Below are 57671 nucleotides of genomic sequence, written 5' to 3'. Positions count from 1 at the left end.
ATGCGGTCGGGCAGTTGTTCCCAGCGGACGGATTTTGCCGGAGAGCAGACACCTTGCATATTGGGCGATTCGCCTGTTGCATAGCTCGACAAGATGCAACGGCCTTCCACCATCACACACAAACTGCCGAAACCAAAGACTTCAATTTCCACATCAGTATTGTCAATTACATGTTTGACCTGATCGATGGTCAGCACGCGCGGCAAAACGGCACGACGGATGCCGAACAGCTCTTTCATCATATTGATGGCTTCGTAATTGGTGGCCGAACCTTGTACTGACATATGCAGGCGTAAATTCGGATGTTTGTCTGCCGCATACGCCATGATGGCGGGGTCGGCAACAATAATCGCATCGGCACCCAAATCCGCCGCCGTATCCACAGCAGCGTGCCAACGCTCCACTTGGCCGGCTTGTGCGAATGTATTGATGGCCATCAGTACATTGCGCCCGCGCGCATGGGCGTAAGCTACGCCTTCCCGCGCAGATTTCATATCGAAATTCAGTCCCGGAAAGTTTCGTGCATTGGTCGCATCTTTCAAACCCATGTAAACCGTGTCCGCACCGTTGTCCACAGCGGTTTTCAGTGCAGGCAGGTTGCCGGTGGGACAGACCAATTCTGGAATTTTCTGCATTTTGTGTTCCTCGTCTTGATGATAACCTCTATCGGGTTAATCAATATTTTGTAGAATTCCGGATATTTTATGGATTAATGACACAAGATATGCTGACTTAAATCAAATCGAAAAATTCATGTTGACGTGGACATATTATTTACAAAATCTTAACAGACGTTGTTTTTTATATATTTCATGTGCTTAAAAATTTTGATGACGGATTTTGTTTCAAAATCGGCTTATGTTTTTAACTATCGTATTTATTAATTTTTACAATAATTGCGATAGAAAAATGAAAAAAGGCCGTCTGAAAATCTGGTTTCAGACGGCCTTTCGCTTTAAAGGGATATATTTAAGAGAAGCCCAAGCGTTTATCGGGTCGGGTAAACACAAAAATAAACAGGGAAGTTAATGCGCCCAAAGTATCGGCAAGCATGTCTTTTTGCGCGTCCCAAATATCGCCTTGGGAACCTAAGAATTCCAGTCCGGCCTCTCCGCCGTCGATAACAGCATATTGCCATTCAATGATTTCATAGGCGGCAGCCACGCTCATAATGAAGAACAGGCCGAAAAACAAAGCCAGCGGCAGATTACACAGCTTGCGGCGCAGCAGCCACTCAATCATAGGATAGGCATAAAAGCCGATGATGTAGTGGGCAATACGGTCGTAATGATTGCGGTTTTCGCCCAAAATCGGTTCGACAAAGCGGTTGATGGATTCAAACGGTACATCGGCAAAGGTATAGTATGCACCGATTGAATGCATGATCAGCCAAAAACTCATGAATAAGTAGGCCAAGTTGCTGAAGCGGAAAATGCGGTAGGTGGCAACCAGAAGGAAGAATACGGATGCTACGGGGATGATTTCGGCGTACCAGACTGCGCGGTCATGGGGATTGATACCTGACCAAACAATAAGGGCAAAGATAATCGTAGCAAGAAAAATGGGAAAGATTGGAGAAGGTTTATTCATGTTGTGTGTATGTAATAACAATGGTTGCGTATTGTATAACGAATTGGCAGGGCTGGCAGTTTCATACATTCAAGGCCGTCTGAAAATAACTTTCAGACGGCCTGAAGTTTAGCCATTCCAGAAATAACGGGTGATGTGAAAGAATACGGGCGCGGCAAAACAAATCGAATCCACACGGTCAAGCATGCCGCCATGGCCGCGTATCATATTGCCCCAGTCTTTGACACCGTAATCTCGTTTGATGGCAGACATAACCAGGCCGCCAAAGAAGCCCATCAGGCAGACGATAAAGCCGATAACGGCTGCTTGGCCGTGGGAGAATGGCGTAATCGGCGCCATCAGCGCGGCAATGGCCGTGGCCGATAAAATACCGCCGACAGTGCCGGAAATGGTTTTTGATGGCGAAAGCGAAGGCATGATTTTTGCACCGCCAATCAGTTTGCCCCAAACGTATTGCAACACATCCGATACTTGCACCACGCCAATCAGGAAGATCAGCAACAGGATATTGTTGCTATTATCGAAGCCGTCCAAGTCTAGAAACATCAGCGCCGGAACATGGGACAGACAGAAGATGCAAATCATCGCCATCCATTGTGTTTTGGCGGCGCGTTCCAAAAAATGCGCGGTTTGGCCGCTGAGGCTGGCAATAATCGGCAGTATCAAAAAGCCGTAAACCGGAATAAAAATGCTGAACATGCCGTACCAGCCGTCATAGACAAAATAGTATTGTACCGGCAGCAGCAGGTAAAAGCAGACCACCATGCTGTAATAGTCGCTGCGTCGGCGATAGACGAGGGTCATAAACTCGCGCAGTGCGGCAAATGAAATCAGGAAAAAAAGTACAACCGTCCCGATTTTGCCGAACCAAAATGCACCCAGTAACACCAGCGTCATCAGCCACCATGCGTAAATACGGGCGTTGAGGTTGGCGATGGTGGCATTATCTGCGCCGTTTTTACGCTTGAGCCATTGTCCGATGATGCTGGCAAAACACAATACGGCAAATACGCCGACAAAAATATAGCTGGCTTGCGGAGTCAGATGAGCGGCGGCTTGTTCGACAATGATTTGTTGGGAAGTCGTAGAAAGGCTCATGCTTGTCCTCCTTTGTTTTGCTGAACTTCAGGTTCATTTTGGCGAAGCTCGCCGCGGTCATTTTCAGACGGCCTGAGTGCCAACAGCGCTTCACGGCTGCGTGTCAAAAAACTGTCTTTGTCTTCGTTTTCCTGCAAAGTAAGCGGCTGTCCGATATGGACTTCACACAAAAGCGGGATAGGCAGGATTTTGCCTTTGGGCAGTACGCGGCTGATGTTATCTATCCAAATCGGCACAAATTCGGTATTAGGTTTGCTTTTCGCCAGATGATAAATGCCGGACTTAAACGGCAGCAGGATGGTGTTGTCGTCAGTGTTACGCGTGCCTTCAGGGAAAATAATCAAAGAGTCGCCTGCGTTCAGCGCGTCTTTCATCTGTTCGGTAATCGCTTGCGGATTATCGCTATGGCGCGGAATCAGCAAGGCGTTGAAAACATTTTGAATGATGAAGCGTTTGAGTTTGCTCGTCAGCCAGTAATCCGAACCGGCGACAGGGCGCGTGGACAAGCGCCAGCGGCGGGGCAGGGAAATCCACACCAATACAAAATCGCCATGGCTGCCGTGATTGGCGTAATAGACTTTTTGGTGCTGATTGAATGTCAGCTCGCGCGGGCTTTTGGGGCGTACGCCCGTAAGAAAAGAGACCGACAGACACAAGGCTTGGTCGGTCAGCCAGGCAAGTTGTTTTTTGAGGAAGTTTTTCATTGTTTCTGCCTTTGGGAGTGAGATACCGTTCTAGATCTGGTTTGGGTAAATCAGCAAAAATAATCAAATGCTTTGGATAAGCAAAATTAAAAATTGTGCGGCGGTCAGGTATAAGCATTTGCGCCATAGGGAAAGTGCACCGTTTATCCGTTGGGTCAACGTACGGCTGCCTGAAATTTGATGCAAACCGTTTTGCTGTAAGGCGTGGTCGAAGTCTTCAGGAGAGTAGCGGTTGTCGGCAAAGTCTTGGAACACGCGACGGTCGAAGTGAATGCGGATATGGCAGTACAGCAAAACTGCTGCCAAGACAAGTTGCACCGCAAACCATGCGCCGCCATATTTTGCCGACAAGGCGAGCAGCAAGGCGTTACAGGCGGCAACATAATGTGCGGTAGAGAGCAGGTGGGCAGTAATACGGCTATCGGTTGCGTTGTCCATCATTATCCTTGTTTTAAACGGTTTGCTGCAGTTTCGACTGCTTGGGCGGCGGTCGGTGATAATACCATTTGCGGCCGAGCCTGTTTGCGTTCGGCCTTCGCTTGCGCCAAGTTTTTGCAGCCACCATAGACCAGCAGCCACGTCAGTACCACTGCGGCACTTCTTCCATAACCCAAAGCGCAACATACCAGCACTTTGCCGTGTTTTTGGCGCAAGGTTTCCAATATCAAGGCCGTCTGAACCAAATCGTTTTCAGACGGCGTTACCATATCCAGTAAAGGCAGAGCGCGATATGCTCCCTGATAGCTACGGCAGGGATATTCGGCGCATACATCCAATACGGCAGGCAGATGGTTTGAAATTCCCCAAACGCTGCCAATCCATACATCATTGCGGACTGGTGCCGTTTTCGCCTTACCGCGTAACCAATACGCCATGTTTAGCCGTACACCCACCAGATAAGGCAATAGCAAAACCGTCGCTGCTGCCGATAATTTACCGTTAGCCTGTTTTTGGAATACGTTTGCATTTCCAGTCAAATAGGCAAAGGCCACCATCAGCAAAGACACGCTAATCCATATCAACCACAGCCACGCGCCACCCAGCAACGCGGGTAACGCCGTCAAACACGCACCAAGCAAATACAGCAACGCAATCTTTTTTGAGTGTACATTACTCAAGCCCAGTTTAAATGGCGAAGTCATCTGACGCGGGAAAGCCCACAACACCAGCCAGCCGAGCAATGCTCCGGTTGGCACGTCAATAAAATGATGTTGATAAGTCGTCAGTACCGACAAGGCAATCAGGCTTTGCCATAAGAAAAGCGGCAGGCGGATTTTTGGAAAGCGCGTCCAATAAAATGCACCTACGATAATCGCCAGCGCGATATGCAAAGATGGCGCTTGGTTGTATGGCAAATCAAATGCAGCCAATGAATCAAACAGCCAGCCTGACAGCCCATCAGCGGGCGGTTTGGGCCATCCGAAACGCAGCGGAAACAGCACGAAGCAAGCAGTCGCAATCAGTTGGGCAGCTACAAGGTGCGCTACATATCGGTTTTGTTCATGTGTATCACGGCAAAGAAAAAATGCCGCGGCATACATCAGGTTCAGCGACCAATAAGGCACAATCGTCCATGCCCAAAACGGAATATTGCTCTCCCATGCAAAAGCGATTTCAGGTACATAGTCCAGGGATGCCGCGTAATGGTTGGAGAGGCAGTAGCTGGTGTAGAACAGAATACCGACTAAAATCAGCTTGAGCAGGGAGGTTTTGAGGGAGGGTTTCATGGATAGGTACATGGTTTAAATAAGGCCGTCTGAAAGTTAAAAAATTGTTCAGACGGCCTTTATTTTTATTTCTTCACTGCCAAGCTCACGGTGGAAATACCGTCTTCGTCTATCCATTGATGGATTTTTTCAAAACCAGCCTTTTCAACCAACTGATCCATTTCCTGTTGACTGCGGCGGCGCATTACCCAGTTTGGGCTGCCTGCTTTGTGGCTGGTCAGCGCACGGGCAATCATTTCGAGCTGCGGATGCCACGGCTGACCGGTGTAAATCAGGTAGCCGCCGGTTTCAATGGCTTCGCCGAAGCCGTAGAGCGAGTTCAAAATCAAATCGTTGTCGGCAAACAATTCATGCAGGCCGGAGACGATGCCCAGGGTAGGGCGCGGCTGTAAATCGTGATAATTGGCGCGGTCGTAGGCATTGACTTCATTGAAGGTTACCGTGTTTTGCAAGCCGCGCTCGGCAATCAGCTTGCGTCCGGCTTCGACATTAATCGGGCTGTAATCGCGCAAGCGTACGGAATCAGGCAATGTGTCGGCAGTCAGGGCATCCAATACATAGCGGCCATGACCGGATGCAATATCCAAAACGTGTACAGGTTTCCCTGCTTCACGCAGTTTGGCTGAGGCCGTCTGAATGGCTTTGCCGATATTGACTTTGCGTTGGCGGATACCGCGCCAGCCGATGGCGTTGAGATAGTATTTGTCCACCCATACACCGAAAGCATTGCTGCCTTGCGGTTGATTGCGGTAAACGTAATCCAGTGTGCTGCCCGAATCAAAACCTGTTTCTTGGCCGATTCTCAAGCCTTCACTCCAGCGCGAACCCAGTTTGAGCGAGGCACGATATATTGCCCAAAATGCACCGCGAGGTGTACAAACAGGCAAAGGCGTAGCCAGTTCGTCAGCTTCGCGACGGCTGTCTCCAAATAAGTGCGCTTGAGTCAGATCGACTTGTTGTAAAGGCTGATTGAAACGCTCGCGGATAAAACGGCGCATTTCAACAAAAGCGATTTCACGGTTTTGCTCACCTAAAGTATCGTGGTAGAAACCGGGCAGGATATGGCGCTCTTTAATATGGCTGCCTAAGCGGTTGTAGAAATCGTGTTGCGGTTTGTGATGAACGACCCAATCACTGCCTGAAATCAACAGTTGTACAGGCGTAGTAATCGCTTGTGCATCGGCCACGACGCGCTCGGCCGCCTCATATAAACCCAGCAGGATGCGCACAGAAATAGCGCGGGCAATAAGCGGATCATTGTCGTAGCTTTTTTGACGTTCGACGTTGTGGGTCAGATAGTGGGCTTTGACGTAGCTGTTGACAAAGAAATTGCCACGCCATTTTTGCATGATTTTTAAACCGGTACGGGCAAACGGCACATAGAGTTTGACTTTGAACGCAGGCGAAGCCAATACGGCGCAACGGATTTTCGGCGCGTAATCGTGCAACCAAGTAGAAACCAATACCGCACCGACACTTTGCGCAATCACGCAGATGTTTTCAGGTTTGATGCCGTATTCGCTTTGAATGTGTCGGATAAAATCATCTACATCTGCAACCGAAGTGCCGATACTCGGACTATCGCCGCGTTCACCGGGGCTGTGTCCATGACCGCGTGCGTCCCAAGCGAAATAGGCAAAATCGTTAAAACCCAACTCGTCCGCCACAAACATCATTCGGCCGGAATGCTCATGCCCGCGATGGAACAGCACAATGGCTTTGTCGGAAGAACCATCGGCAGCAGGGCGATAGCGGTAGAAAAGCGAAGTACCGTCTTGGGTAGAAAAGTATTTTTGCTGTTCGGACATGAGAAACTCCTAATAGTCATGTTTTTAAACAGTATCATGGCATATCAAATAAAAGCAATGACTATCCGATAGACGGACAAATGCAATGATGGAGAGAAATGGTAAAAGATGATTCCAAATTTTACTTAAAACCGATGACAGTGATTGTTAAAAGGTTAGGTAGAGGGTGTTTGGATAACCTTACAAATTACTACCGACATATCATCATAAACTCGTTTTTTCGCAATTAATTTACGAAATACAGTCAGATGGGACTTATCGTTATCATATTGTTGCCAAATTTTTTCTCTTATTTCTTCTTAAGGGGAATCGTTTAGGCCGTCTGAATAGTTTTCAGACGGCCTTTACTGCGTTTAACCAAGTACTAATTAACTGCTAATTTTGTCATGTTTTAATACATCCATCGAAACCCGAATACACATTCTAAAAGGAAATCAAACATGAAAAAATTCTTATTGACCGCCATCGTTGCTTTGTCTGCTGCTACTGCCGGTGCCAGCGATTACATCGAACACAAAATCTACAGCGACAAAAACTTCGAGCAAAACCGTGCTAAAGCCGTAAAAATGTTGGAACAACGCGGCTATCAAGTTCACGATGTTGATGCCGATAGCCGTCGAGGTCAGCCTGTGTTGGAGGTTGAGGCTTTTAAAAATGGCCGTGAGTACGACATTGTTTTGTCGTATCCTGATTTGCAAATTATCAAAGAGCGCATCGATTATTAATATTTCGATATAAAGTGGATTGTCGCAGGGCTTTTAGTTCTGCGACAGTTTGTTATTTGGGAATTTAAAGAATGTAAACAGCATGTAAATTACCTAAAACAAATGAACTAAATATGTTTTTTATTTTCCATGTAGTTCAAAGTGTTTGATGTCGGGAGTCATGATATGAGTTTGAATGATTGGAAGGAAGATGGTCAGCCGAAGCTGGTAGGCGACCAAGAAAAACCTTTAAACGATAGCGTAGCTGCCGAATCCCAACAGGATGTTGATTTTTGGGATCACAATCAAAACGGTGTTGCTGAAAACGAAGTTGAGGTTGTGGCTGACGCGGTAGAAATTCAGGAAACGGTAGAAGGTCAGGAAGTGGTTGAACATCCTGAAATGCCGTCTGAAAAAAACGAGAAGAAGGCCAAACGCAAAAAAGACAAGGCGAAGAAGAAAAAAAATAAAGCCGAGGATTTGAATGCGCCTGATTTGTTGGGTACGAATAAGGGTGTGGAAACCATGTTCCGCAACGCCGTACGCTCAGAGATGGAATTGTTGGCGCTGGCAGCAACCAAAGCCAATATTATGATTTCGCTGAATGGTTTTATTGTTTCTGCTCTGATGATCTCGGGTGCGTTTATTTTTTCATCGTCGCCCGAATTTTTGATTCCGGCCAGTACGTTTATGATTACTGCCGCCGCGTCTATCGTGTTTGCATTGCTTTCTGCTTCGCCGGAACGTATCGGCAAAATGCAGGCGGCGCGTACATGGTTTAAGGATTTTGTCCGCGGCCGTTCTAAGCTGAGGGATTTGAAAACCCGCCTCAGCAGTACCGAAACGCGCTTTTTTGGTGGCAGCCAACCCAATATTTTGATTTATGAAGACCGTGTGAAACTGCAAAAAGATCAATATTGGGAAATGATGCAGGAAATTATGGGCGACCGTAAACAAGTCTATCAAAAGATGAGCGATCATCTTTACTGGCTCGGTTTGTTGGCTGATAAACAGTTCAAATACATTAACTTATCTTACGCAGTATTCCGCTGGGGCTTGCTGGCTTCGTTGGCAGCATTTATCGGCGTGAAAACATTGCCGTCATTGCTGATGCCTCCGACCAACAACGCGGCAGAGCTGCGTTCGCTGGGTATCAATATGTTTAACGGCGTATTTGAGCCTTCTGCTGTACAACAGCTTCCGGATGGTAAGTTGCTGATCGCGGAAGACGAACCCAACCATGCGTTCAGTATCATCAGTATTGATAAAACCGGCAGGTTTGTGGAAGACGAGGCATTGGATACGCGCGTGATTACCGGTTTCAAACGCCGTCTCAGCGACTTGGAGGCTTTGGCACGCGACGATGAAGGCTTTATCTACGCGCTGACTTCACATTCGCGTACCCGTAAAGGCAACCGCTCGCCTGACCGCGAACACCTGATGCGTTTTAAAATCCAAGACGGCAATGTGTTGGGGCTGACCAGCTACGACAATCTGACGCAGGTTTTGGAAACCGATCACAAGCTGCATGATTTGATTCGCGAGCGAACAAAGGCTGAAGTTTCTTTTGAAGAAATCAATATTGAGGGTATGGCGTTTGATCCGGTGAAAAAACGTCTTGTTTTGGGCTTCCGTGATCCTGAGTTTAACAACATGGCGTTGGTCGCGTTTATCAGCAATCCGAAAGATGTATTTGAGCGCAATGCCAAGCCTGAGTTTGATGAAGTGGCGGTGATTGATATTGATGGCGGCGGTATCCGTTCCCTCAACTATGATCCTGTGTTGAAAACCTACGTTATCGCCAATGAAGTGAAGGATGAGAATGGACAGAAATTCTCACAACTGTGGACTTGGAGCGGTAATCCGACCGATGAACCGCAAAAAATCTCTCTGCCTAATCTGCAACACATCACCAACGTTGAAGCCGTCGATTCGATTACCGTTAACGGCAAGCCGCAGATGATTTTGATGGGCGATGAAGGCAATGCTTCACAGAAAATTACTGCCAAGTATATGTTGGTAGATTACAGTCAGCTGGGTAAACAGTAAGTTATCTTGGCTGCTGAATAAAAGGCCGTCTGAAACCGATAGTTTATGGTTTCAGACGGCCTTTTTTGTTTTCAGTAAAACGGGGTGATGGGTTTAAATATTTTAATCAATGATGATTAACCCAAGAACGTGGACAAGTTTCAGACGGCCTTCAAGCCATTGATGACACGTTTGTAGCAGGTATAAACCAATGCCGCGCAGGCCAGCCACATAAGGATATAGAAAAGCGAATGGAAGCTGCCGGCGATTGCATACCATACGGCCAATACGCCGATAAAGAATGCGCGATCGCTTTTGCCGAATGGTCCGTCATAACGACGGCCGTTGCCGTGGACTTGTCCCAAAACACCGCAAAATTCAGTCATTGCCGCCAGCCAAATAAACAGGGCAATTTGTACGCCGCCGAAAGGTGCAATGAAGGCAAAAGGCAGATACAAAGCAGCATCGGCGACAATATCGGTGATTTCATTCAAATAACCGCCCAATGCCGATTGTTGGCCGAACTCCCGTGCCAGCATACCGTCCATCGCATTCAGTGCCATACGGACGAACAACCAGATCGGCAAAAGCCAGAATAATGTGGATACACCTGCAAACACTGCTAAAAGCAAACCGATCAAAATGGAAACGGCGCAGGCAAACAGAGTAACCTGATTGGCAGTAATACTTTTTTGATACAGTCGCTTAACAATGGGGCGCAACAGGTTTTGAAATTTTGGTTTCAGGGCGTAGATGCTCATAATTATGCTATATAAAAGAAAATGAAGTGCCGTGATTATAGATGAAATCCGTTATAATCCGTCAATCTTCAAATCACGCGGTTCGCAAACCTCCCGCGTTAACAAAACTAGGAATTTACTATGGAAAAACAGCAGGCCCTCGTTATTTTTTCGGGCGGGCAGGATTCAACAACCTGCCTGATTCAGGCAATTCAAACATATGGCCGTGAAAATGTGCAGGCCATCACTTTTCAATATGGGCAACGCCACGCCATCGAATTGGAGCGCGCGCGTTGGATTGCCCAAGATTTAGGCGTGAAGCAGACGGTACTCGATTTGAGCCTGATGCAACAGATTACACACAATGCCTTGATGGATGATACGGCATCCATTGAAACAGCTTCAGACGGCCTGCCCAATACATTTGTAGATGGACGCAATGCTTTATTTTTGCTTTACGCCGCCATTTACGCCAAAGGGCAGAGAATACGCCATATCATTGCCGGCGTATGCGAAACCGACTTTTCCGGTTATCCCGACTGCCGCGATGTGTTCGTCAAGTCGATGAATGTCACGCTGAATCTGGCCATGGATTACGCTTTTCAAATCCATACGCCCTTGATGTATTTAACCAAAGCGCAAACATGGGCATTGGCGGATGAAATGGGTGTGTTGGATTACATTCGCGAGCGGACGCATACCTGTTATAACGGCGTGGTCGGTGGTTGCCATGAATGCCCAAGCTGTATTTTGCGCGAGCGCGGTTTGTCGGAATATTTGGAAAGTAAAAAGGCCGTCTGAATTAAGAGAGGCATATATTTCCAATATCCAGTTGTACGAAAAGGCCGTCTGAAAAATTCATTTCAGACGGCCTTTGGCTATGTATTTTGTTCTGCTTAGAACAGCAAATCTGCCGGTTCGCTGCTTGCCGGAGCACCTTTCACAGGAGCAGAGGCTGGGGCAGTAGCCGGTTCAGAAGCGGCTTTAGGTGCAGAAGCATCGGCCGGAGTGGTTGCCGGTTTGGCAGCTGGTTTTGCCGGTTTCACCGGAGTTGGACGAACGCTTTGTTTCGGTTCGGATGCTGCCTTGTTGGTATCGTCGGTAGCATCGACTTCGATTTCAGTGCCTTGAGGCAATACCACATCTTTAGCAGGAGCCGGTTTCGGCATGACTTTAGGTTTGCTGTAAGCATCCGTGCCGCTGGTCCATGCTAAAGACTTCAAAGGAGATTTGAGTTTTACGCCTTTGGCGCAAGTCAGACAGTTTGCCGCGCCGGTGCGTCCTTTCAGGATTGCATCCACACGCGCGGCAGGAATGGTTTTGCCGTGTGCTTTTGCCCAAGCGGCAATGCTTTTTTTCAGGGCAGCCGTATCAAGGTTTTTCTTGTCGTATGGGTCGCGATAGGCAGCCAGCCACAAGTTTTGGTTGGCATCTTCGTTCAGACTTGCCATTTGATAGATAACGGAGGCAGGAGAACCTGTTGCGATGGTTTTAGCGAATTCCAATGCGTCAGGCGATTTCATGCGCACGCAACCATGGCTGCGGACGCCGGGTACGCTGGCAGGGGCATTGGTGCCGTGAATGCCAAGGCTTAATTTAGGGTCGCCAAGACGGACAAATACCGGGCCTAGCGGATTGTTTGGGCCGGCTGGTACGCTTTTTACGCCGTCATTGCGTTCTTTTTGGATGGATTTAGGGATGTGCCAGACCGGGTTGTAGGCTTTTGCGCCGATTTTATGTTCGCCTAGATTGGTTTGGGTCATGGCTTTGCCGACGGCAACAGGATAAATTTTGCTCAGTTTGCCGTTGTCGTAGAGGAACAAACGCTGTTGCGTAATATTGATAACGACGTGTTGTCCGGAAGAGGCGGGGGAGACGTCTGGAATAAGTGTGTTTGCAGTAGTGGCCGAGGTCAGAAGGGCAGCTGTCAGGCCAAGGAATAATTTTTTCATGTCGTCTTTTTTTTGTAGGGATTGAAATGAAAGTTTTTGGCGCATGATACCTGAAACTCTGTGTTTTTGTGAGAAAATATGCGCTTTCGGTATTGGAAGACAGTCAGACGGCCGGTAAGCGGCTGTCTGACGGAAACGGTATGAGTGTGAAAGAACGGTATCAAGAGGCGGAAGTTTTTTCTTTGGATTATGAGGGCAGGGGTGTTGCCAGAGTCGATGGGAAGACTGTATTCATCGGCGGTGCGCTGCCCGGAGAGCGTGTAACGTTTGCCATTCATAAAGAAAAAAAGCAGTTTGCCGAGGCTCAAGTTGAAAAGGTTTTGAAGGCTTCTTCCGAACGTGTCGAACCAGCCTGTTGCTATTTTGATACATGTGGCGGCTGTTCGCTTCAACATGTTTCTTTTGGAGCGCAAGTTGCGTTAAAGCAACGGATTTTGGAAGAGCAGTTGGAACGGATAGGTAAGGTCAAGCCTGAGATAATTTTGCTCCCTTTATATGGTTACTCCTGGTATTATCGCGATAGAGCACGTTTAAGTGTTTCGATGGATAAGCAAGGCCGTCTGAAACTCGGTTTTCAGGCCAAAAAAAGCCATGATGTCGTCAATATCCGCCATTGCCATATTTTGCCTAAGCATGTGTCCGATAGGTTGCCTGATGTCCGCAATTTGCTGCAAAAGCTGCATGATGACGGTGTGAAAGTGAAATTTGTTGAGTTTTATTGCGGAAAAAATGTGACCGTATTCAACATTCGTTTCGTAAATCAACCGTTTGGACAAATATTAAGCGAATTGCGTAATTGGTTTGATAAGATATTGTCGGGTGCTGAAAAGGCATGGCAAATATGGCTGCAGGATCATGCCGAGTCCTTGCCGTTTTACCCTGAGAACGCGCCTGCCCTGAACTATACTTTTGCTCAATTTGATGTGGAAATGCCTTACAAGCCGGGTGATTTTACGCAGATTAATGCGCAATTGAACGAAGTGATGGTGGCAAGGGCGGTCAGGCTTTTAAACCCTCAAAAAGGGGAGAGGATTGCCGATTTGTTTTGCGGTTTGGGCAATTTTAGTTTGCCGCTGGCAAAAAGTGGTGCATCGGTTGTCGGTATTGAAGGTGCCGATTATTTGGTCGATAGGGCAAGGGAAAATGCACGCCTGAATCGTTGTGCCGAGAATATGACGTTTTCTGTTGCAGACTTGTTCGATACCGATGAAAAAACTGTTGAGTCGTGGGGGCAATTTGACAAGATGTTGCTGGATCCTCCGAGAAACGGGGCTTATGCTGTTGTCAAATCGCTACACAAGCCGTTTTTGCCTCAGAAGATAGTGTATGTTTCGTGCAATCCATCAACATTTGCACGAGATGCCGGTGTCTTGGTTGATAAGGGCTATAAGTTTAAGGCGGTAGGAATCATGAATATGTTTGCACAAACCTCGCATGTTGAATCCATTGGTGTGTTTGAGTTGTAAATTGGTATCAAGTCCTTTATGGGGGTAGGGTTTCTAATGTGAAAATGGGTGCGTTCATGTTATCATCATTCGTTTTGGGAATTAATAGCGTTGAAGTTGCGTGTAAAGCAACAGATGTTAATAAATGCAGTTTGCAGCACAAGACCGGGAGGTGTTCTTGAACTATCAACTTTTAACTATTCTTTTGCTGGTGCTTTTTTTGCTGGTGTTGTTTTTTGTTCGTCATAAACAAAGTAACAATTCAGACAAACAAAGCGCACATGCATCAAAAAGCAGCCGTACATCTGCTGCTCATACAGCCTCCTATGAGGACGGAAGCGACTGGATTGAGAAAGTCAACCAGACAGTTTCCAATGCGGATAATCAAGACTGGGAATGGGGCGGAAGCGGCTCAAACGATGCAACAGCTTCTGTTTCCGCACAAGAAGTGGATCCGCTGACCGAATATCAGGTTTATAAACAGTTTGGCTATGAGAGCAAAGCAGCAGAGTCTTTGGCCGGTTATCTCAATACTTTGGAAGACGGCGCTCCGGAAAAGCTGGTTCATGAATTAATCGGTTTGAATCTGCGGGTCGGTAATATCGACATGCTGGCGGATACACTTGAGCGTCATAGTGCCTCACTTTCAGAAGACAGCGTAGCCGAATACCTGAAAGCCGGTCTGGCTTTGGACTCTACTAACCTGCGCCTGCGTGTTTTTGCCGAGCGTTATCTCGGTTGGAATATGCAGGAAGTGGACCGTCAAATTGGCGAACAAAGCGGTTTGGAAGTTGCTTCCGACGAACATATTGCTTTTGAGAGCGATTCGGTTGAACGCATTGTCGTTCCTGGTATGGGCAAACATGCGCCTATCGTATTAGGTAAGAAAGATTTTGGCGAAATCAGCCCTGAAGAGATGGGTGCGGTTATTGGTTTTGCCAAACCGGAACGCAGTGCAAAAATCCTGAAAGACAAGATTAGCTACGAGACTGCTTTGCATCAATACAACAAAGCAATCCAAACTTCTGCGAAGCCTGCTGGTCTCATTATCGATGCCTTGCGTCTGGATTATCAGAATGAAGAAGTAGGGCAGTTTGCCAAGCATCTGTGGAAGCTTTACCACTCTTTGGGTCAATATGGCCGTCAAGTAAAAGAACGTATGCTTGGTTGGGGTTATAGCCTTGGTTATCACGAAATTTTTGATGATTTGGAAAAAGGGCCGTCTGAACAGCAAATTAAAGAGATTGGCTTGAAACGCGGTTATATCCAGCCAAGTTCTTTGCAGATGAAAGCCAAATATCGTGAGTTGGTTCAAAAAGACTCTTCAGTCATCAGCGCGAGCTCTTCACCTGCAGATGAAGCCGTGAAAGAAGTCGAATCTTTGTTGGCCTATGGTCAGTTGGATTTGGCCATCGGTACTTTGGAACAGGCTGTTTTGCAGTATCCTCAAGAATCGCAGTTGTACATTATCTTGTTTGATTTGTACGAACGCGTTGAAGATTGGGGACGTTTGGAACAATTTCTGCGCTTGTTGCGTGAGCGTGTTGTCAGCCTGCCTGAAGAGGTTGTCTTGGCAATGAGCCGTCTCTTGCAACGAATGAACCAATATTCAAAAAAATAAGATAATCGTAGAAAGTACGAGTGATGAATAATCATTTACCAAAAATTAAAACCATACGGGTTATGTTACAGGAGATGGGTGAGCAACAGCAGGCGGTATTCCGTATGGCATTTAAAATGCACAATACGACGAATTACGTCATCGTTTCCCCTGATTCTGATGAAAAACCGGATTTGGTATTGGTTGATACCGATACTCCGGCAGGTGTAGAAGCTTGGAAAGAGTCGAAGAAAACTTATCCGGAAGTACCTGTGGCTATGTTTTCTTCCGAGTTGCCGACAGTAACGACTCCTTATTTGGCTAAGCCGGTCAAATTTGATACTTTGTTTCCTGTTTTGCGCAGCCTGGCTCAAGGCGGTAATGTTTTTGAGCCGTCTGAGCAACAAGCGGCTGAAGAGAATAAAAGACAATCAAATTCCGATGGCACTAGAAAAGCAACCATTCGCCGATTTAATCCAAATAAAGGCTTGTTGGGCGCGCTGAAATTTGCCAGTCAAGGACATCAAGATGTTGCTGTCTTGCATGAAGGCAAGCCGATATTAATCGTGTTTCCTAGTATTCAGCGTGTACTGTTGACAGTCAGTGCCAATGAGTTGGAGAAATTGTGTAAGAACGATAACTTGGCTGTCGTGTGTAAGGCTGTTCCTGATAATCCTCAATGGAAAGAAAAAGCCAAAGTCACCATTATGTCATGCTTGTGGCAAATGGCTATTTGGACTGCATCAGGCCGTCTGATTTATCCGATGACGCCGCAAACTGTTTTTACACTCAAGCGGTGGCCAAACTTAACCCGTTTGGCACATGTTCCGGAATCTATGCGTCTGTCGGCATTTCTGACGAAAACGTCTGTTAATCTGAACATCCTCTATAAAGTTATGCCTTTAGAAATGCCTGATATTTTGAACTATTTATCGGCAACATATATGACCGGCTTTTTGGCGACAGATACAGAGTTTGCAACTGATGCGAACAATACGCCTTCATTGAACGAACAGATTGATGTGAATAGCAAAGACGTACCTGAAACAGCAATGAGCAAAGAGGCTCAAAAAATTGCCGGTCCGTCGAAAGAACAACCTCGCGGCCTGTTGCAACGCCTGATGCGTAAGTTGCTGGGTAAATCGTAAAGGACACGTCATGAAAGAAAATAAAATTATCTTTACCGGTCCTGTTGGCGTAGGTAAAACCACTGCAATTTCAGCTTTATCTGATGAACCACCGGTTCAAACCGATGCATCCGCATCCGATATGACACTTGTCCGCAAGGGGTACACGACTGTAGCGATGGATTACGGTGTCATTCATTTGGATGAGGAAACCAAGGTCCATCTTTATGGTACGCCTGGTCAGGAGCGTTTTAATTTCATGTGGGAAATTCTGAGCCAAGGCAGTATGGGTTTGGTGCTTCTTTTGGATAATACAAGAAGCAATCCATTGAAAGACTTGCAATTCTTCTTGGATGCATTCCGGGAATTGCTGAAAAAAGCGCCTTTGGTTGTAGGGGTAACGAAGATGGATATCCGATCCTTACCAAGCGTGGATGTTTATCAAAAATATTTAGCACAGAATAATTTTAATGTACCGGTTTTTGAGATTGATGCGCGTCGAGAAGACGATGTAAAACAATTGGTTACTGCCATGTTGTTCTCAATTGACCCCGGATTAGAGGTATAAGATGGAAGCGACACTTTCTTTACAAGCAAATTTATATCCTAAGATTACACCGGCGGGTGCGTATTATGCTGTTTCAAATGATACGCCCAGTGCCAGCAGAACTTTATTGTATGGCCTGTTGCGTGCAGAGCCGTCTGAAACCATCAGCAGCGAAAAAATCTTGGCATGGGCGGATACCAGCGACATCAATACTGCTTTGAACCTGCTGTATCGGCTCCAACGCTTGGAATTTTTGTATGGTGATGAAGAAATCAGCACAGACGATATCCATTTGACTGACGAGCAATTGCCTACATTGTTGGAACAGTTGTCCAATTCTGGCAAAGCTTTATTGGCTGATGAAAACGGTTTGTATTTCGCCAATGCCAATTTTCATCACGAGGCTGCGGAAGAGTTGGGCCTTTTGGCGAGCGAAGTGGCTAAAATGGAAGACAATCACCGTCTTTTGATTCGCAATAACCTGCATATCAATAATAGTGCATGGGGTATTTGTGATCCTTCAGGCCAAAGTGAATTGACCTTTTTCCCTCTGTATATTGGCATGACCAAGCTGATTTTGGTAATTGGCGGAATGCCTGACTTAAATAAAGAGGCTTTTGTTACTTTGGTTAAAGTGCTGTACCACCGATACGGCAGCCGTTGATTTTTGCCTGACCGATATTTATTTTAGAATGGAGCGACTATGCAACAACTATTAATCTCTGTATTAAGCGATTTGAACAATACCTCTGCTGATATCACTGCTTCTGCAGTTATTTCTACAGACGGCCTGCCGATCGCAACCATGCTGCCTTCCCACCTGAATGCAGACCGTGTAGGTGCGATGTCGGCAACGCTTTTGGCATTGGGTAATCGTTCCGTACATGAGTTGGCTTGCGGTGAGTTGGATCAGGTAATGGTTAAAGGTAAAAATGGCTATATTCTGTTGAGTCAAGCAGGTGAAAATGCAGTGTTGGTATTGATGGCAAAAGAAAGCGGTAAATTGGGCTTGATTTTGTTGGATGCGAAACGTGCGGCCAAACAAATTGCTGAAATCTTATAAAGTTTTATAAATTAAAAAGATATAAAATATTTTTGTTTTTATATAGATTGTTGCTTGACAAGTTTCTGATATTTTCTATATAATTCCATCTTTAATTCCCCGATAGCTCAGTCGGTAGAGCGACGGACTGTTAATCCGCAGGTCCCTGGTTCGAGCCCAGGTCGGGGAGCCAAATTTTAAAACCACCATCTTGTATGGTGGTTTTTATTTTATCTATTTATTGGTATTTTAAACATATTAATAATGCGTGGTGAGATGGTTGCAGTTAATGCTTCAATTTTCAGACGGCCTACCAGCATATTTAAATATCTCATTTATTTTTTAAGCTATACATAATATTTATAGAAGAAATAATATCTTGTTGTTATCTATGGAAAACGCACATACATTACATTCTTCACCACGCTTTCGGTTCGCATTAAAAAATGCGGCATGGCATTTGTTGATTAGTCTGATTTTGGCAGGATTGGCCGCTTTGTTGGTATTTGGAGTTTGGTATCCTTATCCGTATGCCGAACTGACAGGCGGATTGGCTTTATATAAACTGGTCATTTCAGTAGATATTGTTTGCGGCCCGTTGCTGACTTTGATTCTTGCCAGCCCGAGCAAGAAACTTAAAGAGAGGATTATTGATTTTTCCTTAATCGGCATGATTCAGCTGGTTGCTTTAATTTATGGTTTGTACAACGTATCTTTGGCGCGTCCAGTGGTTTCCGCATTCGAAACCGATAGGATAAATGTGGTAACTGCTGCAGAAATTGATGTAAATGATTTGAGCCATGCTCCGAAGGATTTGCAGGATTTATCTTGGTTTGGTGTGCGCCGTGTTGGGTTGCGTGAAGCAACGAGTCCGGATGAGGCTAACCAAAGTCTTGATTTGTCTTTGAAAGGCATTGAACCGAGTATGAGGCCTTCTTGGTGGTTGCCAGATTCGCAGCAGGAACGTGAGAAAATTCGTAAAGCAATGAAACCGTTGTCTGTCTTGGCAAAAGCCCGTGGCATGAATGAGGAGTCAATTTTGGAACAGGCTTCGCTGAGAAATGATGGGAAAGAGCTGTATTTCTTGTCATTTACCAGTGCACGAAGTAAAGAATGGGTTGTGATATTGAATGAGCAGGCAGATTTTTTGGGTTATGCACCGATTGATGGTTTTATCAAGTAAGAAAAGGCCGTCTGAAAGCTGGTAAGTGATGGTATAGGCTGTTTTTAAAAGAAAATATGCTGTCAGATTTTGCCTTTCTTTCGTCAAACTGATAAACTGTTTGCCATTATTGTTGATCGAGGCATAAATTTTTCATGAAAGACGCAGAGCAGAGTAGTTGTTATACCGCTTCTTTCCCTTTATTTATGTCCAAACTTTGGCAGTCTGTCCGTTTTAAGCGGAACGGCTGCCTTTTTGTATTTTAAAGGAACACAATCATTATGGATTTCAGTTGGTTGGCAGAGCCGCATACTTGGATAGGCTTTGCCACGCTTCTGGTTTTGGAAGTTGTTTTAGGTATTGATAACCTTGTTTTCGTAGCGATTTTGGCAAACAAGGTCAAACCGTTGCAACGGGATAAGGCACGGATAACGGGCTTGGGTTTGGCCGTTGTTATTCGGATTTTCATGCTGGGCTTTATGGCGCACATCATGACGCTGACGCGTCCTTTGTTTGAGTTGGGCGGCCTGGAGATTTCCGGTAAAGACATGATTATGTTTGCCGGCGGTATTTTCCTGCTTTATAAAGCGACTACCGAGCTGCACGAACGACTTGAAGGCCACAATCAATTTGCTGTTGCTGAAGGGCAGAAGAAGCATTCTTCTTTTTGGGGCGTTGTGGCGCAAATTTTGATTTTGGATGCGGTTTTCTCTATCGATTCTGTTATTACGGCAGTGGCGATGGTGGATCATATTGTGGTGGCAATGGGGGCGGTTGTTGTAGCGATGACTGTGATGATTTCTGCCAGCAAACCGTTGACTGCCTTTGTGGACAAGCATCCGACCGTTGTGATGTTGTGTCTGGGTTTCTTGTTGATGATTGGTTTCAGCCTGATTGCGGAAGCCTTCCATTTCCATATTCCGAAAGGCTATTTGTATGCGGCGATCGGCTTCTCGATTTTGATCGAACTGTTTAATCAGGTTTCGCAAAAGAATGCCCGCAAAAATGACTACATCAGCACTTCTTGGCGTAAGCGCACCGCTGAAAATGTGTTGGGTATGATGGGTATCCGCGAAAGCATTTTGGCAAAAGCAGGCGATAATGGCGGCGATGACGAGCATTTTGAAGAAAACGAAAAATCCATGATTCGCAGCGTGCTGACTTTGGCGGAGCGTCCGATTATGGGCGTGATGATTCCGCGTCGGGAAATCGAGAAATTGGATATTTCCCAAAGTCGGGAAGAACAAAATGCGCAGTTGAAAAATACGCCGTATAGCCGTTTGTTGGTTGTCGGTAAGGCAGGTGTAGATGAGCCTTTGGGCTATATCAGTAAAAAAGATTTGCTGAACCAGCTGCTTGAATCGGGTGAAATCAATATTCAGACGGCCTTGCGCCAGCCGTTGATTTTGCCGGACAGTACGACAGCGTTGAATGCGATTGAATTGTTCCGTCAAAGCAGCGCGGATTATGCGTTGGTGGTGGATGAGTTTGGCGCGGTGTTGGGTATGGTGACCATGAAAGATTTGTTGGAAACCATTGCCGGTGAATTCCCTGAAGAGTTTGAGCGTGAGGAAGAAGAAGCTGCTCCGGCCAGTCAGGATGAAACGCTGTCTGTGGATGGTGCATTGGAGTATGTGGAATTGGCTTCTCAGCTAAATCTGCCTGCTCAAAAAGAAGATGCGGACTTCCATACCGTTGCCGGCTTGATTATGGAAGAATTGCAAAGTATTCCTGATGTGGGCGACTTCATCAATTACCATGGCTGGCGTTTTGAAGTGGTTGAGAAGGACGGGCAACGGATTGCCCGTGTAAAAATCAATCGTTTGCCGGAAGAAGAATAAGTAAAGACTAATATAGTAAAGGCCGTCTGAAAATGTTCAGACGGCCTTTTTATTGATTCAACTTTAGTTGCCGTAATGTCCTGAGCCTAAAATTCGGTGTGAATGTGCGCCGGTTGCATGGTGGGGATTGCTCGGGACTTGATTGCACCAACAGGCTGCAAGCCAGGCAAAAGCGGCAGCTTCGACCCATTGCGGGTCAAGATGGAGCTTGGCTGTGCTGTGCAATTTGGTGACGGGAGAAAACAGGGTTTCCAAGTCTTGCATCAAAACCGGATTGCGAATGCCACCGCCGCAGATATAAAGATGATGAATCGCCGGCGCAGCTTGTTTGGTCGCATCAAAAATAGTTTGTGAAGTATAAAAGACCAATGTGCGTATCACATCTTCCGGTTTTTCATTACCTTTCAGACGGCCTTGAAGCCAGCTTAGGGAAAACAACTCTCGGCCTGTACTTTTCGGATAAGGGCGGCTGAAGTAAGGATGGTCGAGCAGGGACGCAAGCAAGTCAGGGAGGATTTTGCCTTGTGCGGCTTTTTCCCCGTTTTTGTCGTAAGGCTGCTGCCAGATATGTTGCATCCATGCATCCATCAGCATATTTCCGGGGCCGGTATCGAAGCCGAAAGAAGGGCTGTCGGGCGGGAGGATGCTGATATTGGAAATGCCGCCAATGTTGAGTACGGCACGGGTTTCATTCGCATCTTGAAACAGCGCTTCGTGAAAAGCGGGGACGAGGGGCGCACCTTGACCATTGCAGGCAAGGTCGCGGCTGCGGAAGTCGCCGACCGTGAAAATGCCGGTCAGTTCGGCCAATAGGGGGAGGTTGACCAGTTGAATGCTGTAACCGTGTTCAGGCGCATGGCGGATGGTTTGTCCGTGGCAGCCGATTGCGGCAATGTCTTTGGCCGACAGGTTTTGTGCTACCAATAGTTGCTGGACGGTTTGGGCATATAGGCGGCTGAGTGTTTGCGCCAGGATATTGCTTCTGTGCAATTCATTTTCGCCTATGTCTTGCAGTGCCAACAATTCTTGGCGCAGGCCGTCTGAATAGGGTAGAAAGCTGTGGGCAACGGCGCGTTGCCATTGCTTGCCTTGCATTTGAATCAGTACGGCATCGGCACCGTCCATGCTGGTTCCTGACATGATGCCGATATAGTATTGGGGTTGCATTTCGGTTACAGAAAGAGAAGGTAAAACGACATTTTAACGCCTTTTGACGTTTTTACGGGAATTTCGGCATTTAATGTAAATAGTTGGTGCAAGAAAGATTACAAAAAGGTTAAAATAACGTGACTCAACATGTTTTCCAAAAGGAAACTTTCCATGGCTCAAACTCAGTCGAGTGCGAACTTGAAGCTGATTAATACGGTTTTTGCCGCTATGCTTGTGAGCATGGTCGGCTATTTTATTTATTGGGGCCTGGGTTATACCCATTACAACCACTCCGGCCTGTTTATCCTTGCTACCTTTTTCGGCGTCTTCATGGCGTTTAATGTGGGTGGCAACGATATTGCCAACTCTTTCGGTACAAGTGTCGGCTCCGGCACATTGACCATTCCGCAAGCTTTGCTGATTGCGGCAGTATTTGAAGTCAGCGGCGCAGTGATTGCCGGTGGCGAGGTAACAGATACCATCCGTAAGGGCATTGTCGATTTGAATGGCATGCATCTGGATCCGATGCAGTTTGTCTTTATTATGATGTCTGCGCTTTTGGCTGCGGCATTGTGGCTGCTTTTCGCATCGCGCAAAGGCCTACCGGTTTCTACGACACACGCCATTATCGGCGGTATTGTCGGTAGCGCCCTGTGTATGGCGGCATTGAACGGTGTGGATTCTGTTGCGCTGATTCAATGGGACAAGTTGGGCGAAATTGCCTTGTCTTGGATTTTGTCTCCGGTATTGGGCGGCATCGTTTCCTATCTGTTGTTTTCACGAATTAAGAAAAACGTTTTGGACTACAACTCTTGGGCCGATAATACGCTCAAAGGCATCAAGTTGGAGAAGAAAGCCTATAAAGAAGAACACCGCCTGTTTTTTGAAGCCTTGAGTGAATCTGAAAAAGTCGAATACGCCACCAAAATGGCGCACGATGCCCAAATTTATGATGAGCCGGACTTTGATCCTGAAGAATTGCAGTCTGAGTATTATCGCGGTCTGCACCGCTTTGACAGCCGTAAGGGCGAAGTAGATTCTTACAAAGCCCTGCATTCCTGGGTACCGTTTATTGCTTCTGTCGGCGGTATGATGATTGCGGCCATGTTGATTTTCAAAGGTCTGAAAAATCTGCATTTGGGCATGAGCAACGTCAACAGCTTCCTGACCATTTTCATGATCGGCGCGGCTATTTGGATGGGTACGTTTGTATTTGCCAAAAGTTTGAAACGCAAAGATTTGGATAAATCGACTTTCCAAATGTTCTCATGGATGCAGGTATTTACCGCTTGCGGTTTCGCATTCAGCCATGGTGCGAACGATATTGCCAATGCGATTGGTCCGTTTGCCGCGATTATGGATGTGTTGCGTACCAACAGCATTACCGCTCAAAACGCCGTGCCGCCAATTGCCATGTTGACTTTCGGTATCGCTTTGATCGTCGGCTTATGGTTTGTCGGCAAAGAAGTGATTAAAACCGTAGGCACCAGCTTGGCAGAAATGCACCCCGCGTCAGGTTTTTCTGCAGAGCTTTCTGCTGCCGCTGTTGTGATGGCCGCATCATTTATGGGCTTGCCTGTTTCCAGTACCCATATCTTGGTGGGTGCAGTTTTGGGTATCGGCTTGGTTAACCGCAATGCTAACTGGAAATTGATGAAACCGATCGGCCTTGCTTGGGTAATTACCTTGCCTGCAGCTGCCGTTTTGTCTGTTGTCAGCTATTTGGTTTTGCAAGCCGTGTTTTAATTGATTATTTGATTTAAAAAGGCCGTCTGAAAGATATTTCAGACGGCCTTTTATGTTTATAAGAGGAGATTTTAATTTGCTTTAATGTTGAACAAATAATGCTGTTCAATGTTTGAACTGATACAAGAATAATCAAGGTAATAGAGAAATACCTTATTGGGAATAGCTTAGAAAAGATTTTGGTTCGTAGTGAGGGCAAATAAAGCTATTTTTAATCAGCCCACTATAAGGTTAAGGTAATAAAAAAAGCCCCAATTCATCGACGTTAAAGATGTCGTATTGAATTGGGGTCTCTATTTATTTAGTGCAAGCCTTATCAGGCCGTCTGAACATTATTCAGCAGCTTCGTTGGTTTCAGCTTGTACAGGAGCTGTTTCTGCTTCAGCGGTAGCCTTAGCGGCTTGGCGTTCGGCTTGTGCAGCCAATGCCTGTTGAACGGCTGGGTGCTGTTGGGCAATGGTTTGTTCTTCTGTACTGACTTCGCCTTTGAAGCGGTTGTTCAAGTCAAAACGTTTGCCGCCGCGAGCCAGGGCTTTCAGATAGCGCGGACGGCGGCAGTGGTTGGCCAGTACGCGTGCAATCAGTGCTGGGTCGTATTGGGGCAGGGCGGCAACCAAGTCTTGGTCGATACCGACGGCCAACGGTTTGAATCGTTTGAATACATCATATTTGCCGTAAATGTGGTCGGCAATCATGTCTGTCTGTTTTTTCTTGCTCATGGTTTGGACGGCAGATTTCAGCGCAGCGCCCAAAGCGGTTTCTTGTGCCATTGCGGTTGTATTCCTCTAATATAAATCCGTATTTTCGTCATACGGCAATAAGGTGCTATTGTAGTATAAAGACTGTGATTTGGCTAAATTTTTCTGAGAATATTCAGAAATAAACGGTTATTTTTCCAATTTGGCAATGTCTGGTGTATTAACCTGAACATCGGCATTTTGCGCACGATGGCGTAAGGCGTGGTCAATCAATACCAATGCCAGCATGGCTTCTGCAATCGGAGCAGCGCGTAATCCGACGCAGGGATCGTGGCGGCCGTGTGTGGCAAGCTCGACAGGATTGCCTTCTATATCGATGCTGCGGCGCGGTGTGGCGATGGAACTGGTCGGTTTGATGGCAATATTCACATGAATGTCTTGTCCGGTGCTGATGCCGCCCAAGATGCCACCTGAGTGCTTGGATAAAAAACCTTGAGGCGTGAGCTCGTCGCCATGCTCGCTGCCGCGTTGCGTCACACTATCAAAACCTGCACCGATTTCTACGCCTTTGACGGCATTGATGCCCATCATGGCGTAGGCAATTTCTGCATCGAGGCGGTCAAAAACCGGTTCACCCAAGCCGACGGGGACGTTAACCGCTTCGATATGAAGTTTTGCGCCGACAGAATCCAATGATTTGCGCACGCTGTCCATATAGTTTTCTAAGTCCTCAATTTGGCTTTGGTTTGCTGCAAAAAAAGGATTTTGGGAAATATGTTCGTAGCCTTCAAACTGGATTTCTTGTTCGCCGACTTGGGTAACGTAGGCGGTGATTTCCGTGCCGAATTTTTCTTTCAGCCATTTTTTTGCAACTGCTCCGGCTGCAACGCGGGCAGCGGTTTCGCGGGCAGAACTTCTACCGCCGCCGCGATAGTCGCGTGTACCGTATTTGTGCCAGTAGGTGTAATCGGCATGTCCGGGGCGGAAGCTGGTGGCGATATTGCCATAGTCTTTGCTGCGTTGGTCGGTATTGCAAATTAGGAGGGCGATAGGTGTACCGGTGGTTTTGCCTTCGAATACGCCGGAGAGGATTTCGACTTGGTCGGCTTCGCGGCGTTGTGTAACGTGGCGGCTGGTGCCGGGTTTGCGGCGGTCAAGGTCAAGCTGGATATCCGCTTCGCTCAATTCTAATCCGGGCGGGCAGCCGTCAATGATGCAGCCCAAGCCTGCGCCGTGGCTTTCGCCGAAAGTGGTAACGGTAAAGATTTGTCCGAAGGTATTGCCTGCCATAGGGATACTCTTTTGAAATTGGGTTTGGAAATTTTTTGCTTATTTGGATAATTCTCAGGCCGTCTGAACAGATGTGAGAACGAAATCAAAGATTCTTGTTTCACCGTTCAGACGGCCTTTTGAGATGACTGCTTAGTTCAATTTACCGTGGCACTGTTTGTATTTCAGGCCGCTGCCGCAAGGGCAAGGATCGTTGCGGTGAACAATCAGGCCGTTTTGTGCAAGCGCTTCAGGGCTGAAGTCTGTGCCGTCAGGGTCGAACGCTTCGGTAACCAAATCGGTTTGCGATTGACCGAGCAATTCTTCCATATCAGGCGCATCGGAGTGGACGGTTTGAACATCGCTGACGCTTTGTGCGGCAGTGTGGTCGTATTCACTGTTGCGCTCGATTTGAACGGCGGTCAGCAAAGCGGCAATGTTTTGTTTGATGCCGCGCCACAGGTTTTCAAACATGGCGAAAGCTTCGCGTTTGTATTCCTGTTTAGGATTTTTCTGAGCATAGCTGCGCAGATGGATACCTTGGCGCAAGTAGTCCATGGCGGCGAGGTGTTCGCGCCATTGGTTGTCGATGACTTGCAGCATAACATTGCGTTCGAAGTCAGACATAGCCTGTTTGCCGACCAATTCGACTTTTTCGGCATACTCGTCTTCGATGCGCTTGATGAGGCGTTCTTTAATGTCTTGGTTGTCCAAAGTGCTGTCTTCTTTCAGCCAGCCTTTAATATCGACATGCAGGCGGAAATCGGCGGCAAGTTGGTGTTCCAGTGCCGGAATGTCCCATTGCTCTTCCATGCTGTCAGGCGGGATGTGGTAATCAACCAAGTCGCTGATAACGTCGGCGCGGATTTCGCGGGTCAAATCGCTGACGTCTGTGCTGGTCAGGATTTCGTTACGTTGATGGTAAATCACTTTACGTTGGTCATTAGCAACGTCATCGTATTCCAAAACTTGTTTACGCATATCGAAGTTGCGGCCTTCGACTTTACGTTGTGCGCCTTCGATTTGACGGGTCAGAAGGCCGTGTTCGATGGCAACGCCGCGCTCAGGAGCCAAGCGGTTGAGGATGGCGGCGGCACGGTCGAGTGCAAAGAGACGCAATAATGGGTCTTCAAACGACAGATAGAAACGGCTGGAGCCGGGGTCGCCCTGACGGCCCGCGCGACCGCGCAACTGGTTGTCGATACGGCGGCTTTCGTGGCGTTCGGTACCGATAATGTGCAAACCGCCTGCAGCCACAACTTGGTCATGTTCGGTTTGCCAACCGCTTTCAAGGGCAGAAATTTGCGCTTGTTTCTGCTGTTCACTCAAGGTTTCATCGGCACGGATGGCTTCAATTTGATGTTTGAGGTTGCCGCCCAAGACAATATCGGTACCGCGGCCGGCCATATTGGTGGCAACGGTAATCGCGCCGACTTTACCGGCTTGAGCCACAATCAATGCCTCGCGCTCGTGTTCTTTGGCGTTCAGAACGTTATGCGGCAGACCTGCTTCGTATAACAAGCGGGAAACCAGTTCGGAGTTTTCGATGCTGGTTGTGCCGACCAAAACCGGTTGGCCGTTTTTGTGGCATTCGGCGATGTCTTTGACGACGGCTTCGAATTTTTCTTCGGCTGAGCGGAAGATTTGGTCGTTGAAGTCTTTACGTTGTACAGGACGGTTGGTCGGGATGATGACGGTTTCGAGGTTGTAAATGCTTTGGAACTCGAAGGCTTCGGTGTCGGCCGTACCGGTCATGCCGGACAGCTTACTGTACAGGCGGAAGTAGTTTTGGAAGGTAATAGAGGCAAGCGTTTGGTTTTCGCGTTTGATTTCTACACCTTCTTTGGCTTCAACAGCTTGGTGCAAGCCTTCGGACCAGCGGCGGCCGGCCATCAGACGGCCTGTGAATTCGTCCACAATCACGATTTCGCCGTCTTGGATAACGTAGTGTTGGTCTTTGTGGAACAGGGTGTGCGCGCGCAATGCAGCCATGAGGTGGTGCATCAGGGAAATATTGGCGGCAGAGTAGAGCGAATCGTTTTCCTGCAATAAGCCCATTTGGGTCAGGATTTGCTCGGCGTGTTCGTGACCGGCTTCGCTCAGGATAACTTGGTGTGCTTTTTCATCTACCCAGTAATCGCCTTCGCCTTCTTCGGTTTCTTGGCGGATAAGGTGGGCAGGAACGGCGTTCATCACACGGTAGAGCTGGATGTTGTCATCCGCCTGGCCGGAAATAATCAGCGGCGTACGCGCTTCGTCAATCAAAATGGAGTCCACTTCGTCGACTACGGCAAAGTTTAATTCGCGTTGAACTTTGTCGTATTGGTCGGTAACCATATTGTCGCGCAGGTAGTCGAAACCGAATTCGTTGTTTGTACCGTAAGTAATGTCGGCACCATAAGCGGTTTGGCGTTCAAAAGGTTGCAAATCGGCTACGATCACGCCGACGCTCAAACCTAAGAAGTTGTACAGCGGCTCCATAATGCTCGCGTCACGGGAGGCGAGGTAGTCGTTGACGGTAACGATGTGTACGCCTTTTCCTGACAATGCATTCAGGTAAACGGCAAGGGTAGCCACCAGTGTTTTACCTTCACCGGTACGCATTTCGGCGATTTTGCCGTTGTGCAGGACCATACCGCCGATCAGCTGTACATCGAAGTGGCGCATGCCCAATACGCGTCGGGATGCCTCGCGGCAGACGGCAAAGGCTTCGACCAAGATGTCGTCCAGGCTTTGTCCGTCGGCGAGACGTTGTTTGAATTCGGCTGTTTTAGCTTGCAGTTCTGCATCGCTCAATGCCTGCATTTGTTTCTCAAGCGCGTTGATTTTGGCAACGGATTTACGATATTGTTTCAGCAGGCGGTCGTTGCGGCTGCCGAAGATTTTCTTAGCAATGTTTGTCAGCATGAATAATTCCTGCGCCTTGATATAATAGTGGGCGAAATTGGGATTTTAACACAAGCGCTTGTATAACGCGGTAATGCTGTTTGAAATAAAGGCGGTTTTGCTGTATTTCAATTGTAATTGTTTGGTTAATTTACTGAGAGGACGTCTGAAATATATGGATTTAGCACAATTAGGCAAGCGCGATCATTTACTGGCGGGCTTGTTGCAACAATCGCAACAATGGCGGAAATTGGATGCAAAAGTCAAAACGGTTTTGCCGGCCAACCTGCATCCGCATTTTCAGACGGCCTGCGTAGAAGACGGAAGATTGGTTTTGCTTGCTGCCAACAATATGGCTGCTTCGCGTTTAAAAATGATCCTGCCTGCCATGCTGCCCAAGTTGCAAACATTGCATGCAGGGGTAAGGGAAGTGGTGGTCAGGGTAGTTCCCAAGCCTCCGGCTCAGCCGAAAACCAATAGTTTGCGATTGAGCGAGGCAGCTTTAGACAGTTTTGACGAGGCGGCAGCCAAATTGGAAGGCAAACATCCCGAATTGGCGGCGGCATTGGCAGAATTGGTACGCAAGCACAGTCGTTAAAATTATGTCAGATGAGATTATTGTTAATAAATGTTAAAACTTATTTCATTCGGATGATAGTATCTAATACTAAAGAAATACGACCTAGAAAGTATCTGTTTTCTTTTAGGTAAACTGATGTAAACTTGGCTTGAAACTTTGATTTCGTGTGAAGTTTGTAGCAAAATAACGCCTGAATTTCACATCACGCTATGCGGATAAATTTTAGTTTGGCGTTTGCCTTTTATTAATATATTCGTGTGGTGCTATTAATAGAACTTAACAAAACTCTCATCATTAGGAGATACATCAATGAAAGCTTATCTGGCTCTGATTTCCGCTGCCGTTATCGGCTTGGCTGCATGCTCTCAAGAAGCTGCAAAACCTGCTGAAGCCCCTGCTGCTTCCGAAGCTGCTCCTGCAGAAACTACTGCACCTGCTGATGCAGCTCCTGCTTCTGAAGCCGCTCCAGCCGACGCTGCCGCTGCTCCTGCTGCCGGCAACTGCGCGACTACTGTTGAAGCCAACGACGCTATGCAGTTCAATACTAAAGAAATCCAAGTAAGCAAAGCTTGTAAAGAATTCACCATCACTTTGAAACACACCGGTACCCAACCTAAAGCCAGCATGGGTCACAACATTGTTATCGGTAAAACTGAAGACATGGACGGTATTTTCAAAGATGGCGTTGGCGCAGCTGACACTGACTATGTTAAATCTGATGATGCACGCGTTGTTGCCCACACCAAACTGATCGGTGGCGGCGAAGAATCTTCTTTGACTCTGGATCCTGCCAAACTGGCTGACGGCGAATACAAATTCGCTTGTACCTTCCCAGGTCACGGCGCTTTGATGAACGGTAAAGTTACTTTGGTTGACTAATCCGCCTCAAGCTCGAAAACAGACAGCCTGCCTTGCGCAGGCTGTTTTGTTATAATCTGGAAACATTAATTTAAGAATAAAACCTATGAATCCGTTTGAAACCAAAAGCGTTACTTTTGCCGAACCCATTGAAATGCTATACGCCTGCCACGGCAAAGTGCGCCGTTTCTGCAATCAGGTTGCCATGTTGTCGGACTATATTGCCGAAAACGGCTGCAATCAGGTTGTTTTGCAAACCATCCGCCAAATTGCCCAGTATTTCAACGTTGCCGCGCCGTTGCACCATGAAGATGAAGAAGAAAACTTCTTTCCGCTTTTATTGCAATATGCGCCGCAAGCCCAAGAAAGCGTTGACGAGCTGTTGCGCCAACATGTCAGTCTGCATAGTAACTGGGACGGCGTAGCGGCTGAATTTGCCAAGCTTGAAGCGGACAACGCCTATATCCCCGATGCCGAAGCATTCAAACGTTTTGTCGCAGGATATGATGTTCATCTGGCGATTGAAGAGCCGCTGTTTGATATGGGCAAAACCTTTATCCCCAAAGAAAAATTAACCGAAATCGGCGAAATTATGGCCGCACGCCGCCGCAAATAAGGCCGTCTGAAACAATCGTCTCAAGGAATACACTATGCTGACCCCAAAAAGTTGCGATTTGTTCAATATCCCTTTTTTCCAGTTTTCCCAGCTTAAAAAATACCAGCCTGAAAGCATTCCTCAAATCAAGGCAGACTATAAAGAAAACTGGCAGGTATGGCAGCAGCTGATCCAGCAGGTTGCCGCTGAATTGGGTGCGCCGTTTGCGCCGCCGCATATCGAACGCTGGTGTAACGGCTGGCAGGTCCGCGCTCATTTCTTTGCCTATTTCAAATACGAACAATATAAAAATTCCGCAGCGATTTTATCGATTTTGCTCAACCGTCGCCGGTTGAGTGTTAGCTTGGATTGGCACTGCTATAAAGCCGATGTTTCCCCCATCGCGCTGCCTGATTACAACCGCTGGCTGGATAATTTTGATACTGAAAAATACGCTTCATTCGATATGTGGCATGGTGCGGAAAGCGAATATGACGATTATCGTACCGTTGCCCAACAAAGCGACGGCGATAGAAAGCTTCGAGACGACAAAGATTTCTTCTGTATCGGGAAACACATCGAACGCGATGATTTGGGTAAGCAGGATGTCGTGAAATGGATAGTGGAAACAGTGGAAGACTTACTACCGCTTTACGAAGCTTGTCATGGAAAATAACTTAGGACGCAGAAAGACAAACTGCCCATAATAAACTCAAGGCCGTCTGAAAATTATATTCAGAACGTTTCAGACGGCCTGTTTCTCAAAGTGAACAAAATGACCGAAACCCAATCCCTAGAACTCGCCAAAGCGTTGATTTCCCGCCCGTCCGTTACCCCCGACGACCGAGATTGCCAAAAACTGCTTGCCGAACGCCTGCAAAAAATCGGTTTTGCCGTAGAAGAGCTTTATTTTGGCGACACCAAAAATGTTTGGTTGCGCCGAGGTACGCAGGCTCCGGTGTTCTGCTTTGCCGGACATACCGACGTCGTGCCAACAGGCCCCGTTGAAAAATGGGATTCGCCACCGTTTGAACCGACCGAGCGTGAAGGCCGTCTGTATGGCCGCGGTGCGGCGGACATGAAAACCAGCATTGCCTGTTTCGTTACCGCCTGCGAGCGTTTCGTTGCCGAAAATCCTAATCATCAAGGCAGCATCGCGCTTCTGATTACTTCCGACGAAGAGGGCGATGCATTGGACGGCACAACCAAAGTTGTTGATATATTGAAAGCGCGCGGCGAGTTGATTGATTACTGTATCGTCGGCGAACCGACTGCCGTAGATAAATTGGGCGATATGTTGAAAAATGGCCGCCGCGGCTCGCTGTCGGGCAACTTGACTGTCAAAGGCAAGCAAGGCCATATTGCCTATCCGCATTTGGCAATCAATCCCGTCCATACTTTTGCTCCAGCCTTGCTGGAGCTGACACAAGAAGTCTGGGACGAGGGCAACGAATACTTTCCGCCGACCAGTTTCCAAATTTCCAATATTAACGGCGGCACAGGCGCGACCAATGTGATTCCGGGCGAGCTAAACGTCAAATTCAATTTCCGTTTCTCTACCGAGTCTACTGAAGAAGGGCTGAAACAACGCGTTCATACCATTTTGGATAAACACGGCGTGCAATATGATTTGCAGTGGTCTTGTTCAGGTCAACCGTTCCTGACTCAGGCAGGAAAACTGACCGATGTGGCACGCGAAGCCATTGCCGAGATTTGTGGCATTGAGGCCGAATTGTCCACCACCGGCGGCACTTCGGACGGACGCTTCATCAAGGCCATTGCCAAAGAACTCATCGAATTAGGCCCGTCCAACGCGACCATCCACCAAATCAACGAAAACGTACGTTTGGAAGATATTCCGAAGCTGTCGGCAGTGTATGAAGGTATGTTGAAACGCTTGTTGAAGTGAAAAGGCCGTCTGAAAAAGATAGAGTAGATCGTTTCATTGTCAATTTTTTTAGAAATGAAAGATCAATTTTCGAGGTAGAAGTATTTTAGGATAGAAATAATGAATGACAAGGTAACAAAAATAAGGCTAGCTTATCCTGAGAATATGGAACCAAATTTATGCGAACCTGAAAAAAATGAAATTTATAGATATTTGCTTGGTAGGAGGGGAAAAAAGCCATTGGTTGCTATATGTATGAATCCATCTGCTGCAAATATGGAATATAGTGATCGAACAATTAATCGGATTATTAAGGTAAGCGAAAAATTAGGTTATGATGGTTGGATTATAGCGAATCTTTATCCCGAAAGAGCCACGAGGGCTTCAGAGTTGGGTGCTTACAATGACGAACAACAAGAAAAGAATATTCAAAAAATTATGGAATTTTTAAAAGACAACGGAATTGATAAGGTTTGGGGTGCTTGGGGTGATTTAAATTATCCTGTTTTAACCAAAAGTAAGGAAAAGCTTTTATCAGAGCTAAAGAAGGCTGATATTAAGATTTATACATTTGCTACTCTCACAAAAAAAGGGGAACCAGTACACCCATTAAATAGAGTTATAAAACAAGACTTCTCAAGAAAAATAAATTTTGATTTCTATTGATCATGACTACCCTGCCTTCTTTAAACGAGCTTCCATCAAAGTGGAATGAAATCCGCGAGCGGCTGGAAACCGATTTTTCCACAGACCTCGAAGCCTTGCTGCACGAGCGGTTTACGGAACATGAAGCCAAGCAGTTTGAGCAGGATTTTATCGACAGTATCGGTTGCGCCCCTGAGGAATATGTCCGTATCCGACGAACCATCCGACTGTTGGAAACGCGTTATCCTGATAGTCCGCACGAACTGACTGCGGCCGCGGTTGCCACGCCGTTGGGCGAGATGTTGGCGGTATTCGGCAGTAAGGGTTTGTGTCTGCTGGAATTTGTCGGGCAGAAGCATATGGAACAGGAAATCATGGCTGTCCAAAAAGCTTTACGCGGGCAATTTATTTTTCAAGAAAATGAGCAAACGCAACTTTTACGCCAAGAATTGGATTTATACTTCCAAGGCCGTCTGAAAGTTTTTGCGACACCTTTGGAAACGATAGGCACGGCCTTTCAGCAGCAGGTATGGAATGCACTGCTGACCATTCCTTATGGCGAAACGCGCAGCTACAAGGAGCAGGCGCAACAGTTGGGTAATCCTAAAGCCATTCGTGCCGTTGCCGCTGCAAACGGGCAGAACAAGGTATCTATCTTGATTCCTTGCCACCGCGTTATCGGTAGCGACGGTAAGCTGACCGGCTACGCAGGCGGTTTGAACCGCAAACAATCGTTGCTTGCCTTGGAGCGAGGCGAGGTTCAGACGGCCTTGTTTTGAGAGGATAAGAGGCTGCATTAGGGGCAGGCTTCGCACGCTGAAAAATTGAGTAGCAGAAGGTCGGGGAGGCCCGGAAAAATCTGCATGGAGAAAAATGTTGGGCAATGCCCACGCTAGAAAAAGAGAAATAAGACATGAGCCTGAAAAACCGCCATTTTTTAAAACTTTTGGATTTTACGCCGGAAGAAATTACCACCTATCTCGACCTTGCAGCCGAATTGAAGGCTGCTAAAAAAGCAGGGCGCGAAGTGCAGCGGATGAAGGGGAAAAACATTGCCCTGATTTTCGAGAAAACATCAACCCGCACCCGTTGCGCGTTTGAAGTGGCCGCGCGCGATCAAGGGGCAGGGGTAACTTATCTGGAGCCTTCTGCCAGCCAAATCGGGCATAAGGAAAGCATTAAGGATACGGCGCGGGTTTTGGGGCGGATGTTTGACGGTATCGAATATCGCGGTTTTGGACAGGATGTGGTGGAAGAGCTGGCCAAGTATGCAGGCGTGCCTGTGTTCAATGGTTTGACCAACGAGTTTCACCCGACTCAAATGCTTGCTGATGCGCTGACGATGCGCGAGCATAGCGACAAGCCTTTGAACCAAATTGCGTTTGCCTACGTCGGTGATGCGCGTTACAACATGGCCAATTCGTTGCTGGTGTTGGCTGCGAAACTGGGCATGGATGTGCGTATCGGTGCGCCGAAAAGTTTGTGGCCGTCTGAAAACATTATCGAGACGGTGCAGGCTGTTGCCAAAGAGACGGGCGGACGGATTCTGTTGACGGAGAATGTGAAAGAAGCCGTGAAAGGCGTGGATTTTATCCATACCGATGTGTGGGTCAGCATGGGTGAGCCTAAAGAGGCGTGGCAGGAACGTATCAATTTGCTGAAAGGTTACCGCGTTACGCCCGAATTAATGGCCGCGGCTGAAAATCCGCAAGTCAAGTTTATGCATTGCCTGCCTGCTTTCCATAATCGCGAAACCAAAGTCGGCGAATGGATTTATGAGACATTCGGCCTGAATGGAGTGGAAGTAACGGAAGAAGTCTTTGAAAGTGAAGCCAGCATTGTGTTTGATCAGGCAGAAAACCGGATGCATACGATTAAAGCGGTGATGGTAGCGGCATTGGGCGATTGAGTTTTGTGCTCAACGCTGCTTACCGCTTCATTTAATAGAGATTAAATAAAGGCCGTCTGAAAGAAAGACTTTCAGACGGCCTTATTGTTTGATTGGGTTTATTGCCAAATCAGAACTTTGGGTTCGGGTGTTACTTGATAGCCTTCTTGACGCAATAGTTCGATTAAGCCTTTTTCGCTGGGTAAATGGGCAATGCCGACAGCAAAGAGGGTGCTTTGTTTGGCGGATTGCTTGCGGATTTCAGGCAGCCATGCCAAGTTGCGCCGAATCAGGAGGTCGTTTTTCAGCCAATCGGACATAGCTTTGGCGTATTTGGTATCAACAAGTTTGAGGGTGCGTTGTTCGGTTTCTTCCAAAAGTGGGATGAGTTCTTCAAAGCGGCCGTCTGAATAGGCTTGATGGAGTTTTTTGACATCTTCGGTTTCTTCTTTATAGGTTTTAATACTGGCTTTCAGAAAGTTGAGCATGGTTTCTTCAGGCTGAGCTTTGAAGATCGCGGTAACATCGTCCAAACTTTCTAATGAACCACGCAACTTATTGATGTCGGCGGCCGCGTTGGTCAGCAACATATCTGCACCGGTTTCTGCGCTATACCCTCGGGGAAATGTACTGCCGGCAAAAATGAATGCCGCCCACGGATGGAGTTTGTCGGCAATTTGGGTGATGGGTCGGCTTTCTTCATTTTGCGAATAGATTTCTTGTAAAAGACGGAAATCTGCTTTGCCGAGCTTACGGCTGAGTGGTTCGGTACTCATGACTTCCTTGAAGTATTTTTGATACATTTTTGCCGTTTCCGGGCTGCTGTCCGGCAATGCGTCAACTTCTGTCGTCAGTTGGGCGGTGGATTGCAACAGTTTGACTGCATCGGAAGACAAGGTTTGATTGGTTCGTCCCATATGGATGGTGCCGAGCAGGTAGGAATCGGGTTGGCCTTCTTTGCTGATTTTCCAAACATTGCTGGTCAGTTTAGGCTGCTGCCAGTTGAGTTCGGCGGGTTTGTTGTCGGATGAAGTTGCGGCGGGTTTGCAGGCGCCCAGGGCAAGGGCGGTCAATGGTACAAGCAGGCAGGCAAGCAGTTTTTTCATGTTTTTCCTTATTGTGGTGTGCGGTCGGCAAGGGCAATTTAGAAATCGAGCAGGTTTTGAACCGGATGTTCGCCCGTTTCGGTTTTTTCCAGTTTGCGGTTGCGGATTTTGGCCTTCCTGAGGGATAGAAGGTGCATGACTTGATGTTTTTGGCTATCGGTCATCTGGAGCCAGTACAAGCGCTCTTCCCGGCTGCGCAGGCAGCCTTTGCAATAACCTTTGGCATTGGCTTCGCAAACGCCGATGCAGGGGCTGGGAATGGGGAAGAAATCGGGTTGATCCATTTTGTGTTGCTTTTGATGTGAAAAAAGGCCGTCTGAAATATAGCACATATGTTCAGACGGCCTAAGTGTTTATACGGTTTGCGAGTATTTGGCTTTGGTTTCTTTATGGCGTAAATGGTAGTCGAACACCATGGCGATGTTGCGGATCAGGAAACGGCCCTTCGGCGTAACGGTCAGGCCGTGCGGTTTGAGGTGGACCAGGCCGAGGGTTTCCAGTTGCTTCATATCTTCCAGTTCCGCTGCAAAATAACGGCTAAACGGAATGCCGAACACGCTTTCGTAAATCCGATAGTCGAGCGAGAAGCGGCACATCAAATCCTGAATGATGTTGCGGCGCAAAATGTCGTCTTGATTGAGCTGGTAGCCGCGCATAATCGGCAGGTGTCCGGCGTCGAGTGCGGCGTAATAGGCATCGATATCGCGCTCGTTTTGGGAGTAGGTGCTGCCGATTTTGCCGATAGAGGACATGCCGATCGCCACCAAGTCGCAGTCGGCATAGGTGGAATAACCTTGGAAATTTCGTTGCAGGAAACCTTCTTTGAGTGCGATGGAGAGCTCGTCGTCAGGTTTGGCAAAGTGGTCCATGCCGATGAAAACGTAGCCTCGCTCAGTCAGGGTTTGGACGCAATATTGCAGCATATCGAGTTTTTCTTCACTGCCGGGTACGACATTGGTGTCGATACGGCGTTGCGGTTTGAAGATATGCGGCAGGTGGGCGTAGTGGTAGAGGGCAAGGCGGTCGGGATCGAGGGATAAGACTGTATCGATGGTGGTTTTGATGCTTTCGGTGTTTTGGTGCGGCAAGCCGTAAATCAAATCGACGCTGACCGATTTAAACCCGGCTTCACGCGCGGCATCAATCACTTCTTTGGTTTCTTCGTAGCTTTGAATGCGGTTGACGGCTTCCTGTACTTTAGGGTCAAAGTCTTGAATACCGACACTCATGCGGTTGAAACCGAGTTTGCCCAATTTGAGGACGGTTTCACGGCTGACTTTACGCGGGTCGATTTCGATGGAGTATTCGCCGTTGGGAATCAGCTGGAAGTATTTACGAATCATGTCGAAGACGCGTTCGAGTTGGTCATCGCTCAGGAATGTGGGCGTACCGCCGCCGAAGTGGAGCTGTGCGAGCTGGTGTCTTCCGCCTAAATGAGGTGCCAGCAACTCCATTTCTTTTTCCAGATATTGGATATAGGCATCGGCACGGCTTTTGTCTTTGGTAATGATTTTATTGCAGCCGCAGTAATAGCAGATGGTATTGCAGAAGGGAATGTGGATGTAGAGCGAAAGGGGTTTGTTGAGCGCACCCATGTTGCGCAGGTTTAAAGCTTGGATATATTCGGCTTCTTTAAAGCCTTCATGGAAGCGGTCGGCGGTCGGATAGGATGTATAACGTGGACCGCTTGATGGCAAACTGGCAATTAATTCACGATCAAATTCCGGTAATTCATTGTTTGTGTTGGTGTTATTTGAGATGGGGATGATTTTCATGGTCGGGGCTTGTAGTATGAAGTAAGGAAATTAGGGAAAATTTTAGTCAAAATTTCGATAGTTTGGTAGAATGCCTCATAATGATATGCCGACTTTGACATGGGTCAATAGTTATTCGGCTTAATCAGGGGTTGAGAGAATTAAGCAAATTAAAGGTGCGTTATGGCTACACACAATGCAACACATCAAATGAAAACCTTGTGTTCCACATGTTCTTTACGAGAACTGTGTTTGCCTGTCGGACTAATGCCTAACGAATTTTCACAATTAGATGCGGTTATTCGTCAAAGCCGCCGTCTGAAAAAAGGTGAATACCTGTTCCGTGCCGGCGAGCCGTTTACCTCTTTGTTTGCCATCCGTGCGGGCTTCTTTAAGACAACAGTCGCCAGCCAAGATGGACGAGATCAGGTAACCGGCTTTTTTATGTCGGGCGAGCTGATCGGTATGGATGGGATTTGTTCCCATATTCACAGCTGTGATGCTGTGGCTTTGGAAGACAGCGAGGTATGCGAGCTTCCGTTTACACATATTGAAGAACTCGGTCAGGATATTCCCAGCCTCCGCTCTCACTTTTTCCGCTTGATGAGTCGCGAAATTGTTCGAGATCAGGGCGTTATGCTGCTTTTGGGCAATATGCGCGCTGAAGAGCGATTGGCGGCATTTTTACTCAATCTGTCTCAGCGTCTCTATTCACGAGGTTTTGCCGCCAATGATTTTATCTTGCGGATGTCGCGTGAGGAAATCGGTAGCTATTTAGGGCTGAAACTGGAAACGGTCAGCCGCACCTTATCCAAATTCCATCACGAAGGCTTGATTTCGGTTGAACACAAGCACATCAAAATCCTAGATGCGACGACTTTGAAGAAAATGGTTTCCGGTTGTTCACACGCTATCTGAATCTGAGGCCGTCTGAAATATTTCAGACGGCCTTTTTAACAAGAATTAAAGAATAATTGTTAAGTTGCGCAAGTGATAGTCAAATTTTAAATTGAAAAATCTTCAACAACCGGCGTGTACAGAATGCGGTCGACTACTTCTCTGGTCAGTTTCGGTGCAAACATCTGGATAAAGTCATACGCGTAACCGCGCAGGTAAGTATCCGAGCGTAAGGCTATCCAAGTGGGCGACGGTTCAAATAAGTGTGCCGCATCAATCAGCTGCAAATCTTGATCAACCGCGGGATCGTACGCCATTTTGGCCATCAAACCAACGCCCAAGCCTAAGCGTACATACGTTTTCAATACATCCGTATCGGCAGCCGATAAGGCAACATCAGGTTGCTCGATATGCGCTTTATTAAAGGTACGCGCGATACTGCTGCCGGAATTAAAAGCAAATTCGTAAGTAACCAGCGGAAAAGAAGCCAAATCTTCAAGGCTTAAAGGATTGCGGCAGTCCAAAAGAGGGTGGTCATGCGGAACAATGACGGCATGGTTCCATTCATAGCAGGGCAGTTTGCCCAACTCGGGATGATCGTCAATGCGTTCGGTAATAATTGCCAAATCCGCTTCGCCGCTGCTGACCATTTGCGCAATGGCAGAAGGGCTGCCTTGTTTGATGGTCAAATTGACTTTAGGGTAGTTTTTGACAAATTCCGCAACGATTGTGGGCAAGGCATAACGCGCCTGGGTATGCGTTGTCGCGATGGTCAGCGAGCCGCTGTCGTGATCGGTAAACTCGCTGCCGATATTTTTAATGTTTTGTACATCACGCAAAATTCGTTCCGAAATATCTAACACGGCTTTGCCCGGTTGCGAAACGGAAACCACACGTTTGCCGCTGCGGATAAAAATTTGGATACCCAATTCTTCTTCAAGCAGGCGGATTTGTTTGGAAATGCCGGGCTGGGATGTAAAAAGCGCATCGGCAGCCTCGGAGACATTCAGATTGTGCCGGTAAACTTCAAGGGCGTAACGTAATTGTTGCAGTTTCATGGTAGCAGTACCGAATACGTTGTTATTGTGGATTTTGTGCGACAAACGGCATGTAATTTAACATATTTTGCCCAGTTTTGCCCCGAGTTTTTAAAATGGTTGTTTTTAATGAAAATATCTTTTAATGATATGAAAACAGGAAATTCAGGAAAGAAGAGGAAAAGGGGTTTTGTTGTTTTTGTACAACTTTAGGTAGGTGAATTGTCTGATTTTGCCCTAAATTAATGACACAAGATTGATTTTTCGGCATGATTAACTACTAGGAAGCAGGCACTTCATGATTGTTTGAAGGCATCGAGTATTGACAGTTTGCCTTGCGCTTCTTTATAGTGCAACCTGATATATCCGATTTGCCGCTGTTTTGATACTGCGGCCTGTATATTGGTACTTTGCAGCGGTTGCTTTCCTAGTCCGCCGCATAACAATTTGATGAGGGAATAAAATGACCAAACAGCTGAAATTAAGCGCATTGTTCGTTGCCTTGGTTGCCTCTGGCACCGCTATGGCCAGCGAAGCGCACACCAAACACGGTTACACCGTAAGCAGCCAATCTCAAGAAATCGTCCGTAACAACTACGGCGAATGCTGGAAAAACAGCTACTTCGACAAAGCTACCGAAGGCCGTGTTGAATGTGGTGACCGCGAAGCAGTTGCTCCTGTACAACAAGCTCCTGAGTATGTTGATGAAACTGTTTCTCTGTCTACTAAAACTCTGTTCGGCTTCGACAAAGACAACCTGCGTCCTGAAGCTCAAGAAAACTTGGACTCTTTGGCTCAACGCCTGAGCAACGACAGCGTACAAACTGTACGTGTTGAAGGTCACACTGACTTCATGGGTTCTGAAGAATACAACCAAGCTCTGTCTGAGCGTCGTGCCAACGTAGTTGCTAACTACTTGGTAGGCCGTGGCGTTGCTTCTAGCAAAATCTCTGCAGTAGGTCTGGGCGAGTCTCAAGCTCAAATGACTGCTACTTGTGAAGCTGAAGTTGCTAAACTGGGTAAAAAAGTTTCTAAAGCTAAGAAACGTGCTGCCCTTATCGCTTGTATCGAACCTGACCGTCGCGTTGATGTTAAAATCCGCAGCGTTGTTACTCGTCAAGTTGCTCCAGGCCAAACTATCGAAGGTCAAGGTGAATTGCCTGCTACTGATGAAGGTTGGATCCCAGCTCCTTACAATGGCGTTCACGGTTACGCTAAACCTTAATCGGTTTGTGAAAAATGCCCTGCAATATGCAGGGCATTTTTTTATGGTTTATATTTGAAGAGTCAGGGAATTTATGATTCAAAATAAAAGGCCGTCTGAAAGACTTTTTTCAGACGGCCTTTTATTAAGACAGATTAGTTTGGTTTGGGCCATTTCCATACGCAGATGGCTGCCAGTATCGTACAAATCAAAAAGATAATACTGGATAAGCCATGCCAAATGCCGAATGTACCGCCTACTAGAGACAAGAGCCAGTTATCCAGCCCGTACTTGTGTGCCTCGATAACCGGCGTAACCAAAAGATGATTACAGGCTAAGAGTAGCCAAAGCACCAAAACCCACCAAGAGAGGGAGGCAAGTTGCCGTCTGAAAAAGGCATAGGCTACACCAAAAATAGCTAATCCGCATATTGCTGTGATGGCAAATAAAATGCCGGCGATTTCTCCTGCCAGCATTTTGGGCAGGATGCGGAACAGGATAGGGGCAGTAACATAGCCTGCTGTCAGCTGCATACCAAGCCACATGGCGGCAGCGGTTTGGATAATTTTGTACAGTAGATTCATTATGCTTCTCCTGGGAAGATTTCGTTTTCTTTGATTATGGTGTTTTTAGGTATAACAAAAGGTGTAAGCCGCCGCCGACTTTTGCACTTTGTTGCAGTAACTTTTGCACTCTAGGATTTGCGAAAGTTTCGCCAGCTTTTGCACTATATCGGATGATGAGAAATAAGAAAAGCGACGATACCGTCGCTTTTCATTTTACCAATTACATACGACCAATTCTCCACTGGCTTTACCAGTTTTATTTCTTCCGATTGTATAAGCCAATTCAAGTTGAGTGATACGGAAATCTTTAAACAATTCCCTAATATCAGGGTGGTCATTAATGGATAACATGACCTTACCCTTACTCTCTGCCATTACCTTGGCCAGTAATTCATACTGCGCCCAGTCAAATGATTGATCATAGCCTGCGAGCTCCCAATATGGTGGATCGGCGTAAAAGAAAGTGTGGTCGCGGTCATATCGCTTGAAGCAACGATCCCACGATTCATTCTCTATATAAACACCTTTTAAACGGTCTTTAGCAGCCTTTAATTTAACCTCAATCTGAGACGCATCCCACGCTTTTGACGTGGTGGCTGTCCCGAAATGCTGATGGACGGTTTTACCGCCGAAGGCGTTGTGTTGAAGGTAGAAGAAGCGAGCGGCACGTTGAATATCTGTCATGCATTCGGGCGGTGTGCTTTGCAGGCGGGCAAATACCTCGCGACTGGTCAACGTCCATTCGAACTGGCGGACGAACTCGTCGAAATGGTGTTGTACCACACGATAGAGATTGATAAGCTGTCCATTGATGTCGTTAAGTACCTCTACTTTAGCAGGCGTTTGGCGCATAAAGAACAACGCCGCGCCACCGGAAAACAACTCAACATAGCAGGAATGCTCGGGAAACATGGGCAACAGGTGTTTTGCCAGTCGTCGTTTGCCGCCCATCCAAGGGATAATCGGTAGAGTTTGTTGTGTTTTTTGCATCATATGTATACTCCTAATTTGCGGCATTCTGGCTGCTCGGAAACAGAATTAATATGATGCTCAACGGCACTCTGATGATTTTTTAGTTACTGAATGAATTGATGTTTTTACAGCGTGCACATTTTATTTGCACGTATCCGCTGCCTTTGGCAAGCAGTTTGCCGCAGTATTTGCAGCGCATTTCGCGGAAAATTTGCATTTGCATCCACTCCTGTATCAGATAGAATGCCTCGGTCTCGCGAGACTAAGGCGGCCTTAGAAGTCAATGCAGGTATGCTCTGCTTGGCTGGCGTAACAGTGTTGCCGCACTGTTACGTCGCCGTCCCACTTATATTTAAAATTCTCCCCAAGGCCGCCTTATTCAGACGGCCTTTTATTTATATTTGCCTACAAATAGCGCAACTCTTTGGCTTTTGCGATGATACGTTCGGCGACTTTGGCCTCAACCGCTGGAAGCAGATGAGCACCGCCGTCCTGCGAGAGGGACAACGGCATTACGCCATCTGTTTGTGCTTTTTTATCCGCCTCGTTCGGCGTAAGGCCGCTATCTGTCCAAATCTGATCAGATAAAATATATTGCTCAATATCAAAGACATTATTGCCATATTTAGACTTGAGCCAATTATTAAACTGATCCTTGAGCTGATGTCGGTATGGGTGGTTTTCTTTGGCCCAACCCGGCTTATTATCAGCCCATACAGTCAGGACAATATAACGCGGCGATTCTTTCGGCTGGACTTGTTGGATACATTTTTCAACATAGATTTTGATTCGTTCTAAGACCGTCTGCCAGTTGCCGACATTTGCGCCGTTAATATCATTCTTGGCCGTTGCCAACACACAAATACCATCGACACCGCCGCTGTTTTTCAGTCGTACAGGATATTTTTTACCCGGAACAACGCTATGAGCCTGGCTATCGCGCGGAATAACTTTAATATTGGCGGTTTGGCCGGTCATGACCGCTTCGATGTCATCGCCAATAATAACGACGGTAGAGTGCATACTGAAAGGCGTAACGCCTTCGCCGTAAACCAACTCGCCATCAACCATCACGCCATTCGCTTTTGCCGGAATAGTATCAACTTTAAAAGTAACTTCTACCGGACTGCCGTCCATCGACATCAAGGCATACGCAGCCAGGCTGCCGCCCTGTGCGTTGTTTACAACCGGCAGATTTTCAGCAGCGGCAACACTCACAGCCTGACCGCCGATACGCGCATTGGTGGAGTCGCCGAAGAAATTGAGGCTACGTTTCAATGCGGAAGGAGGAGACGGCGGAGCTACCGGGCGTTCCGCCTCTTTCGGAGGAACAACAGGGCCGGACGGCATAACGGTATGACGCTCATGCTCGACCGGTGCGCCAATATATTGGATGCCGAATCGGTCGCCTTGCTGCAAGATATCAGAAATATTTTCAGGTTTGGCGCAATAACGCAGGTCAATAATACAGTTGTGCGGCTGTACCAAAGCGTAGCCGTCCTGCTCATCGGTTAACGCGACTAATTTATTGTCACGCAAAGAGAAATTGACCCAATCACCGGCACGCGTACCCTCAGACACTTTTACCTTCACACGCGTCAAGGTAGTGGCTTCGAATTTTAAAATGTCGCCAATACCGACACCCAACACTTCAGTTCGCATAAAACCTCCTCAAAATAATAATAATTATTTTAAGACGTTATACGAAAGCAACGCCTGGCTGTACTGCACTTATCCTTATACGCCCAGCTCTAAAACAGTAGTATCGGGAGCCTGCCCAAGGATACGGTTGCTCAAGACATCATAAAACACGCGCTGACTTAAAGCGGCTTGTCCGCTTAAAACAAGATTGCCGCCGCTTTGCGTTTGCGCCGCCCATGAGCCGCCGCCCAAATCGCCCGTTATTTTGGCGATGCCGCGCTGTTCGCGGTTGAGCAGTGCCGTCAGGTTTTGATACAGATTAGTCATTTTGTTACCCTCAACAAAAAGATAAAAGGCCGTCTGAACATGGCTTTCAGACGGCCTTTAAAGCATCTTTAAACCAGCTTTAATCACTCGTCAAAATAGCGGTCTATCGTTACATTTTGAGTAACAACCGGCGTGTCGTTTTCGATTTTAACCTCAACCGACACACCAACCACCACGCCTTGCCAGCTCCCCGAAGGCTCATTGATTTGCCAAATCTCGCCCAAATTAGCCATCGGAATCGCGTATTTGTCTGACACAGGCAAAGACACCGTTTCACGCTTATGAACACCGGTTTCACTTAAAGCGGCAATACCGGCGGCGAGCAAGACCGGCTGATCGGTATAAAGCGCATTGGTCAGTGCGGAGGCACGTGGCTCACGGTTGCTACCGTTGCGGTACACATCTGCGCCTTTGCCCTTGTTATGGCTCGGCCAAACATAAACCCCGTTGGCACGCTCCGATACATTGCGCTGACCGCTGATACTGAAAATCACGCTGACAGGGACACTGACATCGGCAGGCGCATCGGAAACCTCCCAAGCAGCCTTTTTCCACTTAGGCTTAAAGCGGACAACAGGTCGGGCGCGGTCGCTCTCCACAAATCCCCCGGCGGCTTGAGCCAGCTCTTGCAAAACAGCAATCGGCGTTTTATCGGTCAACGAATACACATCTCCCGGAATCAACCAATCAACCATCGTCCAGCCGTCCAAATCCACACCTGTCGGGTGTAAAACCTCCGTTGCGATTTGTTGCGCATAAATCGGATTGCGGTATGTACCACGGCCTTTAGGCGCATAGTCCGCGCCCAAACGGGCGGTAACACTGCGGCCGGTTACCGTATAGCTCTTTTGTCCGAAGCGGCGGTTGTCGCTGTAATCTTCCGCGATGATGACAAAAGTATCCGCATTGATTTGCACCTCGATTTCGGCTTCCCGGCCTTTCGGGCGGACATCAGGATTAATCTTGGCGAAATCATCGGGAGAAACAGTCAAACTGCCTTGCCAGCAATAACCGGCAGTGTCCGTCGTAAAGGAAGCAGAAAACAGCCCGATCGGCTGGCCGTCAACCGTAGCCTTAATAATATTTTGCATGATATATCCGTCTAAAACAGGAGTGCTTACCGTATCAAAACAGGCAAACGGCAGTGGAATATGGCGCGCATCGTGTGCAATCTTTTTGCGGTAAAAGCGCAGGTGCAGCCGGTTTGAAGGCGGGCGGATACCGCAAACATAAGTATCAGGCACAGGCTCCGGCTCAACCGGAATCTCATAATACTCGCAAGGCACAGCCAAAGCAGGCAGGCTTTGCGGATGCGCACATCGTGCCAATACCGCCGCCTCGCGCACCTCCGACACCAAACAATCGCCAACCGGCGCGTCATCGGAAAACACACTCTCCGAACACGCCGCCAAAGCCTCGCCAAGACCTGCCGACGATCGGTCCGCATTACAGCCGCTTAAGAACAAATCATCGGGGAAAGCATCATGCAGACAGCCGTCCAGACCATCCATTCCGGCCTGCACCGCCTGCATACACCCGGCAACCCCTTCAGACAAGCCGACCGTTTCATGCAGGCAGCTTTCCAATTCAGGCATATCGGAAAAGGCCGTCTGAAAACAAACCGCCTCCCCGACAGCCTCCGCCGTTATCCCCGACACTTGGGCAGCCATGTCGCCCAAATCATAACGACCGGCCGCGCACACCGCCTGCCTTGACACCGCCTGCTGCACAAAGCTCCACGCCCCCGAAACAGTCGCATAACCATCCGGAGGGCGGTACGGATTAGGCTTAGGCGGCGTATCGGGAACAATCTCGCCGCCGTCCTCAATATGGCGTAAAGGCCGTCTGAAAGCCAACGGCAAGAACCTGGACGGCGGACGGGAGCCAATCGCCAAACCGAAAGGCAAAGGGATACGCGCCGAATCAGCATAAATTTTGTCTTCGGACATTTCAGACGGCCTCAACCGCCGCCTTCACGCTCGACATAAGGCTTAATAAAATCATAAGAAACAGGCTCGTATTGCTTTTTATAATCCGTCGCCACCATCAAATACTCCTCGTCTTCCTTGAGCCGGTCGAAGCGGTAGCTGCCGTCTTCCTTGCTCCAAGTATCGGCGATGCAGTACATATTAGGCCGGGCAAACAGATAAATACGGCGTGAAGCCGGCTGGCCGCCCACCGTAACAATGCCCGTACCTTCCCCGGCGATATAGCCGTGGCCGCCGTATTTCCAATGCGGCGATTTGACGGCACGGCTTCGCGCAATCCGGTTGACGATTTTGCCACGCAACTTGCCGCGCTTAACGGCAAGACGGCTGCGGAAAACATAATTCGGCATGGCTTACAGCTCCCAGGCTGTGAGGTTTACTAAAAAAGAGCCACCGCCAATTGTATTGATATACATAAATCTGTCTTCGCTATCGTCTAAATTGTCGTAAACCGTTCCCATCGGAATAACGTCAAACGAGGGCATGGATTCGCCAATTTTCATAAAACCGGGAAACAATCCGCGAAGCGCATATCTGCCACCCCCAATTGGTTCTTGCAGATAAATATCATCCGCTATGAAACCACCTGTAATAGGATTAGGATAGCTACCATAATTACCATCTGCTTTACTTGTAAGACTCAGAGAAGAAGGATTATCCCCCTTATAATCACGCATCGGAACCACAAAAATAACAACTTCATTTCCACTGCCATAAATAAAATTCTCGTCTACATCTGACACATATCCAAGCAGGGTATTCGCGGCGTCAGCCACGGCAAGACTGGAGAAGTTGCCAAAAATAAAAAACGAGCAATAATCCCGCCATAAAATAATTAAAGTAAATGCACGCTCATTTCCAACCACAACCCATTGGATCTTATCCCGACTATCGTCGTTTGTTTTATAAATGAAATTGTGAAATCCACTGCTGTTGTTAACCTTTTGTTTGACTTTCCCTGCCTTTGCCGATGTCGGCTCCAAAAGACCGCATAAATCAACGTATCTTGATCCACTTCTATATTTTGAGTCATCCACCCCCAGCCACCACTTTGTCGCCTTCGGGTGCATACTGCGGAAACAAGCTTCTTGCGTCTTTTCAAACGCCATTTCCCAGCCCAGAGCGTCCTTGCGTTTATTCCCTTCGCCGTAACCGGTAACCAAGCAGGCTTTTAAAATCGTTTTAATGCTGCCTGCCGCCGATTCAACCTGCGGCGCACCCTCGTCATCCCAGCGGTAAACCTTTACCGGCACACGTTGCGTATCAAACATTTCAGACAGCCTTTCTTTTTACTTCAATGATTTAAAACCCCATTAAAACAAAAGCCCCGAAAATCGGGGCTTGGCATAGTTGCACTCAGAGCGATGATTCGCTTATTTTTTATTACAGGCCATCTCAAAAACCTCATTGCCAATACTGTCCTCCTGAAAAACCGCATATTTCTCGCCATCAATATAAACAAATCCTTTGTAACCGACATAACCGCCCATTGAATTTTTACTATTGACCATGCCGCACACATGCTTTTTCTTATCCTTGCTGACTTGACCTGCAATCAAATCTTTAAATTTCACAGAATCAGGGTCTTTCATCATATTTCTAACAGCTTCTTTTGCACGCTCCAATAATTCGGCCTCTTCCTTTTCTGACTTCAATCGCAGCATCTCTTTTTTCACTTCCTCTTTCCGCTTCGCTTCATTTTCTGCTGCAATCTTTGCTTCATACTCTTTCTTAATCATCTCTTTTTTCTGATGATTCATATAAGCCCGACCAACAGCGGCTGCCATTAATATTGCCACAACCGCCATCAGGATTTTCATGCCTTTCCCCATTTTCCCGCTTCCTTTCACTATTTGAATAAAGATTAAAGGTTAATTTTACAGATAAAAGGTATAAATACAAATTAATTAACCATTTTACTTAAAGGCCGTCTGAAAGCACTATTCAGACGGCCTTATCTTTTATTCGGCTACCGTATTACCGCGCAAACACGCGGTAAAACCATCGCGGCCGTTTTGCTTGTCCGGCGAAGGCTGGACACTGCGCAAAATCCAAACGGGCAACGGCGTGCCGTAGGTGTTGAAGCGGATACAGTTCTGCACTGACCAGCCGCCGCCGAATGCCGCCGCCTTGAACGTGAAATACGGCTTGCCGGTTGCCGGATTGGTTGGCGCAAGATCGGTCAAGGTATCGCTTTGGGCGACCAAGCCCAGCCGTTCGCCGTAAAGTTCGAATTGGGTTGCAGTAATGAATTTAATCAGCCAACGCTCGGTAATCGCGCCATTACTGGCCAATTTAATCGGGTAGTCTTTGACATTGGCACGCGCCAAAATAGGCTCCCCGCGTTGCGCGTCACTCCACACATTGTCCCATGCCTGTTGCGAAAACGGCTCGGTAGCGCGCACCAGCAAATCGCCGCCGATCAGGGCGGAGGACACAAATGTATGCTCCTTCGGATAGTTGCGCCCAATCGCAAACTGGAGTTTCAGACGGCCTGAAATATCGACGCCGGTCACACGGTTTTCTTCTTCCCACGCACAAACAGCGGTCAGCGGCAGGGTATATTGCGACAAGTCCAACGGCTCGGCAAAGGTAATGCTGCCCGCTTTGAGGTCTGCCGTGTATTTTTCGGCGAGGACGTGTTTGCCCTTGCTGTCGACCAAGCAGAGGCGGTCGATGTTTTGACGGTTGAGCGTGATTTTTTGAGCGGCGGTAAACGCGCTGCCCAAATCCTGCTTGAGCCGGTTTGAAATCACGATCATATCGCCTTTCCTAAACACGGGGACACGTCCGTCGGCAGGCAGGCGCACGGCATCAATGCCGATAATCGACGAATCCAAAGGCAGGTTGTCTTGGGTCACGGCGTTGTAGCGTAAATCTTCTGGGTAAAAACCCTCATCACGCTTGATTTCGTAGAAGCCTGTCTCGTAGTCAATTTTGCCTGTAATGCCGCCGGTAATTTCGCCTGCGGCGTTGCTTCTTCCGACAATTTCGCCATTGCCCGCGTAAACGGTAAAGCTTTCAGGCTTAACCGGCGCGGCGGGCGTGCGGCCTGCATAACCATAACCCTTGATCTGTGGCTGGCGTACGATACCGCCTGTAATTTTAAGATTCAGGAAGGCAATATTACGGTCATTGATAATGACTTTACCGTCAGTAGTCAACGTACCGACTGCATCGCCCGAACCTTGTACTGCATTCCAATTCTTATAAAGCGTACCGCCTCGCTCAACAATCTCTGTCTCGCCGTCATGAAATGACCAGGTATCAAAAACACAGACGCTTCCTTGATCAAAGTCGCTCAAAACATTAAATAACAAGCCGCCGTTCAAGCTGCCACGACGTTTTTTTATTGAAGCCGGATCACTAGTCAGGTAATCTGCATGCCAGCTAACTATTTTCCCATAACGGTTTATTGTTTTGGTCTCAATCGATTCTAGGTACTTATATTTTGTACCTAAAATATTTCCCTCTACTATCCGTCTTTCCTGACCGGCAACCTGCAACACCGTTTTAGGTACAATTATTGTCGAGCCTACAGCACTTACACCCTCGACTTTTCGACCGCCGATTGCGAACTCGCCATTTTTCGCAGGGTTGGCGGACAATACAATTTTAAAACCGCCTGAACCAGTTTTTATTCCCATTATTTATCCTATACCAATGTTGCATAACCAGAATAACTGTTTGAAACAGTTGTACTTGTATATTCTTCAAAGCTTCCCAAAGCCGTTAAAGAAACAGTGCGCCAATCAGGTATCGCCGTCCCCAGCGTGATATTCCAAACCTCTCCTTTTTCCTCTGCGGTCAAGCCAAGCCCATCAGCAAGACCAACCTGAATGCGATCAGGCTCATCGCAAACATAATCAACTGAAGTAGAGTCAATATAAGCTGGCAATTTAATCGTGCCGTTCAAATAATCCACGTTGCCAGTTGCATCACCCGTTAATTTTCCTGCGCCATCGTCTTGCGCTCTTTTCTTACCGTTATTTTGCCAAGTAAGCACCAGCGTTCCCGGCTTAATCGAATGCCCCAGGGAATAAGTGCACTTCCCGTTTGCCGCCTTGGGCAGATTATTTCCGCCCGTCTTTCCGCCATCAAAAGACGTAAAACCAGAGGAGTCTCCCCATTGGAACACTAAGCGGCTGCCAACATCCGGAAGAGACGGTAGATTAAGCAATACACTGCCTGTTGCAGACGATACCGTACCTACACTTTTACCGGCCTCATCCCGTAACACGCCGTCGCCTGTATCGGTCAAAACATACCAAACGCCCAAAGCCATAAAAGACACTTTTAAACTACCCAAAGCAGGATTAGGTCTAAGCAGAGGGGCAAATGATGTACCGTGATTGGTTTCTTTAATTTCTACCGCAATAGCATATCGAGCGGATGATGATTTAGCACCCGGAACCGCAGTTACCGTGTAATAACCTGTCGGCAAACCACTCAGACGCCCATGAGCGTAATCGGCATTGACGATATTGTCCCCGCTTTTAAGTTGACCGAAGCCATTGTCTGTGTAGTTCCCAATCTTGATACTGCCGGGTAAAACAGCCGAAGGCAAAGTTAAGGTTCCACTATCAACACGCCCCGCAAAAAGCTGCTTTTCCGGCGCAGCGGCGACCCATGCTTCCCCGGGAACCGGGTATTCGTCCGCATAAGGTGTCTCGACTGTCGAGGTCGGTACAAGCTTTTCGTAAATGCTTGACACCGTCAGCATGGCATCTCCTGCCGAAAGGCCGTCTGACACAGGTTTGACACCATAATAAGTCGCGGAATCTGCAACTTGGGTTTCTAAAATCTTAACTTTAGGCGCGGCATAACCTTTGACCGGATAATCGACGCCGTCAAAATCTCGGGTTAACGGATTGCTGATTTCCATTTTGACTACACGGCGCGGCACTTCCTCGACCTCACCGTTTGATTTTGGGATCTCAAAAACTCGCACTTCATCTTCGATGTTGATAATGCGGAAATACTCCGTGATACGGCGCGTCACATCTTTGGTTTTTTCCTCATATTGCAGGCAATAACGCTCGCCGACCTTCGGCAAAGGAGCCTCTACGCGCTGATACGCCTGCACAAGGCGCACGCCTGCCAAATGGCGACCCAATAACGTCATGCGACTTTCCACTGTCGGCACAGAATATGCCTCAATGCGCGGCATAATATCCGCGCGGCTCTCGCCGTAGTTGCGCGCTTTAAACGCCAAGAAAGACACGTTTTCAGAGGTCGGCGGCTCGGTAATGACGAAATGCCCGCCGTAAAGCGGCTCGGAGTCGTTACGCAGGACGGCAGGGTACAGCAGACGCGCGTCCAAGCTGCCCATCGTACGGTCAACGTCCGAGACGGGCGGGAAAATCTCGTTATCCTCGCCGGTCAGCGGCTGCCCGACCATCAAACCGCCGCCGTCAGGCGTATCGGTCATGCGCTGGCTGGGGTAAATCTGCAAATCCTGCTGCGTCAGACGCGTTGTTTTTTCCATGTTTGAAACCTTTTTAAATCCTGTTTAAATCTGTTTTCAGACGACCTTAAAATGTCATCAGGCAGAGCTGGGCAGTGTATCGTTCGCTATCCGTTTCCGGCGTTGAGTAATGCACCGGCTCGACATTGTTCAAAGCCGCGTTATGGGTGCGCCAAATAACATTAAATTCGCGGCCGTCGTAGTGCGTCAGCGTCATCTCCAATTCGGGTACGTCCGTCCAATCGCGCAACGTACGCAAGATACTCAAATCAAGCCACACCCAATCGCCCGATAGCGTAATCGGACGACCGTTTGCCTTAATGCCTTGTTGGATGACCAATCCGCCCGACAAGGTGCGCTGCGGAGCGGCCTGCGCCACCTTGTTCCATTCAAATTCATCGTCCCAGCGCATATCCTGCGGCAGATGTACGGCCACGCCATTGTCTTTCCGTTTCAGCGTCCATTCTTGATTTGCCATTTCAGACGGCCTTTGCGTATTTTTCTCAAAACCCTATTAAAACAAAAGCCCCGAAAATCGGGGCTTGGCATGGTTGCAGTCAGATGGTTGCAGGCCGTCTGAATTATGTCGTGCGCTTTAATGAAGCTTGTAAACTATTCATAAAACCGTTAACAGCTTTCTCGGCAACCGCTTGGTCGCGCTGCGCCAAAATTTGGTTAAGCTTTTCCGGGTCGATATCAACCTGCGGATTGCCAATTTGTTGCAACCGCTGGGCGGCATTACTGTTACCATACGAACCTTGGTTGCGGATTTGCTCTTGCGCGGCAGATTCGGCGCGCTTGCTGCGCTGCCTGTTGTAAATCTGTTGCTGCAAATCGATTTGACGCTGATATTCGCGCGCAACGTCGGTTTGTTTGAGGCGGTTGGCATTGTCGAGTTTTTGTTGCAGCTCACGGATTTTTCTTTCTTGCTGCAAAGAATAAACCGCCTCCGTATTGCCATTAAGCTCGGCAAGTTCGGCCTCAAGCGCGCGGGTTGCATCATGTGCTTCTTGGCGCAGGGCATTCAGCCGGCGTTGGGCATCGGATATCGCATTGCGGAATTTTGTCAGCTCAGTATTCCCCAATTTATCGGCAGCACGAGATGCCGCACTGGCCGCATCGTTCAAGATATCCTGTGTCACTGCGCCTTGAGCAGAAGCATTGGTCAGCCTTTGCATCGCGGTATTCGCGTTGTAAATCTGTTGCGTGTACTCTTTCATCTGAGCAGCGCGGAATGTGGCCTCCATGCCCAACTTAATCCCGGAGAACTGTCGGTTCATCAAATCCAGCTGCTCATTATTGAGCTTGTAAAAGCCTGCCGTTTGCGTCAGACGGTAGCCGTAATCACTAAATGATTTAGATGCATTTGCCGCCGCTTTAGCTGCATTGTCTGCCTCCGCTGCCGCCTCTTTGTTGGCTGTCGCCACTTTTCTGACCGATTGGGCATGGTTTTCCGCCGCTTGCGAGCCTTTTTCATGCGCGGCTTTCGCGGCTTCGCCTGTTTTAGCGGCAGTATCGTTCAGCCCTTGATAGGCGGCTTTGGCTTTTTCCGCACCGCCCGAAGCTGCATCGCCCAAACGGGCAAGCTGCTCCTGCGTCAACAGTGCCGCGTCGCCGCTGGCTTTGAGCTGGTGTTGAAACTCGGCAAATTCCTCCTTGCTTTTAAGTTTGCCCATCATGGCCTCAAAGGCTGCCTGTATCAGCTTGGCATCTTTTTGACCGGCGGCCGCCGCTTCTGTCGAGGCTGTCTGAAAATCAGCAAATGCCTGCCGCGCATCGCTGCTGATTCCCGTCATCACGGCCTTGCTGTCCACGCCGAGTTTCGCGAAGGCGTCGGCAACCTTGTCCGTCGACTCCCTTGCCGTATCTCCGATTTTCTTAATTTCCTCGGCCGTCAGCCCGGATTGTTTGCCTACCTTTTCCAATTCGGCCAAAAGAGCATCGGTTGATTCTTTGCTGTCCATCTGCTTGAGCGCGGCTTGAAACACCCGGCCCATCTGCTCGGCATCATTACCAAACTGAGAGGCAACACGCGAAAAATTGGCAATACCTTCCGCCGCCTTTTTGCTCATGCCGGTGGTTACCTCTTCCGCCGTCAAACCCAAAGCCTCAAGGGCTTTTTGTGCTGCGGCAAGCTCGCCTGTATCTGCGCTGATTTTGACGTTTTTCTTGTCAAGTTCGGCTTTCAGTTCGGCGGTTTTGGTACGCACGTTTTCCAGCTTGATTGCCAGTTCGCTGTAAAAGTCGCTGGTTTCACGACCGTCGGCACGCAAGGCGGCCATACTGTGTTCCAACGCTGACAACTCTGTTGCAGACGCACGATATTCGGCTTGCAGGGCTTTGACGGCGGCTGCCTCTTCTTCGGCAGCTTTTTTCTTGGCGGCGGCGGCTTTTTCGGCAGCTTCCTGGGCTTTTTTATCCGCTATCTCCAACTCACGCTTAATTTGGGCTTCGGTTTTAAAAAACTCGTGATACTTGTCGAGACCGCCGGTGGTAAACAGGCTGTCCAAAATAGCAGGAATACGGGCGAGGTTATCGCCGAAAATTTTTGCTAAATCCGTGTTTTCGCGCAGCCAGCCGCCCACACCACGGCCGACCTCAAAAGCCGCAAAAAGTAATCCGGCATTGGATGCCGCCGTCTTGAGATTTTGAGCCAACGCTCCCGCAGCCGCCGCGCCATTACCGAAACCGTTACCGGCAGCAGCGGATTTGAGTGCGATGCCCAGCTCTCGTGCAGCGACAGTGGTCGACAGGATGGATGCTTTGGTTGCTTCAATTCCGACACGCTGGGTCGCAAACGATGCCGATACCGCACCACCAGTCAGGCGGACAGCCACCTCATAAGCCTTGACGGCAATTGCGCCTGCTGCAAACAGCGTGGCAAGTTGCGTCAAACCCGGAAACTCTTCGGTAATCGCTCCGATTGCACTTGCCACACTGCCGGCCGTACTCGCCAATAGAGACACTAAAGGCAGCAACTTTTCGCCGACCTCGATGGCAACGTTGATGATTTCCTGCTTGGCTTTGGCAATCTGCGCCTCGCTGGTGGACATGGCGTTTGCCACCTCTTTTTGCATCGCGCCGACGACTTGTCCCTTGTCGGCGACCAAGCCCAAAGCCTTTTCATATTCGCCCAACGAGCCGACCAAAAGCGCGATGTCGTCGCTATATTCCGTACCGAAGAGTTGCGAGAGTGTCAGGGCGCGGCTTTGTTTGTCCAAGCCTTCGAGTTTATGCAGGAACTCGGTCAAGGCCTGCTGCGGATTCGCGGCGATATTGGCCGCCATCTCGTCGGCAGACGTACCGATGCCTTCCAAGGCCGCCTGAAATCCTTTGCCCTGGCTTTGCGCGGTTTGCAGTTTTTGCAGCATGGCATTGATGGCGGTCGCCGCCACTTCGGGCGGTTTGCCCAATGCGATAAAGGCGTCGGCAAGCGCGGCGGCTTCGTCGGCGGCCAGTCCGAACTGCTTGGCCGTACCGCCGATACGCGCCATCGCCGCAACAATGTCTTTTTCACGGGCGGCGGTATTGTTGCCCAAAACGTTGATGGCATCGCCGAGCTTTTCCACTTCACCGATTGGGAGCTGGAACACGTTGGCAATCGTCGCGGCGGCATTGCCTGCCTCTTCCGCGCTCATCCCAAAGGCAACCGACATCTTGGACGCGATGGCAGTAAATTCCGACAACTTCTCAATCGGGATGCCGAGCTGTCCGCCCGCTGCGGCAAGATCCGCCATTTCGGCGGCGGAAATGCCCAATTCCGCGCCCATTTTCTTCAGCTCGTCTGAAAGTTGGGCGTACTGCTCGTCCGTGCCTTCGGCGACTTTTTTCACGCCCGCCATAGCGGTTTCAAACTTCATTGCCTCGCGGGTGGCAAACGCCAAGCCGCCCGCACCGCCGACCAAGCCCTGAATCTCCGAAGCAACCTCGGCAATAGACGGCTTCACGCCTTTCAGGCTGGCTTCAAGCTCGCGCACCTTGCCTTCCTGCAACTGCGCCGCCCGGGCTAATTCTTCATGCGAGAGTGTGCCGCTGTTTTTAAGCAATTCGTAGGCGTCTTTGGTCTTTTGGATTTCCTGCCGTGCCTTGTCGTCGGTATCGATGCCGAGCTGAATTTTGGCATCGGCGATGGCTTTTAGGGTTTGTGCTTCGGCAGTCAGGCGGTCGAGCTGCGCCGTTGCGGCGGCGGATTCGGACGACAGGCGCGCCTCTTCGGCGGCAAGATTTTTGACGGACACGCCCGACACCGACATCGCGTCGCGGGCGGCATACAGCTTGCCCGTCAGCTCGGTTTCGCTTTTTGCCAGGCGTTCGGATTCGGCGCGAAGTTTCGCCAAATCGGCCTGCTGTTGCTGCGTACCGCCGCCGCGCATGGATTTCTCCAACGTCGCGGTCAGCTCGTCCAGTGCACGCATTTCTTTAACAGTATTGTCCAATTCCGCCGACAACGCCTTATATTCTGCAATTGCCGCCTGTTGCGCTTGTGCTTTGGCCAGCGTTGCGCCCAGCTCTTTCGCTTCGGTGGTCAGCTTGCCCGTATCGATGCCCGCCGCCTCGATGGACTGTGCCAGCGCGTCGATGTTTTCAACGCCGGACACGCCCGCCTTAATCTCTAAACCTGCCTGAATATTCGCCATGATTTAATCCTGTTTTAAAACCCGTTTAAAAAAGGCCGTCTGAAACCTGCCGCCGCTGCGCCTACACGCAGAAGCCAGTTTCAGACGGCCTTTGTTTATTACCGAATCTTTAGTTGTTGTACGACGTGAAGGAATAGGTCGAAGTCTCGCCCGAAGCCAACACCGCCGTGCCTTTGAATTCCGCCTCATTAAAGTCGTCGCCGAACCAGTCGATACTGCCGTCCGCCGCCAGTACGGCATGGGGGATATGCAGGATGCCGGTCTCGCCGGTAACGCGGTTGCGGCCGTCGACGTAGATTTCCAAGTCCAATTTAGACAAGGTCGCGGCAGAGACTTTATAGCCGCCGGAATCGCGGGTTTTGTATTCGACGATGATGGTTTCGCCGTCGTTGACGGTGTCGGCAGTAGGCAGGATGGTAATCATGCCCAAGGTGGCATTAATGTCGATATGTGCCGCGTCGACAGCAGTTTTGCCTTTATTTTTGACTTTAACGGTAGCCGGATCGATGTTGCCGTGCGCCAGCTTGTACGCCATGCCTTTTTTACCGATGGTTACGGTCTCGTCTGTAACTGCCTGCGCAGTTGATTCGATGACGGCGGCTTCGCCCATCAGGGCAAGCGCGAGGTTGTCTTTGTCGAAAGTATCGAGCTTCAGACCGATTTCGGTAGGCTTGACGGTTTTCAAGCTGTCCAATGCGCTGCCGTAAGTGCCTTTTTGCTTGGACACGCACTCTTTGGTTTCCACGCTGGTCTGTGTG

The 57671-nt window shown here is 48.2% G+C and carries 53 protein-coding genes, 1 tRNA gene and 1 riboswitch (2 of these 55 only partly in view); of the genes, 23 read left to right on the top strand and 31 right to left on the bottom strand.

From position 1 onward, the window contains the following. The 7 genes from ubiU to ACTHTJ_RS06620 all read right to left on the bottom strand — a co-directional run. Window positions 1–635: the 5' portion of a ubiquinone anaerobic biosynthesis protein UbiU gene (gene ubiU / locus ACTHTJ_RS06650; RefSeq protein ID WP_070584865.1), read on the bottom strand. The gene continues 373 nt to the left of window position 1, outside the view; 635 of the gene's 1008 nt are visible here — the first part of the coding sequence; it begins with the start codon at window positions 633–635; its stop codon lies off the left edge, out of view. 334 nt (window positions 636–969) lie between these two features. Beyond that, on the bottom strand, window positions 970–1590 hold the full coding sequence (locus tag ACTHTJ_RS06645) for a DUF2238 domain-containing protein (RefSeq protein ID WP_440360873.1): 621 nt from the start codon (window positions 1588–1590) through the stop codon (window positions 970–972). A 108-nt stretch (window positions 1591–1698) separates the two neighbouring features. After that, the gene (locus ACTHTJ_RS06640) at window positions 1699–2688 is read right to left on the bottom strand and encodes a phosphatidate cytidylyltransferase (protein ID WP_070584867.1); all 990 of its coding nucleotides are present in this window, start codon (window positions 2686–2688) and stop codon (window positions 1699–1701) included. Then, complete coding sequence (locus tag ACTHTJ_RS06635; protein ID WP_070460081.1) at window positions 2685–3392, bottom strand: lysophospholipid acyltransferase family protein; 708 nt, start codon at window positions 3390–3392, stop codon at window positions 2685–2687. The genes ACTHTJ_RS06640 and ACTHTJ_RS06635 overlap by 4 nt, the downstream gene beginning before the upstream one ends. A 63-nt stretch (window positions 3393–3455) precedes the next feature. Next, complete coding sequence (locus ACTHTJ_RS06630) at window positions 3456–3830, bottom strand: hypothetical protein (protein ID WP_070584869.1); 375 nt, start codon at window positions 3828–3830, stop codon at window positions 3456–3458. A gap of 2 nt (window positions 3831–3832) precedes the next feature. Then, window positions 3833–5119, bottom strand: a complete 1287-nt coding sequence (locus tag ACTHTJ_RS06625; RefSeq protein WP_440360874.1) for a phosphatase PAP2/dual specificity phosphatase family protein — start codon at window positions 5117–5119, stop codon at window positions 3833–3835. A gap of 65 nt (window positions 5120–5184) precedes the next feature. After that, a complete protein-coding gene (locus ACTHTJ_RS06620; protein WP_440360875.1) occupies window positions 5185–6927 on the bottom strand; it encodes a bifunctional alpha/beta hydrolase/class I SAM-dependent methyltransferase in 1743 nt (580 codons plus the stop codon). 440 nt (window positions 6928–7367) lie between these two features. Here ACTHTJ_RS06620 and ACTHTJ_RS06615 point away from each other — a divergent pair, with 440 nt between their 5' ends. Both ACTHTJ_RS06615 and ACTHTJ_RS06610 read left to right on the top strand, forming a co-directional pair. Next, the gene (locus ACTHTJ_RS06615) at window positions 7368–7652 is read left to right on the top strand and encodes a PepSY domain-containing protein (protein ID WP_070584873.1); all 285 of its coding nucleotides are present in this window, start codon (window positions 7368–7370) and stop codon (window positions 7650–7652) included. 165 nt (window positions 7653–7817) lie between these two features. Continuing rightward, a complete protein-coding gene (locus ACTHTJ_RS06610; RefSeq protein WP_070584874.1) occupies window positions 7818–9680 on the top strand; it encodes a Pycsar system effector family protein in 1863 nt (620 codons plus the stop codon). Window positions 9681–9820: 140 nt separating this feature from the next. Here ACTHTJ_RS06610 and ACTHTJ_RS06605 read toward each other — a convergent pair whose 3' ends face one another. Next, window positions 9821–10420, bottom strand: a complete 600-nt coding sequence (locus ACTHTJ_RS06605) for a CDP-alcohol phosphatidyltransferase family protein (protein WP_070584876.1) — start codon at window positions 10418–10420, stop codon at window positions 9821–9823. A gap of 71 nt (window positions 10421–10491) precedes the next feature. Beyond that, window positions 10492–10537: riboswitch (PreQ1 riboswitch) on the top strand. Between the two features lie 3 nt (window positions 10538–10540). Between ACTHTJ_RS06605 and queC the strand changes: the two genes are divergently transcribed. Then, a complete protein-coding gene (gene queC / locus ACTHTJ_RS06600; protein ID WP_070584877.1) occupies window positions 10541–11200 on the top strand; it encodes a 7-cyano-7-deazaguanine synthase QueC in 660 nt (219 codons plus the stop codon). 95 nt (window positions 11201–11295) lie between these two features. On the opposite strand, the gene ACTHTJ_RS06595 is transcribed toward queC, so the two are convergent. After that, on the bottom strand, window positions 11296–12351 hold the full coding sequence (locus ACTHTJ_RS06595) for a L,D-transpeptidase (protein WP_440360876.1): 1056 nt from the start codon (window positions 12349–12351) through the stop codon (window positions 11296–11298). Window positions 12352–12491: 140 nt separating this feature from the next. On the opposite strand from ACTHTJ_RS06595, the gene rlmD reads away from it, so the two are divergent. The 9 genes from rlmD to ACTHTJ_RS06550 all read left to right on the top strand — a co-directional run bounded on the left by rlmD (window position 12492) and on the right by ACTHTJ_RS06550 (window position 21115). Then, the gene (rlmD, locus tag ACTHTJ_RS06590) at window positions 12492–13817 is read left to right on the top strand and encodes a 23S rRNA (uracil(1939)-C(5))-methyltransferase RlmD (protein ID WP_070584879.1); all 1326 of its coding nucleotides are present in this window, start codon (window positions 12492–12494) and stop codon (window positions 13815–13817) included. A gap of 124 nt (window positions 13818–13941) precedes the next feature. Next, complete coding sequence (locus ACTHTJ_RS06585) at window positions 13942–15417, top strand: 23S rRNA methyltransferase (RefSeq protein ID WP_070584880.1); 1476 nt, start codon at window positions 13942–13944, stop codon at window positions 15415–15417. 23 nt (window positions 15418–15440) lie between these two features. Then, the gene (locus tag ACTHTJ_RS06580; protein ID WP_070584882.1) at window positions 15441–16544 is read left to right on the top strand and encodes a response regulator transcription factor; all 1104 of its coding nucleotides are present in this window, start codon (window positions 15441–15443) and stop codon (window positions 16542–16544) included. A gap of 10 nt (window positions 16545–16554) precedes the next feature. Beyond that, a complete protein-coding gene (locus ACTHTJ_RS06575; RefSeq protein ID WP_003748733.1) occupies window positions 16555–17091 on the top strand; it encodes a GTP-binding protein in 537 nt (178 codons plus the stop codon). A gap of 1 nt (window position 17092) precedes the next feature. Further along, entirely contained in the window at window positions 17093–17734 is a 642-nt protein-coding gene (locus tag ACTHTJ_RS06570) for a peptidase M23 (protein WP_070584884.1), read from the top strand. A gap of 39 nt (window positions 17735–17773) precedes the next feature. Then, complete coding sequence (locus ACTHTJ_RS06565; RefSeq protein WP_070460119.1) at window positions 17774–18133, top strand: roadblock/LC7 domain-containing protein; 360 nt, start codon at window positions 17774–17776, stop codon at window positions 18131–18133. Between the two features lie 96 nt (window positions 18134–18229). Then, window positions 18230–18305, top strand: a tRNA-Asn gene (locus ACTHTJ_RS06560). A 198-nt stretch (window positions 18306–18503) separates the two neighbouring features. Next, window positions 18504–19295: a fimb protein gene (locus ACTHTJ_RS06555; RefSeq protein ID WP_070584886.1), complete on the top strand. Its 792-nt coding sequence runs from the start codon at window positions 18504–18506 to the stop codon at window positions 19293–19295. 260 nt (window positions 19296–19555) lie between these two features. After that, window positions 19556–21115, top strand: a complete 1560-nt coding sequence (locus tag ACTHTJ_RS06550) for a TerC family protein (protein ID WP_070584888.1) — start codon at window positions 19556–19558, stop codon at window positions 21113–21115. A gap of 63 nt (window positions 21116–21178) precedes the next feature. Here ACTHTJ_RS06550 and ACTHTJ_RS06545 read toward each other — a convergent pair whose 3' ends face one another. Further along, a complete protein-coding gene (locus tag ACTHTJ_RS06545; protein ID WP_070584890.1) occupies window positions 21179–22282 on the bottom strand; it encodes an anhydro-N-acetylmuramic acid kinase in 1104 nt (367 codons plus the stop codon). Between the two features lie 153 nt (window positions 22283–22435). Between ACTHTJ_RS06545 and ACTHTJ_RS06540 the strand changes: the two genes are divergently transcribed. Then, window positions 22436–24010, top strand: a complete 1575-nt coding sequence (locus ACTHTJ_RS06540; RefSeq protein ID WP_070584891.1) for an inorganic phosphate transporter — start codon at window positions 22436–22438, stop codon at window positions 24008–24010. Between the two features lie 332 nt (window positions 24011–24342). On the opposite strand, the gene ACTHTJ_RS06535 is transcribed toward ACTHTJ_RS06540, so the two are convergent. The 3 genes from ACTHTJ_RS06535 to secA form a co-directional block, all read right to left on the bottom strand. Continuing rightward, a complete protein-coding gene (locus tag ACTHTJ_RS06535) occupies window positions 24343–24780 on the bottom strand; it encodes a ProQ/FINO family protein (RefSeq protein WP_070584893.1) in 438 nt (145 codons plus the stop codon). 117 nt (window positions 24781–24897) lie between these two features. Beyond that, the gene (gene aroC, locus ACTHTJ_RS06530) at window positions 24898–25998 is read right to left on the bottom strand and encodes a chorismate synthase (RefSeq protein ID WP_070584895.1); all 1101 of its coding nucleotides are present in this window, start codon (window positions 25996–25998) and stop codon (window positions 24898–24900) included. Window positions 25999–26130: 132 nt separating this feature from the next. Further along, window positions 26131–28884 carry a preprotein translocase subunit SecA gene (gene secA / locus ACTHTJ_RS06525; RefSeq protein WP_070584897.1) on the bottom strand — a complete coding sequence of 918 codons (2754 nt, stop codon included), beginning with the start codon at window positions 28882–28884 and terminating at the stop codon, window positions 26131–26133. A gap of 154 nt (window positions 28885–29038) precedes the next feature. Between secA and ACTHTJ_RS06520 the strand changes: the two genes are divergently transcribed. The 8 genes from ACTHTJ_RS06520 (at window position 29039) to ACTHTJ_RS06485 (ending at window position 35338) form a co-directional block, all read left to right on the top strand. Beyond that, window positions 29039–29461, top strand: a complete 423-nt coding sequence (locus ACTHTJ_RS06520) for a DciA family protein (protein WP_070584899.1) — start codon at window positions 29039–29041, stop codon at window positions 29459–29461. A 291-nt stretch (window positions 29462–29752) separates the two neighbouring features. Then, complete coding sequence (gene azu, locus ACTHTJ_RS06515; protein WP_070584901.1) at window positions 29753–30322, top strand: azurin; 570 nt, start codon at window positions 29753–29755, stop codon at window positions 30320–30322. Window positions 30323–30407: 85 nt separating this feature from the next. After that, window positions 30408–30917 (top strand): hemerythrin domain-containing protein, encoded by a 510-nt coding sequence (locus ACTHTJ_RS06510; RefSeq protein WP_070584903.1) that lies wholly within the window; start codon window positions 30408–30410, stop codon window positions 30915–30917. A gap of 34 nt (window positions 30918–30951) precedes the next feature. After that, window positions 30952–31572, top strand: a complete 621-nt coding sequence (locus ACTHTJ_RS06505) for a glucose-6-phosphate 1-dehydrogenase family protein (RefSeq protein ID WP_063075616.1) — start codon at window positions 30952–30954, stop codon at window positions 31570–31572. Window positions 31573–31671: 99 nt separating this feature from the next. Beyond that, window positions 31672–32805 carry a succinyl-diaminopimelate desuccinylase gene (gene dapE / locus ACTHTJ_RS06500; RefSeq protein ID WP_070584905.1) on the top strand — a complete coding sequence of 378 codons (1134 nt, stop codon included), beginning with the start codon at window positions 31672–31674 and terminating at the stop codon, window positions 32803–32805. Between the two features lie 99 nt (window positions 32806–32904). Continuing rightward, window positions 32905–33450, top strand: coding sequence for a DUF1643 domain-containing protein (locus ACTHTJ_RS06495; RefSeq protein WP_440360877.1), 546 nt, complete (start codon window positions 32905–32907; stop codon window positions 33448–33450). Between the two features lie 2 nt (window positions 33451–33452). Further along, window positions 33453–34208 carry a methylated-DNA--[protein]-cysteine S-methyltransferase gene (locus ACTHTJ_RS06490; protein WP_070584910.1) on the top strand — a complete coding sequence of 252 codons (756 nt, stop codon included), beginning with the start codon at window positions 33453–33455 and terminating at the stop codon, window positions 34206–34208. Between the two features lie 134 nt (window positions 34209–34342). Then, window positions 34343–35338, top strand: coding sequence for an ornithine carbamoyltransferase (locus ACTHTJ_RS06485; RefSeq protein ID WP_070584912.1), 996 nt, complete (start codon window positions 34343–34345; stop codon window positions 35336–35338). Window positions 35339–35436: 98 nt separating this feature from the next. Here ACTHTJ_RS06485 and ACTHTJ_RS06480 read toward each other — a convergent pair whose 3' ends face one another. From ACTHTJ_RS06480 to hemN, 3 genes are all read right to left on the bottom strand, one after another. Further along, the gene (locus tag ACTHTJ_RS06480) at window positions 35437–36423 is read right to left on the bottom strand and encodes a TraB/GumN family protein (protein ID WP_070584914.1); all 987 of its coding nucleotides are present in this window, start codon (window positions 36421–36423) and stop codon (window positions 35437–35439) included. A gap of 38 nt (window positions 36424–36461) precedes the next feature. Beyond that, on the bottom strand, window positions 36462–36707 hold the full coding sequence (locus ACTHTJ_RS06475; RefSeq protein ID WP_070460222.1) for a DUF1289 domain-containing protein: 246 nt from the start codon (window positions 36705–36707) through the stop codon (window positions 36462–36464). A 69-nt stretch (window positions 36708–36776) separates the two neighbouring features. After that, window positions 36777–38198, bottom strand: coding sequence for an oxygen-independent coproporphyrinogen III oxidase (gene hemN, locus ACTHTJ_RS06470; protein ID WP_070460164.1), 1422 nt, complete (start codon window positions 38196–38198; stop codon window positions 36777–36779). Between the two features lie 162 nt (window positions 38199–38360). Here hemN and fnr point away from each other — a divergent pair, with 162 nt between their 5' ends. After that, window positions 38361–39095 (top strand): fumarate/nitrate reduction transcriptional regulator Fnr, encoded by a 735-nt coding sequence (fnr, locus tag ACTHTJ_RS06465; RefSeq protein WP_039862092.1) that lies wholly within the window; start codon window positions 38361–38363, stop codon window positions 39093–39095. Between the two features lie 86 nt (window positions 39096–39181). Here fnr and ACTHTJ_RS06460 read toward each other — a convergent pair whose 3' ends face one another. Next, window positions 39182–40132 carry a CysB family HTH-type transcriptional regulator gene (locus ACTHTJ_RS06460; RefSeq protein ID WP_070460167.1) on the bottom strand — a complete coding sequence of 317 codons (951 nt, stop codon included), beginning with the start codon at window positions 40130–40132 and terminating at the stop codon, window positions 39182–39184. Between the two features lie 442 nt (window positions 40133–40574). On the opposite strand from ACTHTJ_RS06460, the gene ACTHTJ_RS06455 reads away from it, so the two are divergent. Further along, on the top strand, window positions 40575–41336 hold the full coding sequence (locus tag ACTHTJ_RS06455) for an OmpA family protein (RefSeq protein WP_049336752.1): 762 nt from the start codon (window positions 40575–40577) through the stop codon (window positions 41334–41336). Between the two features lie 134 nt (window positions 41337–41470). Here the strand turns inward: ACTHTJ_RS06455 and ACTHTJ_RS06450 are convergent, their stop codons facing one another. The 14 genes from ACTHTJ_RS06450 to ACTHTJ_RS06385 all read right to left on the bottom strand — a co-directional run. Beyond that, on the bottom strand, window positions 41471–41899 hold the full coding sequence (locus tag ACTHTJ_RS06450; RefSeq protein ID WP_049336750.1) for a DUF4149 domain-containing protein: 429 nt from the start codon (window positions 41897–41899) through the stop codon (window positions 41471–41473). Window positions 41900–42094: 195 nt separating this feature from the next. Next, window positions 42095–42874, bottom strand: a complete 780-nt coding sequence (locus tag ACTHTJ_RS06445; protein WP_083297201.1) for a DNA adenine methylase — start codon at window positions 42872–42874, stop codon at window positions 42095–42097. Window positions 42875–42953: 79 nt separating this feature from the next. Next, window positions 42954–43052 carry a zinc finger domain-containing protein gene (locus tag ACTHTJ_RS06440; protein ID WP_234403843.1) on the bottom strand — a complete coding sequence of 33 codons (99 nt, stop codon included), beginning with the start codon at window positions 43050–43052 and terminating at the stop codon, window positions 42954–42956. Window positions 43053–43258: 206 nt separating this feature from the next. Then, on the bottom strand, window positions 43259–44515 hold the full coding sequence (locus ACTHTJ_RS06435) for a hypothetical protein (protein ID WP_070584916.1): 1257 nt from the start codon (window positions 44513–44515) through the stop codon (window positions 43259–43261). Between the two features lie 75 nt (window positions 44516–44590). After that, complete coding sequence (locus tag ACTHTJ_RS06430; protein WP_070584917.1) at window positions 44591–44821, bottom strand: hypothetical protein; 231 nt, start codon at window positions 44819–44821, stop codon at window positions 44591–44593. A gap of 83 nt (window positions 44822–44904) precedes the next feature. Next, on the bottom strand, window positions 44905–46770 hold the full coding sequence (locus ACTHTJ_RS06425; protein ID WP_440360878.1) for a hypothetical protein: 1866 nt from the start codon (window positions 46768–46770) through the stop codon (window positions 44905–44907). Window positions 46771–46781: 11 nt separating this feature from the next. Further along, entirely contained in the window at window positions 46782–47159 is a 378-nt protein-coding gene (locus ACTHTJ_RS06420) for a hypothetical protein (RefSeq protein WP_070584921.1), read from the bottom strand. 3 nt (window positions 47160–47162) lie between these two features. Next, the gene (locus ACTHTJ_RS06415) at window positions 47163–48080 is read right to left on the bottom strand and encodes a hypothetical protein (RefSeq protein ID WP_440360879.1); all 918 of its coding nucleotides are present in this window, start codon (window positions 48078–48080) and stop codon (window positions 47163–47165) included. Window positions 48081–48182: 102 nt separating this feature from the next. Next, window positions 48183–48641 (bottom strand): glutamate--tRNA ligase family protein, encoded by a 459-nt coding sequence (locus ACTHTJ_RS06410; RefSeq protein WP_440360880.1) that lies wholly within the window; start codon window positions 48639–48641, stop codon window positions 48183–48185. A gap of 129 nt (window positions 48642–48770) precedes the next feature. Beyond that, window positions 48771–50129, bottom strand: coding sequence for a hypothetical protein (locus tag ACTHTJ_RS06405; protein ID WP_440360881.1), 1359 nt, complete (start codon window positions 50127–50129; stop codon window positions 48771–48773). A 335-nt stretch (window positions 50130–50464) separates the two neighbouring features. Next, window positions 50465–52297 carry a hypothetical protein gene (locus ACTHTJ_RS06400; RefSeq protein WP_440360882.1) on the bottom strand — a complete coding sequence of 611 codons (1833 nt, stop codon included), beginning with the start codon at window positions 52295–52297 and terminating at the stop codon, window positions 50465–50467. A gap of 46 nt (window positions 52298–52343) precedes the next feature. After that, a complete protein-coding gene (locus tag ACTHTJ_RS06395; protein ID WP_049335950.1) occupies window positions 52344–52754 on the bottom strand; it encodes a hypothetical protein in 411 nt (136 codons plus the stop codon). A 103-nt stretch (window positions 52755–52857) separates the two neighbouring features. Next, window positions 52858–56913: a phage tail tape measure protein gene (locus ACTHTJ_RS06390; RefSeq protein ID WP_440360883.1), complete on the bottom strand. Its 4056-nt coding sequence runs from the start codon at window positions 56911–56913 to the stop codon at window positions 52858–52860. Window positions 56914–57022: 109 nt separating this feature from the next. Continuing rightward, window positions 57023–57671: the 3' portion of a hypothetical protein gene (locus tag ACTHTJ_RS06385; RefSeq protein ID WP_070584928.1), read on the bottom strand. 110 nt of this gene lie beyond the right edge of the window; 649 of the gene's 759 nt are visible here — the last part of the coding sequence; the start codon falls outside the window, past its right edge — the gene reads right to left on this strand; it ends in the stop codon at window positions 57023–57025.

The sequence above is a fragment of the Neisseria sp. P0018.S001 genome, from assembly GCF_051957355.1.
In the GTDB taxonomy this organism is placed as follows: Bacteria; Pseudomonadota; Gammaproteobacteria; order Burkholderiales; family Neisseriaceae; genus Neisseria; species Neisseria subflava_A.
The sequence above is the reverse complement of the archived record's forward strand: the minus strand, read 5'-3'. Positions and strand labels throughout refer to the sequence as shown.

Coding starts and splice junctions, on each gene's coding strand:
- ACTHTJ_RS06395 (WP_049335950.1), bottom strand. CDS start 52,754: ATGGCAAATCAAGAATGGACGCTGAAACGGAAAGACAATGGCGTGGCC.
- ACTHTJ_RS06555 (WP_070584886.1), top strand. CDS start 18,504: ATGGAAAACGCACATACATTACATTCTTCACCACGCTTTCGGTTCGCA.
- ACTHTJ_RS06575 (WP_003748733.1), top strand. CDS start 16,555: ATGAAAGAAAATAAAATTATCTTTACCGGTCCTGTTGGCGTAGGTAAA.
- ACTHTJ_RS06445 (WP_083297201.1), bottom strand. CDS start 42,874: ATGATGCAAAAAACACAACAAACTCTACCGATTATCCCTTGGATGGGC.
- secA (WP_070584897.1), bottom strand. CDS start 28,884: ATGCTGACAAACATTGCTAAGAAAATCTTCGGCAGCCGCAACGACCGC.
- ACTHTJ_RS06520 (WP_070584899.1), top strand. CDS start 29,039: ATGGATTTAGCACAATTAGGCAAGCGCGATCATTTACTGGCGGGCTTG.
- ACTHTJ_RS06605 (WP_070584876.1), bottom strand. CDS start 10,420: ATGAGCATCTACGCCCTGAAACCAAAATTTCAAAACCTGTTGCGCCCC.
- ACTHTJ_RS06585 (WP_070584880.1), top strand. CDS start 13,942: ATGCAGTTTGCAGCACAAGACCGGGAGGTGTTCTTGAACTATCAACTT.
- fnr (WP_039862092.1), top strand. CDS start 38,361: ATGGCTACACACAATGCAACACATCAAATGAAAACCTTGTGTTCCACA.
- ACTHTJ_RS06410 (WP_440360880.1), bottom strand. CDS start 48,641: ATGGGGAAAGGCATGAAAATCCTGATGGCGGTTGTGGCAATATTAATG.
- queC (WP_070584877.1), top strand. CDS start 10,541: ATGGAAAAACAGCAGGCCCTCGTTATTTTTTCGGGCGGGCAGGATTCA.
- ACTHTJ_RS06450 (WP_049336750.1), bottom strand. CDS start 41,899: ATGAATCTACTGTACAAAATTATCCAAACCGCTGCCGCCATGTGGCTT.
- ACTHTJ_RS06425 (WP_440360878.1), bottom strand. CDS start 46,770: ATGTCCGAAGACAAAATTTATGCTGATTCGGCGCGTATCCCTTTGCCT.
- ACTHTJ_RS06540 (WP_070584891.1), top strand. CDS start 22,436: ATGGCTCAAACTCAGTCGAGTGCGAACTTGAAGCTGATTAATACGGTT.
- ACTHTJ_RS06545 (WP_070584890.1), bottom strand. CDS start 22,282: ATGCAACCCCAATACTATATCGGCATCATGTCAGGAACCAGCATGGAC.
- ACTHTJ_RS06615 (WP_070584873.1), top strand. CDS start 7,368: ATGAAAAAATTCTTATTGACCGCCATCGTTGCTTTGTCTGCTGCTACT.
- ACTHTJ_RS06580 (WP_070584882.1), top strand. CDS start 15,441: ATGAATAATCATTTACCAAAAATTAAAACCATACGGGTTATGTTACAG.
- ACTHTJ_RS06620 (WP_440360875.1), bottom strand. CDS start 6,927: ATGTCCGAACAGCAAAAATACTTTTCTACCCAAGACGGTACTTCGCTT.
- ACTHTJ_RS06625 (WP_440360874.1), bottom strand. CDS start 5,119: ATGAAACCCTCCCTCAAAACCTCCCTGCTCAAGCTGATTTTAGTCGGT.
- ACTHTJ_RS06420 (WP_070584921.1), bottom strand. CDS start 47,159: ATGCCGAATTATGTTTTCCGCAGCCGTCTTGCCGTTAAGCGCGGCAAG.
- ACTHTJ_RS06415 (WP_440360879.1), bottom strand. CDS start 48,080: ATGTTTGATACGCAACGTGTGCCGGTAAAGGTTTACCGCTGGGATGAC.
- ACTHTJ_RS06505 (WP_063075616.1), top strand. CDS start 30,952: ATGCTGACCCCAAAAAGTTGCGATTTGTTCAATATCCCTTTTTTCCAG.
- ACTHTJ_RS06475 (WP_070460222.1), bottom strand. CDS start 36,707: ATGGATCAACCCGATTTCTTCCCCATTCCCAGCCCCTGCATCGGCGTT.
- ACTHTJ_RS06565 (WP_070460119.1), top strand. CDS start 17,774: ATGCAACAACTATTAATCTCTGTATTAAGCGATTTGAACAATACCTCT.
- azu (WP_070584901.1), top strand. CDS start 29,753: ATGAAAGCTTATCTGGCTCTGATTTCCGCTGCCGTTATCGGCTTGGCT.
- dapE (WP_070584905.1), top strand. CDS start 31,672: ATGACCGAAACCCAATCCCTAGAACTCGCCAAAGCGTTGATTTCCCGC.
- ACTHTJ_RS06490 (WP_070584910.1), top strand. CDS start 33,453: ATGACTACCCTGCCTTCTTTAAACGAGCTTCCATCAAAGTGGAATGAA.
- ACTHTJ_RS06610 (WP_070584874.1), top strand. CDS start 7,818: ATGAGTTTGAATGATTGGAAGGAAGATGGTCAGCCGAAGCTGGTAGGC.
- hemN (WP_070460164.1), bottom strand. CDS start 38,198: ATGAAAATCATCCCCATCTCAAATAACACCAACACAAACAATGAATTA.
- ACTHTJ_RS06440 (WP_234403843.1), bottom strand. CDS start 43,052: ATGCGCTGCAAATACTGCGGCAAACTGCTTGCCAAAGGCAGCGGATAC.
- ACTHTJ_RS06510 (WP_070584903.1), top strand. CDS start 30,408: ATGAATCCGTTTGAAACCAAAAGCGTTACTTTTGCCGAACCCATTGAA.
- ACTHTJ_RS06535 (WP_070584893.1), bottom strand. CDS start 24,780: ATGGCACAAGAAACCGCTTTGGGCGCTGCGCTGAAATCTGCCGTCCAA.
- ACTHTJ_RS06455 (WP_049336752.1), top strand. CDS start 40,575: ATGACCAAACAGCTGAAATTAAGCGCATTGTTCGTTGCCTTGGTTGCC.
- ACTHTJ_RS06570 (WP_070584884.1), top strand. CDS start 17,093: ATGGAAGCGACACTTTCTTTACAAGCAAATTTATATCCTAAGATTACA.
- ACTHTJ_RS06480 (WP_070584914.1), bottom strand. CDS start 36,423: ATGAAAAAACTGCTTGCCTGCCTGCTTGTACCATTGACCGCCCTTGCC.
- ACTHTJ_RS06435 (WP_070584916.1), bottom strand. CDS start 44,515: ATGCGAACTGAAGTGTTGGGTGTCGGTATTGGCGACATTTTAAAATTC.
- ACTHTJ_RS06645 (WP_440360873.1), bottom strand. CDS start 1,590: ATGAATAAACCTTCTCCAATCTTTCCCATTTTTCTTGCTACGATTATC.
- aroC (WP_070584895.1), bottom strand. CDS start 25,998: ATGGCAGGCAATACCTTCGGACAAATCTTTACCGTTACCACTTTCGGC.
- ACTHTJ_RS06485 (WP_070584912.1), top strand. CDS start 34,343: ATGAGCCTGAAAAACCGCCATTTTTTAAAACTTTTGGATTTTACGCCG.
- rlmD (WP_070584879.1), top strand. CDS start 12,492: ATGAGTGTGAAAGAACGGTATCAAGAGGCGGAAGTTTTTTCTTTGGAT.
- ACTHTJ_RS06390 (WP_440360883.1), bottom strand. CDS start 56,913: ATGGCGAATATTCAGGCAGGTTTAGAGATTAAGGCGGGCGTGTCCGGC.
- ACTHTJ_RS06640 (WP_070584867.1), bottom strand. CDS start 2,688: ATGAGCCTTTCTACGACTTCCCAACAAATCATTGTCGAACAAGCCGCC.
- ACTHTJ_RS06460 (WP_070460167.1), bottom strand. CDS start 40,132: ATGAAACTGCAACAATTACGTTACGCCCTTGAAGTTTACCGGCACAAT.
- ACTHTJ_RS06635 (WP_070460081.1), bottom strand. CDS start 3,392: ATGAAAAACTTCCTCAAAAAACAACTTGCCTGGCTGACCGACCAAGCC.
- ACTHTJ_RS06630 (WP_070584869.1), bottom strand. CDS start 3,830: ATGGACAACGCAACCGATAGCCGTATTACTGCCCACCTGCTCTCTACC.
- ACTHTJ_RS06550 (WP_070584888.1), top strand. CDS start 19,556: ATGGATTTCAGTTGGTTGGCAGAGCCGCATACTTGGATAGGCTTTGCC.
- ACTHTJ_RS06595 (WP_440360876.1), bottom strand. CDS start 12,351: ATGAAAAAATTATTCCTTGGCCTGACAGCTGCCCTTCTGACCTCGGCC.
- ACTHTJ_RS06430 (WP_070584917.1), bottom strand. CDS start 44,821: ATGACTAATCTGTATCAAAACCTGACGGCACTGCTCAACCGCGAACAG.
- ACTHTJ_RS06400 (WP_440360882.1), bottom strand. CDS start 52,297: ATGGAAAAAACAACGCGTCTGACGCAGCAGGATTTGCAGATTTACCCC.
- ACTHTJ_RS06495 (WP_440360877.1), top strand. CDS start 32,905: ATGAATGACAAGGTAACAAAAATAAGGCTAGCTTATCCTGAGAATATG.